We start from the raw sequence: 44,447 nt of genomic DNA on the forward strand, positions 1-44,447 counted from the left end.
CCAACCCACGAGGGGCTGCGCCGTTGGCCGGAACTCACACCAGCGCGCGCAGCACCAGCGCCAGGATCGCCGGCAGCGCCTGGATCATGAAGATCCGGCGGCTCACGCTGTACGCGCCATAGCACCCCGCCACGACCACGCAGGCCAGCGAGAACGTCACCAGCACCGGCTGTGCCATCACCAGCCCCGCCACGATGCCGGCCGCCAGGAAGCCGTTGTACAGCCCCTGGTTGGCTGCCAGCACCTGTGTGGTCTGCGCCTTCTCCGGCGTGTTGCGGAACGTTTTCAGCCCCAGTGGCCGCGTCCACAGGAACATCTCCAGCACCAGGAAGTAGACGTGCAGCAGGGCGACCAGCAGAGTCAGGGCGAGTGCGATCCAGTACATGGGCGGTTCCTTGAACAGGGATGGAGAATGGGGTCAGATCCCTTTCCTGCCGGAAAAGGATCCGACCCCGGAAAATCAGCGGTCGCGGGGCAGCTTCTTCTCTTCGCGCAGCACGCCGAACGCGGCCAGCGTCATGAACGCGGCCACCGCAACGCCTCCGATGAACACCACGTGCGAACCGAACAATGCCAGTCCCTTGTGCACCCAGGTGAAGCTCAGGTCGGCCCCACGATAGACCACCGTGTCGATGGCCGCACCGGCCTTGTAGCGCCATTGCCGGTCGACACGGGTATAGATCGTCTCGCGTGCCGGCTTGGCCAGGGCGAACTCGCTGGCCCGGGTCATCACCTGCACCACCGCCACCATCAGCGGCATCGGCGACGCCGCCAGCACCGAGAAGCCGATCAGGATCGCGAAGCCGGGAATCAACAGCGCCGGAGCGATGCCGTGGCGCGACAGCAGCCAGCGGGTCAGGCCCAGCTGCATCAGCAGGGCCAGCGCGTTCACCGCCAGATCGATGCGCGAGAAAAATGCGGTGCTCGCCGCAGGGTCGGTGAACGACGCGCGCACGATGCTGGCCTGCTGGTTGTACAGCAGCGTTCCCACGCCGACGCCGAACACCACCATGATGGCCAGCCAGCGCAGCAGGGGCTCGCGCGCGATCAGCTTCAGGCCATCAAGCACGCTGCCGCCCATCGGCTGCTCGCCGGAGACCAGTTGCTGCTCGCGTTCACGCAGCACCGCCCAGTGCCGCAGGCGCCAGATGCACAGCAGGCACACGATCAGGAAGCCGGCCGAGACCAGCATCAGGTTGGCGATACCCACCCGCTGCACCAGCGCACTGGTGATGATCGGGCCGAGGAACGCGCCGAGCGTGCCGGCCGCGCCGATGTAGCCGTAGTACGCACGGGCCTGCACGTTGGAGAACACATCCGCCATGAAGCTCCAGAACACGGCGACGGCGAACAGGTTGAACACCATGACCCAGAAGAAGAAGGCCATGCCCCGCCCCGGCACGCCACTGTCGAACAGTGCGTAGAAGCCCAGCAGGGTCGCGATGAAGAAGCCATACACGGCCGGCAGGAATACCCGCCGCGGAAAGCGGCTGACCAGCCAGCCATAGACCGGCTGCAGCACCAGCATGATCACGAACACGCAGGAAAACAGGAACTGCAGGACGAAATCCTTCAGTGCGATGCCGTGGCTGGCGAACCAGGCGATCAGCACCGGCGGGAACACCGTCTCCAGGTCGGCCGAGGCCGCCATCGCCTCGCGTACCGGTCGCAGCACGTAGTAGCCGCTCAGCAGGCAGAAGAAGTAGAGGAACGACCACCACAGTGCCGGGGACTCGCGCAGCGCTGCCAGCAGCCCGCGCAACGGCCTCCCGTCCTGCACCGAACTCATGCGGCGCCCCACGCCAGCAGGCAGCGGTTGGACAGCGGCATGGCAGGCTCCGGGGGGCGGCAAAGCGCGTACGTTAGCCAATGCACTGCAACATCGCCAGCGCGGCACGCAGGTGGCACCGCAGGGGACTCGCACGGGCGACCGCCGACACGTTCGGATACACAATCCGGCAGCGTCAAAATTCCAACTTTTTCAACGAGATGCGCATTCATCTTCGCTTTGTTTGTGCACAGGCGAAAAGCGGCGCTAGAATCGCCATCAGCAGTCGCGCACGGGTCCAACCGATGAAAAAGAACAGCCTGCGTCGTCCGATCCGTTCGGCGGCCACCGGTTTGCTGGGCATGCTGATGCCCGTTGCCTTGTCCACCACCGCGCAGACCCCGCCGGCCTTGCCGCCGATGCCGGCCAACATCGAGACCGCGGCCGCGCCGGCCGTCGCTCATACCCAGCCGGCCGCTTACCGTACCGGCCTGATGCCGCAGGTGCAGCCACCCGCCCCCGGCTTCAACGTTGCCAACATCGAATCGATGGCGCAGCAGCTCACCTATGGCGAGCGCGTGCCGGGCATGGCGGTGGCGATCGTGCAGGGTGGACGCGTGCTGAGTGCGCGCGGTTACGGCGTCACCGACGTCAACAATCCGCTGCCGGTCGATGCCCATACCGTGTTCCGGCTGGCCTCGCTGTCCAAGGCCTTCGCCGGCACCATGGCCGGCCTGCTGGTCAATGACGGAACGCTGCGCTGGGACAGCAAGGTCACCGACTATGTGCCCGGCTTCCGCCTCAACTCGCCGGAAGCCACCGAGCGTCTGACCGTCGCCGACGTGCTCAGCCACCGCGTCGGCCTGCCCTACAACGCCTACGACCGTGACATCGAAGGCAACGCCGAGTACTACGCACTGACCCAGAAGCTGGCCAACACCAGCCTCAAGTGCCTGCCAGGCGACTGCTACGCCTACCAGAACGTGGCCTTCAGCCTGATCGGCGACGTCGTCTACGCCGCCTCCGGCAGCTTCTACGAGCAGGCGGTCGAGCGCCGCATCTTCAAGCCGCTGGGCATGAACGATGCCAGCCTCGGCCTGGCCGGCATCCAGGCCAGTTCGCGGTGGGCACGTCCGCATGTGCGCAGCCGTAATGGCTGGGTGTCGCTGACGCCGAAACCGACCTACTACCGGGTCGCGCCGGCGGCCGGCGTCAACGCCAGTGCCAGCGACATGGCACAGTGGCTGCTGGCCCACACCGGTCATCGCCCCGACGTGCTGCCGGCACCGCTGCTGGCCACCCTGCATTCGAGCCTGATCAACACGCCGGGCGAAATGCGGTCGGGCTGGCGCCGCGAGCGTCTGCATTCGGCCGGCTACGCGCTCGGCTGGCGCACCTTCGATTACGCCGGTCATGACGTGGTGTTCCACGCCGGCGCCGTGCAGGGCTACCGTGGCCTTGTCGCTCTGGTCCCGGAGCGTGATCTCGGCATCGCGATCATGTGGAACGGCGAAAGTGGCCTGCCCAGCGGCCTGCTGCCGACCGTGCTCGACTCCGCGCTTGGCCTTCCCTCGCAACGCTGGCTGGACGTGGATACCGACTTCGGCAGCGACAACCTGATGGCCGAGGGCGCAAGCCCGGCGCAGCAGGACAAGCGCAAGGGCAAGGGTGCATCCAGCAACCGCGCGGTCGCCTCGCCGCGCTGAACCGGCACTCCCTGGCATCACCGGAAGGGCGGCCCATCGGTCGCCCTTTTTTCTTGCGGGCTGCAGGCAGGGGATAAAAAAACCCCCTCCTCGCTGGGCAGCCGAGGAAGGGGTTTCAGGGTACGGCTATCGGGAAGTACTTAGATCAGCGGCGCCGGAGTTGCCGGCAGAGCGACCGGAGCGGCCTTCTTCTTGCGGGCGGCCGGCTTGCGCTTGGCGACCTTCTTCGCTGCCTTCTTCGGGGCAGCCTTCTTGGTCGCCTTCTTGGCCGCCTTCTTCGCAACCTTCTTTACGGCCTTCTTGGTCGCCTTCTTGGCGACCTTCTTGGCCGGCTTGCGGGCAGTGGTCTTCTTGGCGGCCTTCTTTGCAGTCTTCTTCGCTGCCTTCTTGGCGACCTTCTTCACTGCCTTCTTCGCGGTCTTCTTCGCCGGCTTCTTGGCTACCTTCTTTGCCGCCTTCTTCACTGCCTTCTTCGCAGTGGTCTTCTTGGCGACCTTCTTCGCAGCCTTCTTCACCGCCTTCTTGGCGGTCGCCTTCTTTGCGACCTTCTTCACTGCCTTCTTGGCAGCGGCCTTCTTAGCGACCTTCTTCACCGCCTTCTTGGCGGCGGGCTTTTTCTTCGCAGCTTTCTTGGTTGCCATGGGATGGCTCCTCGTCAGTGATAGGGAGTTGAAACGCCCAGGTGGATCAAACCCGCGGATGCTGCGTGCGGGGACCGCCGGCGCGTCAGGCGCGCCGTTACGGATGCGGCAATGCCTGCCTCGATCGGCGGAGCAGGCATCGGAACGGGAGTTGCCTTGCATTTCTCCGGGGGAAGCGGGGCCATGTCCACCGTCTTGGGGATCGCGGTGGCTTTCGAGGGGCTGCTTCGCATCGGACGATTGATTCTGCGCACTCGGTTGGGCAGGCAAGGTCTGCTGAGGCGAAACCTAATCACGCTTTTTTTTACTGTCAACAACCCCCGCGAAAAATTTTCACATTGGCGCCGTCCCGGACACCGTCTCCAGCGTCCTCGTTTCGCTTCCGCAGACACCGCTGGCGTGCGCAACACGACCGCCACGCGCGCCACTGCGTGCGTGCGCGCTCAAGAAAAAACACTTGAAATAAGCACTCTGCGTAGATGCGTGCCATTCCTGCGCCACCTCGCGCGCGCACCCGGGCTACGTATCGCAGCGGCCTGCCGCGCCACCACAACGGGGCCGCAACGAGGCAGGAAAAGTTTTCACATTCGAACGCGCCGGCGCGGGGTGGAAACGCGGATTTGCGCAAAACTGCGCGCGTCCGAAGACACCCTTCCGAAGCGCCTGATGCCGCGTCGTGGGTGTGCAGCGAACCGGGCGTCATGAGTCCGGCGCGGTCGCCGGAACGAAAACGGCCACCCGAAGGTGGCCGTTTTCAAACCAGGAAACAACGACTCAGTGGTCGTCGTTCTCCAGGACTTCGGCGTAAGCGTCCGGGTCCAGCAGCTCGTTGATCTCTTCGGCGTTGGACAGTTCGACCACGAACATCCAGCCCTCGCCGTAGGCATCTTCGTTGATGGTTTCCGGCTTGTCGGACAGCGCCGAGTTGACCTCGACGACCTTGCCGCTGATCGGGCTGTAGACGTCCGAGGCCGCCTTCACCGACTCGACGACAGCGATCTGCTCACCAGCCTTGGCGTCGGCGCCGACCTCCGGCAGTTCGACGTAGACCAGGTCACCCAGCAGGCCCTGGGCGTGGTCGGAAATACCGACGGTAACGCGGCCATTGCCTTCGACACGGGCCCACTCGTGGGACTTGAGGAACTTGAGGTCGCCGGGGATCTCGCTCATGGGACTGCTCCAGGATTTGCAGGGGGTGGAAAAAACGGGGCTAGTGTAACCAACCGGCCGCCACTGCTGTCAGTGACGTCCGGCACGTTCGGATCAGGCGTCGGCGAGCACGCCGGGCTGGGCCTGGCCTTCGCGCACGAAGGGGAACTTGACCACGCGCACCGGCACCTGCCGGCCACGGATATCGACCGTGACCTGGCCGAGGTCACCTGCCGGCACGCGGGCAAAGGCGATGCCCTTGGCCAGCGTCGGCGAGAAGGTGCCGGACAGGATTTCGCCCTGGCCGCCGGCCGTGGTGACTACCTGGCCGTGGCGCAGGACACCCTTCTCGTCCATCACCAGGCCGATCATCTGCCGCGCATTGCCGGCGGCCTTCTGCGCTTCCAGCACGTCGCGACCGATGAAGTCACGGCCTTCGTCCAGCGACACCGTCCAGGCCAGTGCGGCTTCGTACGGGCTGATGGCTTCGTCCATGTCCTGGCCGTACAGATTCATGCCGGCCTCCAGGCGCAGGGTGTCGCGGGCACCGAGGCCCGCCGGCTTCACGCCTGCAGACAGCAGGCGGTTCCAGAACCCGACCACGGCCTCCTGCGGCAGCAGGATCTCGAAACCGTCCTCACCGGTGTAACCGGTACGGGCAACGAACAGTTCGACGCCCTCATCGGACCGCACCTGCAGCGCGGCGAAGCGGCCGAGCTTGCCCAGCGCCTCGCGGTCGGCGGCGCCGACCAGACCAATGACGAGCTCGCGCGCCTGCGGCCCCTGTACGGCGAGGATGGCCAGGTCAGGACGCTGTTCAACGGACACGTTGAACGGAGCGGCCTGCGTACGCAGCCAGGCCAGATCCTTCTCGCGGGTGGAGGCGTTGACCACCATGCGGAAGAAGTCCTCGCCCAGGTAATAGACGATGAGGTCATCGATGACGCCGCCTTCGGCATTGAGCATGCACGAGTACAGCGCCTTGCCCGGCACCTTCAGCTTGTCGATGGAATTGGCCAGCAGGCGGCGCAGGAACGGCTTGACCTGCTCGCCGCGCAGGTCCACCACGGTCATGTGGCTGACGTCGAACACGCCGGCCTCGCGACGCACCAGATGGTGCTCGTCCAGCTGCGAGCCGTAGTGGATGGGCATGTCCCAACCCCCGAAATCGACCATCTTGGCGCCGAGGGCGCGGTGGGTATCGTTGAGCAGCGTCTTCTGGGTCATGACCGTTCCGGCAGCAGAGGAAACAAGAACCCCCATTATCCCAGATCGATCGCCCACGGGCGTGCCGCACCGCAGCGGTTCCCGCACGTACCGCCCGCAGGCTCAGCTGGCCGCTTCAACCACCAGCGTGCTGCCCTGCACCGCGACCACCCGCACCCGTGCCCCGGCCGGCAGTTCCGGACCGCTGACCTGCCAGTACGCATCGTCGATGCTGACCCGACCCTGCCCGTCCGTGATGCCCTGCTGCAATGGCACCACCCGACCGATCAGCTGCTCGGCGCGGCGGTTCAGCAACGGCTTGTCGCTGGCGCGTGCCCGCGACCTGCCCCAGCGCCGGTAGCACTGGATCGAAAGCACGCTCAGCACGACGAAGGCGACCACCTGCCACAGCAGCGGGATGCCGGCAAAGATCGCCACCAGCACGAACACCGCTGCAGCGCCGATGCCGATCCACAGCATGAACGCGCCGGGCAGCAGAGCCTCCGCAGCGAACAGGAGCAGGGCCAGCGCCCCCCAGGCGACGACGTCCCAGCGCATGTCAGCCTCCGATCGGCGGCGGTCGCTTGCCGGCCGCCTTGTTGTCCTGGCTCGCCAGCGCCTGCTTGGCCAGCTCGGCCACGCCGGCGATGGAGCCGATCACCCCACTGGCCTCCATCGGCATCAGCACCAGCTTCTGGTTCGGCGAGCTGGCCAGTTCCTTGAACGCTTCCACGTACTTCTGGGCGACGAAGTAGTTGATCGCCTGCACATCGCCCTCGGCGATCGCCGCCGACACCACCTTGGTCGCCATCGCTTCGGCTTCCGCCAGGCGCTCGCGTGCCTCCGCATCGCGGAACGCTGCCTCGCGCCGTCCTTCCGCCTCCAGCACCGTGGCCTGCTTCTCGCCATCGGCGCGCAGGATCTCCGACTGCCGCGAGCCTTCCGCCTCCAGGATCTGCGCACGCTTCTCGCGCTCGGCCTTCATCTGCCGCGCCATCGCGTCGAGCAGATCGCGGGGCGGCTGGATGTCGCGGATCTCGATGCGGTTCACCTTCACTCCCCACGGGTTGGTGGCATGGTCGACCACGCTGAGCAGCTGGGCATTGATCACCTCGCGCTGGCTCAGCGATTCGTCCAGGTCCATCGAGCCGATCACGGTACGGATGTTGGTCTGGACCAGAGCGATCATGGCCACTTCCAGGTTGGCCACCTCATAGGCGGCCTTGGCGGCGTCCAGCACCTGGAAGAACACCACCCCGTCGACGCGCACGGCGGCGTTGTCCTTGGTGATCACTTCCTGGCTGGGTACATCCAGCACCTGCTCCATCATGTTCACCTTGCGCCCCACGCCGTACACGATGGGGATCAGGAAGTGCAGGCCGGGGGTCATGGTGTGGGTGTAGCGGCCGAACCGCTCGACAGTCCATTCATATCCCTGCGGCACCATGCGCACGGCCTTGAACAGGATGACCACGGCCACGAAGGCCAGTACCACGGTAAAGAACATGGTCGGGAACATCAGGCTTTCCTTATCGGTAGACGTCCAACCCCGAGCATAGCGTGTGAATGCGGCGTGCACACGTTCTCACCACCGCACCCGCCCGCGCAGGATGTCGATGAACATCACCCAGTCGCCCAGGAACGAGTACAGCGGGTGGCGGAACGTGGCCGGGCGGTTCTTCTCGAAGAAGAAGTGCCCCACCCAAGCGAACCCGTACCCACAGGCCAATGCCGTCAACAGCAGCAGCGGCTGGCCGCGCAGGATCGCCGCAGCGACCAGCAGCAGTACGCCGCAGCTGCCGATGAAGTGCAGGCGCCGCGACACCGGATGGCGGTGCTCGCTGAGATAGAACGGATAGAAGTCACGGAAGCTGGAGAAACGGGACATGTGCGCACTCCCAACGCCACGATCCGCCCCATCATGCCCCTTTCCGGCGGGCCTGGCACTGCCGGCGGTCAGCCCGGCTGGCGCGGCCCGAACATGATCACCGCCATGCCCGCCAGGCACAGTGCAGCACCCAGCAGATCCCAGCGGCTGGGCCGGACGCCATCGACCAGCCACAGCCAGAACAGCGCGGTGCCGATGTACACGCCACCGTAGGCGGCATAGACGCGGCCACTGGCGGTCGGATGCAGGGTCAGCAGCCAGGCGAACAGGGCCAGACTGGCCGCCGCCGGCAGCAGCAGCCAGACGCTGCCTCCTTTGCGCAGCCACAGCCACGGCAGGTAGCAGCCGACGATCTCGGCCAGCGCGGTCAGCAGGAACAGGCCGAGTGTCTTCATTCCTTCTCGGCCGCCTTGGCGTGCTGCCAGAGCGCTTCCTGCGCGTCCAGGTCCAGCGAGGCGAGGGATGTGCCCTGTGCCTCGGCCTGTGCCTCCATGGCCCGGAAGCGACGCTCGAACTTGTGGTTCGCACCGCGCAGCGCGGCGCCCAGGTCGATGTCGGCGTGGCGGGCCAGGTTGGCGCAGACGAACAGCAGGTCGCCCAGTTCCTCCTGCAGCCGCGCCTTGTTGCCGGCGATGTCGCCGCGCTCGAACTCCTCGCGCAGTTCCTGCAGTTCCTCGGCTGCCTTGTCCAGGACCGGCAGCGGGCCCGGCCAGTCGAAGCCCACCTTGGCCGCGCGCGACTGCAGCTTCACCGCGCGTTGCCACTCCGGCAGGCCCCGCGAGATTCCAGCCAGGGCGGAATGGTCCTGTTCGCCCTTGGCTGCCCGCTCCGCGCGCTTGATCGCATCCCAGTTGCGCATGACCCCATCGGCATCATCGACGCTGACATCGGCGAAGACATGCGGATGGCGGCGCTGCATCTTGTCGCTGATCGCGCGGGCAACCTCTGCGAAAGCGAACGCCCCCTGCTCTTCGGCCATGCGAGCATGGAATACCACCTGCAGCAGCAGGTCGCCGAGCTCGTCGCAGAGATCATCGAGGTCGCCGCGATCGATCGCATCGGCGACTTCGTAGGCTTCCTCGATGGTGTACGGGGCAATGGTCGCAAAGTCCTGCTCCAGGTCCCACGGGCAGCCGCCCTGCGGATCACGCAGGCGGGCCATGATCGCCAGCAGGCGTTCCAGTTCGGTGCTGGCGGCACTGCCGGCGGTGGGGGTGTCGTGCGCGCTCATGCGGCCTCCAGGTCAGTCGGACAACCAGTCGCGCCACGGCAGGCTGGTATCGCCAAGGGCGATGAAATCGCCGTTCAACAGCGTCTCGCGGCGGTTGTAGCGGAAGGGCTTGCCGGTCGCCGCCGAGAGGACCGCGCCGCCCGCCGCGTGCAGCACGCACTGGCCGGCGGCGGTATCCCATTCGGAGGTCGGGCCGAGCCGCGGGTACACATCCAGGCCCGCCTCGGCAATGCGGCAGAACTTCAGCGACGAGCCCTGGGCGATGGTCTCGATGCGGCCCATGCGCGCCAGCAGCGCTTCGGTTTCCGGCGAGCGGTGGGAGCGGCTTGCCGCCACCCGCAGCGGAGCGGTCGCCGGGCTGCGCGTGCGCAGCACGGTGTCGTGCAGTCCCTGCCGGCGGTACCCCAGTTCGCCGCGCATGGCGTGCCACAGAATGCCGGTGACCGGCGCCAGCACGACGCCAAACGCCGGGGCACCCTGGTAGATCAGGGCGATGTTGACGCTGAATTCGCCGTTGCGCTTGACGAACTCGCGGGTACCGTCAAGCGGATCGACCAGCCAGTAGGCGCCCCAATGGCGGCGCAGTTCCCAGGGCACCTGGGCCGACTCTTCAGACAGGATGGGCAGATCCGGGGTCAGTTGCCGCAGACCCTGCTCGATGACCTGGTTGGCGGCCAGGTCAGCGGCGGTCACCGGACTGTTGTCGTCCTTGATCCGCACGTCGAATCCTTCGGCGTAGACCTGCATGATGGCCTGGCCGGCTTCCTGCGCGATGGCGATCGCGGTCTCGCGCAGATCCGTGGTCAGCTTGATCATCGGGCTCCCTGCAGCCACTGGCGGGCGATGAACAACGCCGCCAGCGAACGGCCCTCGGAAAAGTCCTCGCGCAGCATCAACCGGTCCAGCTCGGACAGCTTCCAGGGCACCACCTCCAGCTCCTCGGGCTCGTCCCCGATCAGCTTTTCCGGATACAGGTCGCGCGCCACCACCAGCCACGACTGGTGGCTCATGTACGTCGGCGCCAGCGTCATGGCGCGCAGCACATCGACCCGATGCGCGCCATAGCCGGCCTCTTCCTTCAGTTCGCGATCGGCGGCCTGCTCGGGGGTCTCGCCGGCATCGATCCGGCCCTTGACCAGGCCAAGCTCGTAGCGATGTACCCCGGCGGCGTATTCACGCACCAGCAGCACCGTCTCGTCGTCGAGCATGGGCACCACCACCACCGCACCGTGGCCACGACTGACCAGGCGCTCGAAGCGGCGGCGTTCACCATTGGAGAATTCCAGATCCAGATGCTGGCGCTGGAAGGGACCGTTCTCTTCATCGGTGATCCGATGGATGATCGGCAGGCGACGGCTGGCACGGTCATCGTTCATGCGGAATCTCCGCGGCGGCCGACGCGGGCGCCGGGGCCGATAGAATGTGCAGGCAGCAACATGTTCATGAGCCCGAAATGCTAGCAGACCCAACCCCCTCCCCGCTGGCCCTGCACTGGCGGCAACGCGACCTGCAGGTGCTGTGGCATCCGTGCACACAGATGCGCGAGCATCCCGACACCCTGCCGCTGGTGCCGATCGCGCGCGGCGAGGGTGCGTGGCTGATCGACCATGACGGCAACCGCTATCTGGATGCCGTCAGCAGCTGGTGGACGAATCTGTTCGGCCACGCCGAGCCCCGCATCGGCGGCGCCATCGCGGCCCAGGCCGGCCAGCTGGAACAGGTGATGCTGGCCGGCTTCAGCCATGAGCCGGCGATCACCCTGGCCGAACGCCTGCTGGCACTGGCCCCGCGGCAGGCCGGGCGCGATCCGCTGGCCAAGGTGTTCTACGCCGACAACGGCTCGGCCGGGGTGGAAGTGGCATTGAAAATGGCCTTCCATTACTTCCATAACCGCGGCGAGACCCGGCGTACGCGTTTCATCGCGCTGGAAAACGGCTACCACGGTGAAACGCTCGGTGCGCTGGCGCTGGGCGACATCCCACTGTACCGGCGGGTGTACGCGCCGTTGCTGGCCGAAGGGCTGTTCGCACCCTCGCCCGACGCCTACCTGGCCGAGCCAGGGCAGAGCGCCGCCGAGCGTGCGCGCCAGGCCGCCGATGGCCTGGCGACGCTGTTCGACCAGCACCCCGGTGAAGTATGCGCGGTGATCCTGGAACCCCGTCTGCAGTGCGCCGGTGGCATGCGCATGCATGATCCGGTGTATCTGCAGCGCGTGCGTGAGCTGTGCGACGCGCACGGTGCGTTCATGATCGCCGACGAGATCGCCACCGGCTTCGGTCGCACCGGCACGATGTTCGCCTGCGAGCAGGCCGGGGTGATGCCGGACCTGATGTGCCTGTCCAAGGGCCTGACCGGCGGGTTCCTGCCGCTGGCCGCGGTCCTGGCCACGCAGGCCCTGTACGACGCCTTTCTCGACGACTCCCGCGAGCGTGCGTTCCTGCACTCGCACAGCTATACCGGCAATCCGCTGGCGTGCGCTGCGGCGCTGGCGACGCTGGACATCTTCGGCAGCGACGATGTGATCGCGCGCAACCGCGGCACCGCATCGGTGATGGGCACCCTCGCGGCACCGTTTGCCGACCACCCGCATGTGGCCGATGTGCGCCAGGCCGGCATGGTGGTGGCATTCGAACTGTCGCGCGGCGGCGACAGGCGCACGCCCTTCGACCCCGGACTGCGGCTCGGCCTGCACGCGTACAAGGCAGCACTGAAGCGCGGCGTGGTCCTTCGCCCGCTGGGCGATGTGCTGTACTGGATGCCACCGTACTGCGTGGACGACGAACAACTGGATCTGCTGGCGCATACCACGCTGGCCGCCATCGACGAGGCGATTGCATGCGCGTGACCCGCTGTCCCATCGACCTGCCGCTGCACAGCGGCCAGACCGTGACCCTGCCCGAGGAGACCGCCAACCACCTGGTGCGGGTGATGCGCCTGCGCGAAGGCGATGGCTGCGTCCTGTTCAACGGCGATGGCCATGACTACGCTGCGACGCTGACCGTGGTCGGCAAGCGCGAAGTGCAGGCACGCATCGACAGCGTGCAGGCCATCGACATCGAATCGCCGCTGGCCATCACCCTGATGCAGGGCATCGCGCGCGGCGAAAAGATGGACCTGATCCTGCAGAAGGCCACCGAACTCGGCGTCAGCAGCATCCTGCCGGTGAACGCGGAACGCACCGAGGTGAAGCTGGACGCGGCCCGCGCGGAAAAGCGCGTGGCGCACTGGAACAACGTCGTGCAGTCGGCCTGTGGCCAGTCCGGGCGCGCGCGCATTCCACGGGTGGGTGCCCCGCTGTCGCTGGCGCAGGCGACCGCTGCACTGCCCGCCGATACGCTGCGGTTGACCCTGGACCCGATGGGTTCGCACCGGCTGTCGACATTGGCAGCGGCGCCCGCGGGCGGCATCGTGATCGCGATCGGTCCGGAGGGCGGCTGGTCGCCACGCGACCGCGAGCAGCTGGCCGCCGCCGGCTTCCAGGGCCTGCAGCTGGGCCCGCGCATCCTGCGCACGGAAACCGCCGGGCTGGCCGCGATCGCCGCGTTGCAGGCGCGGCTGGGTGATCTCGGTTAGGTCCACCGACAACCTGCACGCCAACGGCAGCGCCGGGCCATGCCCGGCGGCCTGTGTCCGGGGGCGGCCTCAGGCCGCCAGTGAAGCCAGCGCGCTTTCCAGTGCGTCCAGATTCGGCAGCAGCGCGCTCTGCTCACCCAGCAGTACGCGCATGTGCACGATCTGCGGCAGGGTCTCCTCCGACGCATCGGCCAGCAGGCCATCGCGCGGCACCGAGATCAACTGCGGGAAGTTCTGGGTCAGCAACGCGTAATACGGCCGCTGCTGATCGCCGCTGAGCGCCTTCAGTACCACCACCTTGTTGTGGACACCGGCTGCCTCGTCCCCCAGCCCCGAAAGCCGTGCGAATGACACCAGCGGCACCTGCCAGCCATGCCAGGCGATCTCGCCGACCAGCCAGCGGGGGGCGTCGGCCACCGGCTGCACCGGCACCCGCGACATCATTTCGGCCACCGTGGCATTGGGCAGCAGCACGCGTTCGTTGCCAGCCTGGATCAGGACACCACGGATTTCATCGTTGCTGGCGTAACTCATGGAGCTTCTCCGTTGTGGTCACCCTCGCCCCAGCGCGCGGCGATGATCTGCGCCAGTTCCTGCGGTTCGCCAGCGGCCATGCCGGCGGCGACCACGGCGGTGGCGGCGGCCGGGTCGTAGCATCCCTCCCCCACCTGCCCGGCCACCCACGCGCCCGCGGCAGCCAGGTCCAGTGCCGGCCCGACATGGCCCAGATCGGCACCGCTGAGCAGTACCAGTGCGGTGTACTGGGCCGGCAACGCGGCAATCGAGATGCCCTGCGCGTCGGTCAGGAAATGCAGACCGTCGCTGGCCGCGCGGACGCCGATGTCATCGGCCAGCACATGCACCTGCCCGGGCGTGGCGCGCTGGCCGGCTTCGGCCAGCTGCACCGGCAGCGGCGAGACACGCGCCATCTGCTTGACGAGATTGCCGTAGCGGCCCCCATCCAGGCGCATGTGCACCAGCACCGGCACCGCCAATGCCGAAGGCAGCGCGCCCAGCAGGCGACGCAACGCATCAGGGCCACCGATCCCGGCCAGCACCAGCAGCGCGCCCGCGCGTGCGCCGGGCGGGGCGGCCGCATCCAGGTCGACCAGGCTCAGGTGGTCGGTATCGAACGACGATGAGCGCGCCTCGACCTCCGCTGCGGCGTACGCCGGGGTGGCGGCATCGGCCGACTCGTCCACCAGCGACCACGCGGTGTGATCGAACGTCACCGACGGTGCCGCGGGGGGGTCTGTCCGTGCGACCGGCGCTTCCGGCGGTTCGGGCACGATCGGCTGCAGCGCGGCCAGAGCGTGTTCGAACGCGACCGGTTCATGCAGCTGCGCCGGCGGTGCGTACAGGCCATCGGCTGGCACGTCGTCGGCCCAGCGGTGTGCCTGTTGCAGGTGCGTCTGCAGCGCTGCCTCCTGCGGTGCAGGTGGCGGCGCAGGACGACCGGGCTCCAGCTGCAGGGCCGGTTCGTCCTCGGCGCCCGGCGGCAGCACCTGCTGGTGTCCATGCAGCTTGGCGGCCAGGTGACGCCCCCAGCGCTGCGCCTCCCAGCCGTTCCGGCGCGCGGCCAGCTCGGCTTCGTCGAACACCAGGGTCAGGCCGGGGGCCGACAGCACGGGCTCCAGGCGTTCCAGTGCGTCCTCGATCGCCGCTTCCAGTGCGATCACCACGAACTGCGGCCGCGCGTCATGCAGCGCCTGCGGTTCAAGGCCATTCGGGTCGTCTTCCAGCACGATCTGCACGTCGGCGTGCGCCAGTGCTTCGCGCAGGCGCTCACGCGCCGCGCCAGGCCGGGCCAGCAGGGCGACGGCCGGGTTGGCTTCACTCTCGGACACGGGCGATCCCCAGCAGGTCGTACACGTTACGCATCAGGTCCAGCTCCTGATAAGGCTTGCCCAGGTAGCGCTGGACGCCGATCTCGAAAGCGCGCTGCCGGTGCTTGTCGCCGCTGCGCGAGGTGATCATCACGATCGGAACGTCCCGGTAACGCGGGTCGGCGCGCATCGCGGTGGCCAGCTCGTAGCCGTCCATGCGCGGCATCTCGATATCCAGCAGCATCAGGTCGGGAACACGCTCCTCCAGCCGCTCCAGCGCCTCCACGCCATCGCGGGCGACGCTGACCTCGAAGTTGTGGCGCTCCAGGATGCGGCCGGTGACCTTGCGCATGGTCAGCGAGTCGTCGACCACCATCACCAGCGGCACCTGCCGTTCCTGACGCGGCGCGTTGACCAGCACCGGCGGCGTCGGGTTGGCCAGGTAACGACGCACCAGCGGTGCCACGTCCAGGATCACCACCACGCGGCCATCGCCGGTGATGGTGGCACCGTAGATGCCCGGCACCGATGCGATCTGCAGGCCGACCGGCTTGACCACGATTTCGCGGTTGCCCAGCACCTGGTCGATCGCCACGGCAGCTCGCAGGTCGCCGGCGCGGACCAGCAGCAGCGGCACCTGCGCCTGGCCCTCGGCACGTGCCGGTGCCTGGCCGACCAGGCTGCCCAGGTCGTACAGCGGATAGTCTTCGCCGCTGTAGCGATAGCTGCTGTCGGCGGCCTCGAAGCGCTCGCGCGAGAGGCGGCCGATACCGCTGACCGAAGCCACCGGCACGGCAAAGGTGGTTTCGCCGATCTGCACGAACACGGCCTGGGTAACGGCCAGCGTCTGCGGCAGGCGCAGGGTGAAACGCACGCCCTGGCCACGCACCGACTGGATATCGACCGAACCACCCAGCTGGCGCACTTCATTGCGCACCACGTCCATGCCCACGCCGCGGCCTGCCAGCTGGCTGACCTGGTCGGCGGTGGAGAAGCCCGATGCGAAGATCAGGTTGTCCAGTTCATGATCGGCAGGCTGCGCATCGGCGGCCAGCAGGCCACGGTCGATCGCGCGGCGACGGATCGCCTCCCGATCCAGGCCGGCGCCGTCATCGGCCACGTCCAGCACGATTTCCGAGCCTTCGCGATGCAGGCGGATGGCAATTTCGCCCTCTTCCGGCTTGCCGGCGGCACGGCGCTGCTCCGGCGCCTCCAGGCCATGGGCCACCGAGTTGCGCAGCATGTGCTCCAGTGGCGCGACCATGCGGTCGAGGACGTTGCGGTCCAGTTCGCCATGGGTGCCTTCCAGGGTCAGGTGGACCTGCTTGCCGGTGTCGATGCCGGCCTGGCGCACCACGCGGCGCAGACGCGGCACCAGGCCGTCGAACGGCACCATCCGCGCACGCATCAGGCCATCCTGCAGCTCCGAACTGACGCGCGACTGTTGCTGCAGCAAGGCATCGTACTGCCGCGAGAGATCGTCCAGCACGCCCTGCAGGCCGCCCAGGTCGGCGGCGGACTCGTTCAGCGCACGGCTGAGCTGCTGCAGGGTGGAGAAGCGGTCCAGTTCCAGCGGATCGAACTTCTGGTCGGCCTGGTCCTGCTCACGCTGGTAGCGGGCAACGATCTGCGCTTCGGTCTCCAGGTCGAGGCGACGCAGCTGGTCGCGCAGACGCGCGTTGGTACGTTCGAGCTCGCCCATCGCGCCGCGGAAGGCACCGAGCTGCTGCTCCAGGCGCGACCGGTAGATCGCCACCTCACCTGCGTGATTGACCAGCCGGTCGAGCAGATCTGCGCGGACGCGCACCTGCTCCTGCTGGGGACGTGCCAGCGGATCGTCCTCGACCGTGCTTTCGACCGGCAACGGCGCGGACAGCGGTGCATCGACCAGGGCAACGGTCGCGGGTACGACGGTGGTTTCAGTCTCCACCGGGCCAGCCGTGCCGACGGCGGCAGCCGCTGCCGGATCGGTGGCGGTACGTGCCTCGAAAGCATCGACCAGGTCCTGCGCCGGTTCCACCACACGATGCTCGCCGGTACGGGTCAGCAGCTGGTGCAGGCGATCGAAACCGCGCTCGAGCAGCTGCACGTCGCGGCGCTCGATCTCGGTGCGCCCCGCCGCGACCACCTCCAGCAGCGATTCGATGCTGTGGCCGAGGTCGCCGATGGCGTTGATGCCGGCCATGCGTGCGCCGCCCTTCAGCGTATGCAGGTCACGCTGCAGGCCGGCAAGCACTTCGCGGTCCTGCGGCGCATCGCGCAGCTCGCTGATCAGGCCATCGCAGTGATCAAGCAGGTCCTTGCCTTCTTCGACGAAGATGTCGACTAGCTCGCGGTCATACACGGTGAAGTCAAGCAGATCGGCAGGCTCCTCGCCCACCCTGCCTTCCGGTTCCGGTTCCGGCATCGGCTCGATCGGCTGGTGCGCCGGCACGTCATCTTCGGCAACCGGACCATCGACCGGCGTGGAACCGTCCGGTCCGGCAGCGCCGCTGCCCTGGCCCGGCGCGTCTTCCATCTCGAAGAACGGTGACGGCGGCGCGGCTGCCGGCTGCGGATCGACCGCAGGCTCTGCAAGGGACTCCCCGGCATTCACCGTCGCCGGGGACGGCGGGTCGGCGCTCTCTCCTTCACCGACCGCCGTCTCCCCGCCGACGTCCGCATCCTCGGCGAAGGCCTCTGCCTCGCCCGGCGCGAGTTCGCTGGCCTGCAGGCCGAGCACGGACCACTGCCCGTCGTCGGCCGGAGTCTGCTCTTCGTCGATCACATGCAGGCCGGCTTCGAGCGCAGCTTCCAATGTGACCGGTTCCGCAAAACCCGGCGCAGCCATGTCATCCTGCAGGCTCGACAGCGTGCTGTCGAGTGGCAGTGCAGCAGCGTCATCACTCGCATCGAACCCTTCCACGTCATCCCATGACGTATTCAGGTCGATCGTTTCTGTGAACGCGGCGGCGTCCGCCGCCTCATCCGCATCACGGTCGTCGACCGGCAGCGCGCTGGCGTCCAGGTACGGCGACAGGTCGTCCGCGCCTGTCAGCGCAGCGTCTTCGGCCAGCGCGGGGAGCGCATCGGCGACCACCGGCGACACGACCGCTGCGGATTCATCGGCAGCGGCAGCGACCGGTGGCAGCGTGGCTGCGGCCTCCTGTCCGGTACCGCCCAGCGACGGCCAACCGGCGTCGAAGTAGCGCGAAAGGTCATCACTGGCCGTGAGCTCGGCCATGTCCAGTCCGTCCTTCGCCGGATCGGCTGCGGGCACATCATGGGTGTCAGCAGGTGCACTGTCGATCCCGGCGTTGATTTCGGCGTCGATGTCGCTCTGCGCATCGGCAGGAAGCTGCGCGTCCACCTCGTGCGCAGGCTCTCCATCGGTCGCGAGCGCCTCTTCGTCATCCAGCCCCACCAGCGGCCAGCGCGCTTCCGGCAGTTCGCCGGCCAGGGCCTGCAGGCGCTGTACCAGCGCAGGCTGAGGCGCAATGCGCGGCTGCTCCGCCTGCAATGCTTCCATGGTCGCAGTAATGGCCTGCGCGGTCGCATCGAGCGCAGCAACACCGTCGTCGCCCGGCACCACATCGGCGGCCAGGGCCCGCTTGATATAGGATTCGGCGCCGCCCGTGACCGCCGTGATCTCCGGCACCTCGGTCATCGCGAAGGCGCCGTTCATGGTGTGCACGGCGCGCAGCAGCGCATCGCTCACCGGCTGTGGTGCCTGCTGCGCCGAGCGCAGCCACGCCTGCAGGGTTGCCTGGTGGACCTCCACCTCGGCTTCGAGGATCTCGCGCAGCACGCTGTCGATATTGGCCGGAGTCCCCTCGACCGCGGTCGCGTTCCCGGCGTCGGCTGTCGTCGCCACTTCCGCTTCGAGAATGCGGCTGATCTCGTCCTCGCCCTCTTCCGCCGCCGGCGCCTCCGGTGCGGGCGCCGCAGCCGGCAGCGGCACGTAGAACGTCTCTTCGCCGGCACCCACGCGATCGGCGACGGCCTGCATCGCCTGCAGATCGACACTGATGCGCTGGCCATGACGCAGTGCGTCGCTCAGCTGCGGCAAGGCGGCATGCGCGTGATCAACCATCGCCAGCACGGCCGGCGTGGCCGGACGGCTGCCGTCAAGCACACGGTTGAGCATGCCTTCGATCTTCCAAGCGAACTCGCCCAGCGTCCGCGCACCGACCAGGCGGCCGCTGCCCTTGAGGGTGTGGAAGATGCGGCGGATCGGCCGCAGCCGGTCCAGATTGTCCGGCTGCGCGTGCCATGCCGGCAGCAGCGTTCCGAGGTTGGCACGCTCGTCGTCGAACTCTTCCAGGAACACCTCGCGGATGTCCTCGTCGATGTTCTCCGCATCATCGTCGAAGCCGGCATCGAAGCCCGCTTCGGACGCAGCCGTGATCGCGACCGGCGCGTCGGCGGCCGATGGCATCGCCCGCGGGTTGAAGTCCTCCGCGGCGGCGCTCAGTTCAGCGAAGAACCGGGCATCGGCCTCGCTGAAATCGATCGGTGCGATGGTGTCGATCTCGATCAGGGCCACCGCCGGTGCTGCGTCTGCGGCAGGCGATGCGTCCGCGGCGAGCGTGATCGGATCCGTTGGCTCCGCATCAACGCTGTCCAGCACCGGATGCAGGTCTGCGTCGTCTTCCAGCACCAGCGTTTCCATCGCATGCAAGGACAGCACGTCGTCGGCGTTGTCCAGTGCATCGGCGTCGAAACGGAATACGACTTCATCAGCCGCCACATCCGCGGCGCCATGCTCGGCGGCCACCGGATCGAATACCGGCGCCGACGTAATGTCCGGTGTACCGGCGGACGCGAACGCCACCGTGTCGTCGCCGGAGACCGACGGTGCATCCGCCATGTCGTCCACCTGGGACAGCGTCCACTGCGGCACCTCGGCTGGTGCCGGATCGATCGTTTCGTCGCTGGCCAAGGCCGGCGCATGTGCATCATCCGCGTACCCGGCACCGACCTCCACAGCAGCCAGGTCCCATTGCGGCACGGCCGGGGCCGGTGCACTGGACGCGGCGAATACCAGCGAGCTACCGGCATCGGGCGTCGTCCCGGGTACCGCGACCGGTACCGACAACCCACCGAACATCAGCCCGTTGTCGGTCACTGGCGGTGCCAGCGGCGGATCGAAGACGAAGTCCGGCAGGGCGGCAGCCACACTGCCGGCGGCGGGCGCGGCCGTGCTCACATCGATGTCGACGTGGCCGGGCTGCAATGGCATCACCTGCAGGTCTACCGCCTCGCGCTCGACCGCTTGCACGCCCTGCGGCGCCTCGTCGATCGCGGCGCGCTCCGGCAGCGGCCAGTAGCGCAGCGCTTCCAGGCTGCTGCGGGTGATTTCCAGAATGTCCTCACGGCCCGGGCGACGATCACGCAGGGCTTCGAGGTAGTACTCCAGGCTGGCCATGGCGTCGGCGAGCGTATCCAGCTGGCGCCCGCTGGGCACACGCTGGCGACCGATCAGCTCGGCGTCGATGTACTGCTGCACGCCGCGCAGGTAGTCGGCGGCAGTCCCCAGGTCGAGCATCCGCAGTGCACCGGCGACGTCGCCGAGCAGGCGCGGCACGTCCTGCAGTTCCGCGTGGTTCCAGCTGGTTTCGATGAACGCGACAAAGTGCTCGCGGGCCGCAGCGAAATTGGCGATGGCCTCGTGTGCCAGCACCTCGACGGTACGGCGGTTTTCCACGGCGGCAGGGTCATCCTCGCCGCTGCCATCCGCACCCAGATGGGCAACCTGGTCATCCAGCGACGCATCGACGTAGAGCAGCGCGCCGGCGATGTCCAGCAACAGGTTCTCGTCGATCTGCTGGCGGCCCTCGACCACGCCGCGCAGTGCGTCGCGCTGCTGCACGACCACGCCGCGGGCCACGCCCAGGCCCATCATGCCCAGCGTATCGGCCACGGCCCCCAGTTCGTCGGCCTGCGTCTGCAGCTGTTCTGCTGCACCGCCGGTGCGCAGATGCAGGTCCAGCGCATCCTTGATGCGCAGCAGCTCTTCCTTCACCGCGCTGCCGACCGTATCGAGCAGTTCGCGGTTGCGCCCGCTCAGGCTGCCGCGCGCATGGTCGAGCTCGGCTTCGGTGGCGGTGACGCTGTCGGGAGCGAACGCGAACAGGACACTCTCGTTGATGCCGGCCGCACCGCGCGCGGCGCGGATGTCATTGAGCAGCGGCAGCAGCACGATCGGAATGTCGCGGTGGCCGTTCTGCAGGCGCTCCAGATAGTCGGGCAGCAACACGCTGCCGCGCATCAGCGTGGCGCAGGCCTCGTCGCGATCAGACGCCTGGCCGCTGCCGATCGCATTGGCCAGCTGCTCCAGCTCCTCGGCCACCATTGCCGGGGCGTACAGTTCGACCATGCGCAGGGTGCCCTGCACCTGGTGCAGGTGGCCGGCGCAGATACGCATGCGGCTGGCATCGGACGGATCCTCGGCGTAGTACTCGACCTCGTTGCGCACCTGGCGCAGGGTCTCGTCCAGCTCGGGCTTGACCCAACCCAGCGCTGCGTGGCTCATCGCATCGCGCAGAGTGCTCATTGACAGGCTCCGGTCGCCGCCGCGCGAAGGCCGCGCTGGATCTGGCGTGGGGAATGGAAATGCTTCATCGACGGGTTCCTTGCTCTTCGCCCTGCCCGCGTCACGCCGGCAGCTTGAAGTCGGCGACCGAACGACGCAGGTCGGCAGCCAGCTGCGCGAGGTGGCCGATCGACTCCGCGGTCTGTCCGGCACCCTGTGAGGTCTGGCCGGTGATCTGGCGGATCACGCCCATCGTGCGGGTGATGTCCGACGCGGCTGCGGACTGCTGCTGGGCCGCGATGGAGATGTTCTTGATGAGGGTGTTCAGTGCATTGGACACGCGCTCGATCTCGGTCAGTGCCGTGCCGGCGTCTTCGGCCAGACGTGCACCGGACACCACTTCAGCGGTGGTCTGCTCCATCGAGGTGACGGCCTCGTTGGTATCGGCCTGGATGGCCTGCACCAGGTTCTCGATACGGCGCGTGGCGCCCGATGTGCGCTCTGCCAGGCGCTGCACTTCGTCGGCCACAACCGCGAAACCGCGGCCCGCTTCGCCCGCCGACGCGGCCTGCACCGCTGCATTCAATGCCAGGATGTTGGTCTGTTCGGAAATGTCGTTGATCAGTTCCACGATCGAGCCGATCTCCTGCGACGACTCACCCAGGCGCTTGATGCGCTTGGAGGTTTCCTGGATCTGGTCGCGGATCTGGTCCATGCCCTGGATGGTCTCGCGGACCACGCCGGCACCCTCGGCGGCAATCACCACCGAGCGCTGTGCCACGTCGGCCGATTCGGCCGAGTTGCGCGAAACCTGCTCGATGCTCGCTGCGATTTCGCCGATGCGGTCCGAGGCCGAGGTGATCTGGTTGGCCTGGTGGCCGGCTGCTTCTGCCAGCTGCATGGCCGTCGCCTGGGTTTCCTGGGTGGACAGCGCGACCTTGGCCGAGGTGTCGTTGATGGTCGTCACCAGGTGGCGCAGCTCGTCGACGGCGTAGTTGATCGCGTCGGCGATGGCGCCGGTCATGTCCTCGGTCACCGACGCCTTGACGGTCAGGTCGCCCTCGCCCAGCGAGGAGATTTCGTCCAGCAGGCGCATGATTGCCTGCTGGTTGCGGCTGTTGAACTCCACCTGGGTCTGGTAGCGCAGCTCCTGCTCACGCGAGCGGCTGCGCACGTTGGTGGAGACGAATCCGATGATTGCGATCAGCGACAGCGCACCGGACGCTACACCGATCCAGAAGTTCGGGAACAGGCGGGTATCGGACACCGAGCCGAACGAAGAGAAGGCTTCGAACAGCTTGCGGCTGTCATCCAGCATGTGCGCCGAGCCCTGGCCCAGCGCGGTGGCCGCCGACTGCGCGGCGAACAGCTGGCGCGAGCTGGCCAGGATCGCATCGGCATCGGCCTTCATCGCCTGCCACTGGGTGTGCGACTGCTCCAGCGCGGCCACGGCGGCCGGGCCACGCACTGCGGTGATGCCCAGTTCCTCGTTGCCATTGCGCAGGCCGTCGAGCACCTGCGAGAACACGGTGATGTCACGCGCCAGTGCGTCGCCCGCGGCGGCCGCCGAAGAGCCGCCCGCACGCATTTCGGTGACCCGTCGGGCCATCGAGCCGGCCACCACGACCTGCTGCAGCGCGCTGTATACCTGCGCGGCCGGTGCACCCGAAGCCGACATCGCGCGCACCACCTCGTTCAGCTGCGCCTGCAGCCCCGGCACCGCGCCAGTGAAGTTGTTGGCATTGCCGGCCAGGGCCAGCACCGCCGGCTCGCTGGCGACCAGCTGCCCGGCCTGCTTGCCCAGCGGCGCCCAGGTTTCACCCAGCGTCGAGATCGCCCGCGACACGCCCGGTTCCTTGCCGTAGCGCCCCTGCAGCGTCGAGACATTCTGTTCGATCGCGTTGCGGGTGGCCTTGAAGGCAGTGAACGCCTGGGCATTGCCGCCCACCGCGTCACGCCCCTGGTTGGCCAACTGCTGCGACAGCACCTGCAGGTCCGCGGCCTTGGAACCGGCATCGGCCAGGCGGCTGCCCTGCCAGGTCGCCACGCCGGTATTGACGCCGAACAGGATCATCGATGCCAGCAGCAGGGCCAGCCAGAGGTTGCTGCCGCCCAGCCGAAGCTTGCCGGTCTTGGTGGCGTCCGAAGCAGTACTCATCGTTCAACCTCGATCTTCAGTGCAGGGGGCGATGCCCGGCCTCAGGCCGCGGCTTGCCGGAATTCAGGAGTGCGCGACAGCAGCGAGAGCGAGAACACGCCCCAGTCCTGGCCGTCAGCATGGAAACCGCGCTCGACGAAGTGCCCGTAACGACCCTCGGCCAGGCTGCCGGCCTCGATCTGCTGGTCGGCTTCGAAGCTGCGCTGGCCGAACAGTTCGTCGATGGTCAGTGCGACGTCACCGCCGGCCTGGCGCATGATCAGCACGCGCTGCCCTTCCTGCTGCACGGTGCGTGTGCCTTCCAGGAAGTACTTCAGGTCGACCACCGGGAACAGGTTGCCGCGCAGGTTGCCCACGCCCAGCAGCCAGGGCTGCGCGCAGGGCACGGGCGTGACCGGCGGCATCGGCACGATCTCCACCACTTCGCGGAAATCGGACACCAGCCGGCGCTGGCCGACGCGGTAGCCGACGCCTCGCCACAGGTCCTGGACGAATTGGCGGCCCGGCAGCTGCACCGCATGGGCCAGGCTGCGCCGTTCGTAGGCTTCGAGAATGTCGAAAGGCGAGCGCATCAGGCCACCAGTTCGTTGATCCGCGCGATCAGTTCATCCTCGCGCGGCGGCTTGACGATGTAGTCGGCCGCACCCTGGCGCAGCCCCCACGCCTTGTCGGTCTCCATCGCCTTGGTACTGACGATGATGACCGGGATGTGCCGGGTCGCGGCGTCGCGGGCCATCGCCCGGGTGGCCTGGAAACCGCTCATGCCCGGCAGGACCACGTCCATCAGCACCAGCTGCGGCACCTGGTCGCGGACAAGCTGCAGGCCATCCTCGGCGTTGTCCGCTTCCAGCACCTCGTGGCCGGCACGGCGCAGCCACTGGGTGAACACCGCGCGGTCGGTCGGTGAATCCTCGATCAGGACGATACGAGCCATTGTGCCTTTCCCCCTGGTCAGGCGTTGACGTATGTGCGGATGGCACCCAGCAGTTCTTCGCGCGTAAAAGGCTTGGTCAGGTACTGCTCCGACCCGACGATGCGCCCCCGCGCCTTGTCGAACAGGCCATCCTTGGACGACAGCATGATCACCGGGGTCGCCTTGAACAGCTGGTTTCCCTTGATCAGCGCGCAGGTCTGATAGCCATCCAGACGCGGCATCATGATGTCGACGAAGATGATCTGCGGTTGCTGGTCGGCAATCTTCGCCAGCGCTTCAAAGCCGTCGGTGGCGGTGACCACCTCGCAGCCTTCGCGCTTGAGCAGCGTTTCCGCAGTCCTGCGGATGGTCTTCGAATCATCGATGACCATCACCCGGAGTCCTGCGAGTTCCCCGCCCGCAGTCGTGTTTTCAGTCATTGCCTATCCCCAAGCGCACGGCCCGGTCTCAGGCGGGGGCCGCTACGAAAGCGTATCTATATCGCACTTTCCGCGCCCGCTTCAAGGCCGGCCCATCACGCGGGCCGTGCTACCGGGCTGAACGTGACGGGGTTCGCATACGGTGCGCGGCCCGGGGGACGGACGCAGCGTTGCATCGCCGCGGGGAGGCGCACGGCGGGCGTTGCCGCTACCATCAACGCCTTGCCTGACAGGTGCGCCCATGCCGTTGAACGTCATCGTGGTGATGGACCCCATCGCCCACATCAAGATCGCCAAGGACACCACCTTCGCCATGCTGCTGGAAGCCCAGCGCCGCGGCCATGCCCTGCACTACGTGCGGCCGGGCGGACTGGCCCTGGAAGGTGGCGTGGCGGTGGCCCAGACCGCCCCGCTGCGGGTCCGCGACGACCCCGCCGGCTGGTACGAGCTGGGCGGGTTCAGCCGGACCGAGTTCGGTCCCGGCCAGATCGTGCTGATGCGCAAGGATCCACCGGTCGATGCCGAATACGTCTACGACACCCAGGTGCTGGACGTGGCCGCTGCGGCCGGCGCCTGCGTGGTCAACAATCCGCAGGGCCTGCGCGACTACAACGAGAAACTGGCCGCGCTGCTGTTCCCGCAGTGCTGCCCGCCGACCCTGGTCAGCCGCGACGCCAAGGCATTGAAGGCCTTCGCGCTGGAACATGGCCAGGCCGTGCTGAAGCCCCTGGATGGCATGGGAGGGCGCTCGATCTTCCGCAGCGGCCAGGGCGACCCGAACCTGAACGTGATTCTGGAAACGTTGACCGATGGCGGACGCAGGCTGGCGCTGGCACAGAAGTTCATCCCGGACATCAGTGCCGGCGACAAGCGCATCCTGCTGATTGACGGCGAGCCGGTCGACTACTGCCTGGCGCGCATTCCGCAGGGCGACGAGTTCCGCGGCAACCTGGCCGCTGGCGGGCGCGGCGAAGGCCGTCCGCTGAGCGAGCGCGACCGCTGGATCGCCGCGCAGGTGGGACCGGAAATGAAGCGCCGCGGCATGCGCTTCGTTGGCCTGGATGTGATCGGCGACTACCTGACCGAAGTCAACGTCACCAGCCCCACCTGCGTGCGCGAACTGGACGCGCAGTACGGCCTGAACATCGCCGGCACGCTGTTCGACGCGCTCGAGGCCGGCCTGCGCTGATGCCCGCCGCACCCGCCGTCCTGCCACCGCCGCCGCGCGAAGCGCAGCGGCTGGGTGCCACCCTCACCCTGTCGGTGCTGGTCCACGTCCTGCTGATCCTGGGGGTGGGTTTCGCCGTGAAGGGCGAGGCCCCACTGGTGCCCACGCTGGAAGTGATCTTCAGCCAGACCCGCACCGCGCTGACGCCGAAGCAGGCGGACTTCCTGGCCGCCGCCAGCCAGGAAGGCGGCGGTGACCACGACCGCGCGCAGCGTCCGCGCGACAACCAGGCCGGGATCGTGCCGCAGGCCCAGGCCGGGGTCAGCCCGGTGCCACAGCAGCAGCAATCCGCAGCGCCCGTGCCACCGCCGCAGGCCCGCGTGGTCAGCAGCCGCAATGGCCAGGACACGGTGGCACGTGCGCAGGCCCAGCCAACGCCACTGGAACCGGTGCCGGACGCACCGATGACCGCACGCGAGCAGCGCGATGCGGAGATGGCGCGGCTGGCAGCCGAGGTCCACCTGCGCTCGGCGCAGTACGCCAAGCGACCGAACCGCAAATTCGTCTCGGCCAGCACGCGCGAATATGCCTATGCCAATTACCTGCGCGCCTGGGTCGACCGCGCCGAGCAGGTGGGCAACCTGAACTATCCGGACGAGGCACGGCAACGCCGTCTCGGCGGGCAGGTGGTCATCAGCGTTGGCGTGCGTCGCGATGGCAGTGTGGAAAGCAGCCGCATCCTGCGTTCAAGCGGAACACCGCTGCTGGATGAGGCCGCGCTGCGGGTGGTGACGCTGGCACAGCCGTTCCCGCCGCTGCCGCGTACCGAGGACGGAATCGACATCCTGCAGGTCACCCGCACGTGGGTGTTCCTGCCCGGCGGCGAACTGCGCGACGACCGGTAGGGGGTGTTGCCCGGGCCTGCGGCCCGGGACCCGCTGAAGGCAACAGCAACGTCAACAGCAAAAGCGGCGGTCAGTGTAGTGACGCCTGGCGGGGCGGTGCCGGGCGGCGGGGACGCCGCAGGTACGTCTGTGCAGGCTCAGCCGTTGGCCTTCGCCTTGGCCTCGCGCGCGGCCTGCTGCTCGACCAGGGTCAAGGCCACGTTGTCGCGCAGGTAGGCCGGTTCCACCCTCTCCGGCGCGATGCCCTCGCCACGTGCCAAGGCCGGCACCGCCAACGCCAGCACGTTCGATGCCCGCGGCAGCGCCGCGGCGTCGAACCCCCGCAGGCCCGCCCCCAGCTGCGTGACCAGCGCGCCCTCGGCCGCACCGAATCCCGTGCCGACACCGAACACCGACAGATCGTCCGGCAACGCTACTGCGGCCGGTGCGCACACCCGCTCTGCATCGCACGGCATCGGCAGGCCGTCCACGCGCTCGAAACGCGCGATGTAGAGTTCGCCCATCCGTGCATCGATCGCCGACAGGATCTGCCTTTCTTCTGCCGGCGCACGCAGCGCCAGCACCTGCAGGGTCGATACCGGCAGCAGCGGACGGTCCAACGCCAGTGCGATGCCCTGGGCAAGGGCGATCGCCAGGCGCACCCCGGTGAAGGCACCCGGACCACGACTGAGTGCGATGCCATCGAGCTGGCGGCGGCTGATACCGGCCTCGGCCAGCAGCGCGTCGGCCCACGGCAGGCTCAGCTCGGCATGCCGGCGCGGGGCGATCTCGAAGCGTTCCAGGACCTGCCCGTCTACGTGCAGGGCAACGGAACAGGCTTCGGTGGCGGTTTCAAAGGCGAGCAGTTTCATCGGGTCGGATCAGAACAGGGGGAACGTGCCACCCGGGGCGGGGTGCGTGGCCGCCACAGGGGCGTCCGGCGCTCCAGCATCGGTCGCGGGGTGCCATTGTGGCGCAAAGAAGGACTGCACATCGGCCAGACTGCGGGTACGGCGGAAAGGTGGCAGCGAATCGAGGAAGATCCGGCCATAGCCACGGTTGAGCAGCCGCGGGTCGCACAGCACCAGCACGCCGCGATCACTCTCACTGCGGATCAGCCGGCCGACGCCCTGCTTCAGCGCGATCACGGCCTGCGGCAGCTGCTCGTCGCGGAACGGATTGCCCCCCTGGCTGCGGATCGCCTCAAGCCGCGCCTCGTAGACCGGATCGTCCGGCGCGGCAAAGGGCAGCTTGTCGATCACCACGACGCTCAATGCTTCGCCGACCACGTCCACCCCTTCGCGGAAACTGGCCGAGCCCAGCAGCACGCCGTTGCCGGAATCGCGGAACTGCTGCAGCAAGGTGGCGCGCGGCGCCTCGCCCTGCACGAACAGCGGCCACGGCCCATCGCGCAGCGCCTCGGCCGCTTCGCGCAGGGCCCGGTGCGAGGCGAACAGCAGGAATGCACGGCCCTGCGAGGCCTGCAGCACCGGCCGCAGGACCTGGATGAGCGAGGTGCCGAACCCCCGCGCGGCGGGATCGGGCAGGCCTTCGGGCAGGTAGCACAGTGCCTGCTCGGGCCAGTTGAATGGACTGGACTGGACCAGTGTCTGCGGATCATCCAGGCCGAGCCGGCGGGCGATGTGATCGAAGCCACCACCGACGGTCAGCGTCGCCGACGTGAAGATCCATGCGGCACGACTGCGCTCGCGATGCTCGCGCAGCGGACCGGACACATCCATCGGCGTGCGCTGGCAGCGGAATCCGCGCGGGGTAAGTTCGTACCAGAGCACATCGGCGCTCGCCGCCTGCGCAGGGTCGGCATCGAAATCAAGCGCCGGTTCGTCATCGCCCAGCCAGCGCCCCAGACGCGATACCGCCTCGCGCGCCCGTGCGTGGCAAGCGTCGAGGCCTGCGGCGGCTTCGCGCAGCGGCTGCAGCGCCTGCTCCAGATTCACCAGACCGGTCATGACCGCATCAAAGCCATCGCGCACCTGCGGCATCGCCAGTGCGCGCCACTGCGTGCCACGGGATGGCAGGCCATCCATTGCCGAGCGCAGCGCACGCAGTGCCTCCTGCAGCTGATCGACCGGCGCCTGCAGCGCTGACTGTGCGCCACCGACACCGCGCGCCTCGGCCAGACAGTCCCGGCCCAGCTCCTGCCAGGGTCGCATGCCGAAGCCCTCACCGAAGAACTGCGCTGCCAGTTCAGGCAACTGGTGCGCCTCATCGATGACGAAGGCCTGTGCGCCCGGCAGCAGCTCTCCGAAGCCCTCCTGCTTCAGCGCAAGATCGGCCAACAGAAGATGATGGTTGACCACCACCACGTCCGCAGCCTGAGCGCGTTGCCGCGCGCGCACCACGAAGCAGTCATCCCAGAACGGACACTCGGTGCCCAGGCAGTTGTCGACGGTGGAGGTAACCATTGGCAGCAAGGGTGAGTCATCGGCCAGGCCTTCCAGTTCCGCGATGTCGCCATGTTCGGAACGACCGGACCAGGCCAGGATGCGCTGGAACTGCGCCGCCTGCTCCGGGCTGGAGAAGCGTGGCTCGCCACGCGCCTGCTGCAGGCGGTAACGGCACAGGTAATTGCTACGCCCCTTCAGCAGCGCGCTGCGCAGGCCGACCCCCAGTGCCTGGCGCACGCGTGGCAGGTCGCGATGGTAGAGCTGGTCCTGCAGCGCACGGGTACCGGTGGAAATGATCGTACGCAGGCCGGACAGCAGCACCGGCACCAGGTAGGCGAAGGTCTTGCCGGTGCCGGTGCCGGCCTCGGCCAGCAGCAGGTCGCGCTGCTGCAGCGCATCGGCGATGGCCTCGGTCAGGCGCAGTTGTGCCGGACGCGGGACGAAGGCATCCAGGTACGAGGCAAGCGCGCCGCCTGCGCTGAGTGCTTCGCGGCTGGCGTGGACAAGGTCGGACATCAGACGGAAAGGATACCGGGCCGGGCGCTGCCCGGCACCCGTTTGTAGCGTCGAGCTTGCTCGACTGAACTGGAAGGGGTCAGAGCCGTTTCCTTTCGGAAAACGGCTCTGACCCCATCGCGAGCGCGCGACCGGCTTCTGATCTTTCTGTTCTCGCCCGCGGCCCGCGCGGCGTGTGACGCGCCCGATGGAGGGGAATACCTCAGTACCGCTTGATGCCCGGTACCGTGCACCCTTCCAGCTGTGCATGCGCCGACACCGCGTTCTCCTTCTCCCCGCGCGCCAGCCGTGACTGCTCGATCGTCGCCCAGTGGCGCCGGCACAGCGGCCCGGTCTTCGACCCCAGATCGATGGCCTTGCGCGCGAACGTCTCCGCCTCCGACCACTTGCCCTGCAGCAGGGCGATTTCGGCCCGCTCCTGCAGCACTGCGGGGTCTGCGGCGACGATCTGCAGCGCCTGGTCCAGGCTGGCGGCGGCGGCCGGCAGATCGTTGGCCTGGCGCTGCGTCAGCGCGGTCTGGCGCAGATCCTCAACCTGTGGATCGCGCAGCGGCTGCACCGACAGTTCCTTGTCATCCGGTCCCGCCGCCGCTTCGACCGCAGCCAGGCGTTGCACCGGCGTGGTGGTAGCGGCGACCGGCTTGACCACCGGCGGCGCGCTGCTGACACAGGCGGCCAGCACCACGGTGAGGCCGGCCAGGGTGAGCGGATGCAGGAAAGTTCGAAGCGTCATCGGATTCATCGACTCGGAGGAGGAGTGGTCGCCGCCGGCGCGGCTGCGGGTTCTTCCGCCGGTTCCGGCTTGCGATCCAGGCCGAACCAGCTGCGCCAGCCACCGCCTTCGCTGCCGGCGCCGTCCTGGGCTTCGGGCGAAACCGCCGGCGCGCAGGGCGAATACGCCGGCGCATAGCCGACCACGAACGGGAAGCGCCGCGCGCCCGGACAGCCCTCATCGGTACTGTTGGTGCCGCTGGCGGCGATCGGCTGCCAGTCCAGCCCCTTGTTGCTGACCCGCAGCGGCGCGCTCGGCAGGCGCTGGAAGATGCCCGACCACACGCGCATCGCACCGGTGGCGCCATACAGCCCGGCCTGCTCGTTCTGGTCGTTGCCCATCCAGATCACCGCCAGGTGGTCGCCGGTGTAGCCGGCATACCAGCTGTCGCGGCCATCATTGGTGGTACCGGTCTTGCCGGCCGGCTGCAGGCGTCCCAGGCCGTCTGCGTTGAGGCGCTGCGCGGTGCCGCTGGCAACCACCTGCTGCAGGCCGATGCTGATCAGGTTGGCCGCGATCGAATCGCCTTCCTGTGCCGGCGCAGGCGACTTGTCATAGCGCTTGAGCAGCTTGCCCTGCGGATCAAGCACGCCACGCACCGCGTGCAACGGCTGGATCTCGCCGCCCGAGGCCAGGAACTGGTACAGCTGCGCCATCGCATACGGGCTCTGGTCGGTCGAGCCGAGAATCACGGCCGGATTCGGTTCGGCCTTGATGCCGGCCAGCACGTGGATCAGCTGGGTCACACGCTCTGGACCGACCTGCATGCCGACCCGCACCGTGGCCTGGTTGTAGGAATTGGCCAGCGCATCGATCAGCCGCACGGTGCCATGGCTGCGGTTGTCCGCATTGCCCGGGCTCCAGTTGCGGCCACGGCTCAACTGGACGGTCACCGGCGAATCGTCAACCCAGCTCGCCAGCGAGTAGCGGTCTGGCTGGGCCAGCGCCAGCAGGTACACGAACGGCTTGAGCAGCGAGCCGACCGGTCGCTGCGCCTCGATGGCGCGGTTGAAGCCGACCTCGGAGACCTCGCGGCTGCCGATCACTGCCAGCACGTCGCCGTTATGCACATCGGTCAGCACCATGCCGGCCTGCAGCTCGGGACGGCGCTTGCTCTCCAGCGACTTGATGGTACGGGTCACAGCGCCTTCGGCGTAGGCCTGCGCGGACGGCGACATGCCGGTCATGACGCTCAGGCCCGCGCCCTGCAGTGCGGACTCGGGATAATCGTGGCCGAGCTGGCGACGGACCAGATCGACATAGGCCGGGAAGCGGTTGGCGGCGACCAGGCCCGGTGTCTTCGGAACCCCCAGCGGAGCCTTCAGCGCCCGCTGGTATTCGGCATCGTCGATCAGCGCCGCTTCGCGCAGCTTGCCCAGCACGAAGTTGCGACGATCCAGCGCCCGTTCCGGGTTGCGCCGCGGGTCGTAGTAGGACGGGCCCTTGACCAGGCCGATCAACAGCGCGATGTGCTCGGTTTCCAGCGACGACAGGTCGCGGCCGAACCAGAATTCGGCGCCGGAGGACATGCCATGGATCGCTTGGCTGCCGCGCTGGCCCAGGTACACCTGGTTCAGATACGCCTCGAAAATGGTGCGCTTGTCGTAACGCGCTTCCATGATCAACGCATACAGCACTTCATTGAACTTGCGGGTGAGGGTCTGCTCCTTGCCGATGCCGAGCAGGCCGCTGCGGGCCAGCTGCTGGGTCAGCGTGGACGCACCCTGCCGGCTCTGCCCGCCGGAACGGACGGTCACCCAGACCGCACGGGCGATGCCCGACAGGTCGATGCCGTGATGGCGGTTGAAGTCCTTGTCCTCCACCGCCTGCAGGCCGGTCACCAGCAGGTCCGGCGCCTCGTCCATGCGGATCAGGCGACGCTCTTCCTGCTTCTGGCCGTACAGCGTGGCGATGCGTGCCGGATCCAGGCGGGCGGCCTTGAGCGCCTTGCGGCTGTCGGCATCGCGCAGCGACGCGACGGTGCCGCCAGCGAGCGACAGCTCGACGCGACGCGCGGCCACCCGGCCATCGACGTCGGCGTAGCCACGGCTGGCAATGACGAAGCGGCCACCCTTCACCGCGTAGGTGGCCGGCTCCCTGCCTTCGCCGTCATCGCGGTAGGCGGACGCGGCCAGTTCGGTCTTCAGGGTCGCCGCATCCATCGCCTTGCCGGGCGTCAGCACCAGCGGGCGGGCGTAGACACGGGTCGGGATCTGCCAGCGCAGCTCTCCGAAACGCTGGGTCACCTGCTGGTTGAGGTACAGGGTGTACGGGATCAGGAAACCCAGTCCCAGTGCGACCGCTGCCATGCTCCAGGTGATCAGCCTGCGTCGCCAGGGCGAGCTGCCGCCCTCCTGGTCGTCGTCGTCGAAATCGTCGTGGTCGTCGGAATCGTAGCGTCGGGGCACGGGAAAAGCATGGCAGGGGCGTCAGCGGAGTCTACCCCAGCCCTTTCCCCAAGACAGGTTCGATCGGTCGTCCGTTCAGCGATGGCCCGGCGGCAGCGGACCGGCCCGGCCGCGGATGCCGTCCCACAGCCCCTTCAACATGAACCGCAACCGAATCCAGCGCGGCGCCAGGAACAGCCCGTTGCCCACCAGCTTCAGCAGCAGGCGTGGCACGTCCTGCGCGATCCAGACCCGCGGCGTATAGGCGCGCCCGTAGAGCAGCACGCGGTTGCGCATGATGAAATACAGGCGGAACGGCTTGTGCACGATCACGCCGTCCGGCTTCGCCCGCGACGGCAGCAGTTCCTCGCCGATGCTGTGGCTCATCTGCGCATCGCAGATTCCGTACAGCGCGTGGCCACTGCGTTTGGCGCGGAAGCACCAGTCCATGTCCAGGTTGTCGATGAACAGGCTTTCGTCCATCGCACCGATGTCACGCAGCGCCGACATCGGCACCAGCGATCCGGACGTGATGAGGAAGTCGCAGGAGATGCGCTGGCCCGGGCCGCCACGCAGCTTGTGGTTGAAGGGGAAGCCGAAGCGGACGAACGGGGCCAGCATGCCGCTGCGTGCGTCGCGGAACTGCGGTCCCACCGCAGCGATCCGCTCATTGCCCGCCAGCTCGACCAGCGCGGTGCCCAGCACGTCGACCATGCCTGGCTCCAGCACACTGTCCTGGTCCATCAGCAGCACGTAGTCAAACCCCAATGACTGCGCCTGCTCATACGACCGGTTCAGCGCACTGCCGAGCCCGACGTTGTGCGGCGAGGCCAGCAGGCTGATGCCGGGCGCCGCGCCCAGCAGCGCTTTCACATCCACACCTCGGCTGCCGTTGTCGAACACCACCAGATGCCCGACCTGCTGCAGCACGCTGTCGACCACCCGCCGCAGCAACTCCGGATCGGGGCCATAAGTAACGATCACGGCGCAGACGCGGTGCGCGTCGAAGGCAGCACGCGCTGCCGGCATCTGCGAAGTCATTGGATTCCCTGCACGAGGTCGCTGGCCGCCGAACGCAGGCCGTTGGAAAAACGATGATAGCGGCCACTGCCCAGCTCACGGGCGATGTGCAGCATGCGGGACGGCAGCCGGGTTGGCGCGCAGGCCCGCGCCTCGGCATGGCGCAGACGCTGGTCCAGTGTCGCCAACTGTGCGGCATCCAGTGCCGGCCGGCCCAGCCGCGCCTGCTCCTGCAACGAGCGCAGGCGGGCCAACGCCGCCGCGAGGTAGGTGCGGCGCGCGGAACCACTGCCCACGGCCCGCTCCAGCAGCCCGCGCTGGCGCGCGCCCACCTGGTTGTCGCCATGCTGCCGGTAGTCGGTGGTGATCGCTTCGATGCTGTCCAGGCCACCGCTTGCCGCCGCCACCAGCGCCAGCCATTCGTCGTGGATCCAGCCCTTGGCCACCGGCAGCGCCTGCGTGATCAGGCCACGCCGCAGCGCGGTCACGGCGCCGGTCACCAGATTGCGGCCCATCAGCAGCTCGAAGCCTTCACCGCGGTGTTCCCGGTCCAGGTCGCGGCGGCTGATCGACAGCGCCTGGAACAGGGTCGCCGGCAGCGGCCGGCCCTGCGCATCGACCAGCCGTGCATCGCTGTGCAGCAGTTGTACCGTGGGCCGCACGGCGAACGCCTGCAGGAAGGTGGCGACCTTGTCCGCATGCCACACATCGTCCTGGTCGCACAGGAAGACGATGTCGCCGCTGCAGGCCGACAACGCGGTTTCGAAATTGCGCACGTAACCGACGTTCTGCTCCTGCTGCCGCAGCACCACCTCGATGCCGGCCGCACGCAGCGCTTCAGCCTCGTGCAAGAGCACGGCCCAGGTACCATCAACAGAAGCATCGTCGACCACCACCACCTGTGTCGGCAGTACGCTCTGCGCGGCGATGCTGCGCAGTTGGGCGGCGACATAGCGCTCACCCTGCCAGGTACACAAGGCAACGGAGACGGTGGGTGCGACGCTGGACATGTTCTGGGGAGCGGCCGGAGCGGCTGGACTATACCCGACTGGCACCACCGGCACGAATGGTCGTCGCATCAGCGCGGCTGCGGCTCGCCACCTGCGCGCCGCAGCCGTTCCTCGAATGGCGGCAGTTCGGCCAGGTCCGGTTGCAGCCGCCGCGCCTGCTCGGCGGCATGCGCGGCAAATGCCAGATCGCCGCTTCCCAGCCGTTCGCTGCCGATCGCCAGCCAGCGCTGGGCCAGGCGCAGCCGTGCGGTCGGCAACCCGGCGTCGGTCGGCGCCAGCGTCTGCCACGCCTGCAGACAGGCGCCGGCGGCCTGCACCCGGTTCTGCCGCAGGTTGTCGTCGAAGCACTGGCGGCTGGCCGGCAGCAGCCGCGTGGCAGCCGCTTTCACGCGGGTGTCGCGTGGGGCCAGCGACTGCGCTTCGCGCAGCGCATCGAAGGCACTGTGCCCGGGCGGACTGATCCATTGCCCTGCACGCTCGGCGCGTTCGACCTGGCGCAGGTGATCACGCAGCAGACGCTCACGCTGGCTGTTGCTGATCGACGGCTGCTGCAGGGCCTGCTGCGCCTGCCGTGCACGCTGCAGGCGCTGCTCGAGCTGCTGCCTGGCCGCTGCCGAGGCACCCAGCGACGCTGCCAATGCGGCATCGCGCTGTGCCGCCTCGAACTGGAAGTCATCGGCCCGCTTCTGGCTGCGTGCGAGGACCGCCTGCAGTGTCTGCTCCCGGCCGCGCTGGGCACTGGGATCGTCGGCCGCCACCGCCAGGACCGCCTGGAAGCCCGCCGCCGCCGCTTCCAGCTGCTGTCGTTTCAACGCACGCTGCGCCTGCCGCAATCGCTGATCCATCGCCTGCGCCAATGCTTCCTGGCTGGCCGGCAGGTCGGCGTGCCCGGCATCGAACTGACGTGCCCGCTGCACCACCGCGGCCGCGTCGGCCAGATCACCTCGCGCGGCCAGGGCACGCGCCTGCTGCAGCAGGTCACTCAGTGCATCCTCGCGACCTTCCAGCGCCGATAGGTTGTCCGGCTGCAGGGCCAGAATGCGCTGGAACATCGGCAGGGCGCTGCTGTCGCCGTCATCCAGGCGCCCAGCGGCGAGTGCGTTGCGCGCCTGCGCAAGCATCGCGCCAATCCCTGCCCCGGCCGTGCGACGTGCCTGCAGCTGGCGCGCCAGCGCATCGGTCTGGCTCTGCGGCACCTGCAGCTCGCGTGCCAGCGCCAAGGCCTGCGCACTGGCGTCCAGTTCCCCGGCCTGCAGCCGGTCCCGCGCCTGCTGCAACGCAGCGGCACCGGTCCGTGCCAGGCCCTCGCGCGCCTGCGGGCGATCGCCGTCGAGCGCAAGCGCGGCCTGGTAGCGCTCGCGCGCACCACTGCCGTCGATGGCGCTCAGCCGTCCCGCCGCCAGCGCACGATCACCTTCGGCCAGCAGCTGTTCGATCTGCGGTTCGTCCCAGAACCAGTCCGCCAGCGGCTTGCGCAGCAGCACCAGCAGCACGAACACCGCCATCGCCGCCACCAGCGCCCAGCGCCAGACCCGGCGCGCATGCCGCGCCTGCAGCCACCACCAACGGCCTTCACGGCGGACGCGGTCCAGCGCAGGATGATCGGCGCCGTGAGGGCGATGCGGAGGCTCGCGTTCCATGCGTGCAGGGTAGCCGGGGTGGCGTGAAGCTCAGCCGAGGCGACGTGCCTCGCTGACACCGGGCAAGGCATCGAGCTTGCCCAGCAGCGTCGACAGCTGTCCGTAATCGCTCACCTTCAGCCGCAGGCGCAGGTGGGCACGGCCGCTGTTGCGCACGTTGTCGCTGTGGATGTCGAGCACGTAGGCGTCTTCCTGGGCGATCAGGTTGGTGATGTCCTTCAGCAGCCAGCGGCGATCGACCGCATCGACCACCACGTCCACTTCGTAACCGCCGCCCGCCTGCCCCCATTCCACCGGCAGGATGCGTTGCGGGCTGGCCGCGGCAAGGCGGGCCAGCGCTGCACAGTCTGCGCGATGCACCGTGACACCCCGGCTACGGGTCAGGTAGCCGACGATGGGTTCGCCCGCCACCGGCTGGCAGCAGCGTGCCAGCTGCACCAGCAGGTTGCCCACGCCCTGCACGGTGAACTTGGACTTGCCCAGGTTCTCGCGCCGTGCGGTCGGGCGTGGCAGGGTCGGCGGCGGCGCTGGCTGGCTGGCCGCACGTTCGGCCTCCAGCAGCGCGCGGCTGATCTGGTTGGGGCCGGTATCGCCCAGCGCCACCTGGATGTACAGGTCGTCGACGCTGTCGGCATGGAACTTCTTCGCCGCGGCCGCCAGATCCGAATGCTGCAGCCCGAGCCGCTTGAGCTCGCGCTCCAGCAGTTCGCGGCCGGCCTGCACGTTGCGCGCGCGGTCAAGCTTGTGGAACCAGCTGCGTACCTTCTCGCGCGAGCGGTTGCTGGCCAGGAAGCCGTTGGCCGGTATCAGCCAGTCGCGGCGCGGATCGGCCTCCTTGCCGGTAAGGATCTCCACCCGGTCGCCGCTGCGCAGGCGGTAGGTCAACGGCACGATGCGGCCGTTCACCTTGGCGCCGCGGCAGCGGTGTCCCACCATGGTGTGCACCTGGTAGGCGAAGTCCAGTGGCGTGGCCCCCTGCGGCAGATCCAGTACTTCGTCCTTCGGGCTCAGCGCATAGACGCGGTCTTCGGTGAGCTCCGCATCCAGTGCCCCGGCCAGTTCATTGCCCTGCCCGTCCTGCGCCTGCTCCAGCAGCTGGCGCATCCAGGTGATCTTGCGGTCGAAGGACTTTTCGGCGCCCTTGCCACCTTCCTTGTACTTCCAGTGCGCAGCCACGCCCAGTTCGGCCTGCGCATGCATCTCGTGGGTGCGGATCTGCACTTCGATGGTGCGCCCTTCCGGGCCGACGACGGCGGTGTGCAGCGAACGGTAGTCGTTGGCCTTGGGTCGGGCGATGTAATCATCGAACTCGCTCGGCACCGGCGCCCACAGCGCGTGCACCACGCCCAGCACGGCGTAGCAGGCCGCGACGTCGTCGACCATCACCCGCACCGCACGGATGTCATACAGCTGGTCGAACGCCAGCCGCTTCTTCTGCATCTTCCGCCAGATGCTGTAGATGTGCTTCGGCCGCCCGCTGACCTCGGCCTTGATGCCCTGGGCCGACAGTTCGCGCGAGAGCACCTTCTTGACGTTCTCGACGTAACGCTCGCGGGCGATGCGCGTTTCATCCACCTCGCGGGCGATGCGTCGGTAGGTGTCCGGCTCCAGATGGCGGAACGCCAGGTCTTCCAGCTCCCACTTCAGCTGCCAGATGCCCAGGCGGTTGGCCAGCGGGGCATGGATGTCGCGGGTCAGCTGGGCCAGCGCGCGGCGCTGCTCCTCCTCCAGCCTGTCGGCCGCGCGCATGCGCGCCAGCTGCCGCGCCAGCAGGATCGGCACCACCCGCAGGTCGCGGATGATCGCCAGCAGCAGCCGGCGCAGGCCCTCACTGTTGCGTCCTGCCTCGCGACCGGCGTGCAGCGCCCATACCGGGTCGGCCGCGTCCTGGCCGTCGAGCAGGCCGATCACCGCCGCCCGGTGGCTGCCAAGCGGCAACTGCTCCAGGTGGGCGCGCAGGCCGGGCAGGTCGAACAGCAGGGCCGCGACCACCGCGCCTTCGTCCGCCGAGAGCATTGACAGGGCATCGAGGGTGTCGCCCAGCACCGACCAGCTGGCGCGCATCTGCGTGTCAGTCCCGTCAGCTTCCCAGTACTCGCGCAGGGCCTGGCGCAGCGGAGCGGGCAGCACCGCTGCCGAGGGACGGTTCAACAAGGCATCCAGGCCGGGGACGGAAGCGCGGTTCACAGCATCGAGCAGGCAAGACAGAGGCCCCTACACTAGCGCCGGCACCGTTCAGGGACAATCGCCACCGCTGCATCGCCGGGCATGAGCACATGCCGCTACACTCGCGGGCAAACCCCGGAGAGACCTGTCATGCCTTCCATTGTCCTGCGCGCCCGTCCACGGCTGCTGGCCTGTGCCGCCGTGCTGTTGTCCCTGTCCGCGCCCGCCCTGGCGCAGCGCGTGGTGGAGGGCGATCTGCAGCAGCAGATGTCACCGGCCGAGTTCAAGGCCGCCGGCCTGGACAAGCTCAGCGCCGCCGAACTGGCCTCGCTCAACCGCTGGCTGCAGGGCAAGGTCGAAGCCGCTGCCACCGAGGCGGTTGCCGCCGTGCGCGAGGAAGCGCGCGAGGAGGGGCGACAGGAAGTGATCCGCAAGAACCGTGGCTTCTTCGACTTCGGCAGCAATGAGCCGATCACCGGTGTGCTGCAGGGCGAGTTCCGCGGCTTCGGCAAGGGCCGCGTCTACTCGCTGGACAACGGCCAGCAATGGGAACAGACCGACACGACGTCAATTTCCGGTGTCCGCAGGCAATCGCCCAAGGTCAGCATCACCCCGGGCGTGATGGGTGTGTGGTACCTGAAGGTCGAGGGCGTCAATACCCAGCCCAAGGTCCGTCGCACCAAGTAACGCGCAATCCGTCCGAATGCAGCCGGGCACTGCCCGGCTGCACGCTTCATGCCTGGCGCAGTGCCGCCACCCGCTGCGCCAGCTTCTTGGCCGAGATGCCGGTGCGCGCCCCCAGTTCCTGGGCGAACAGCGAAACCCGCAGCTCCTCCAGATCCCAGCGCAGCGCCTGCCACTGTGGCCGCTCGCGCAGGCCCAGCTGTTCACCGGCCGCCAGCGCCTCCAGGAACGGATGCAGTTCCAGCATGCGCGCCTGGTCACGTGGCGGGTCACGCTTGGCACGTTCGGTGCGAAGGATCATCGCCTTCAGGTAACGGGGATACTGGGCCAGCGCATCGGCCGGTGTGTCGCGCAGGAAGCCGGGGTGGATCAATCCCGCCAGCTGCGCTTCCATGTCGTCCAGGTTGCCCCGTGCCCAGCCCATCAACGGCGCTTCCAGCATCGGCTTCAGTTCCGCCACCAGCGCCAGGATGGTCTCGGCCAGCTTCAGCCGCGACATCGCCTCGCCGAACAGGGCCTTGGCTGCATGCTCGCGGCGCTGTTCGAAGGCCGCCGCATCGCGGATGCTTTCCAGTCCTTCGGCCAGCACGGCGTTCATCGCCGCATCCACCAGATCGCCTCGCAGGCGCTCCTGCGATTCGATCGCCGCATACAACAGACCCGTCTTGGCACCGACCGGCAGCTGCTTGCGGGCCTGCTTGACCTTGTCGGCCAGCGCGATCTCCAGCAGGCGGCGCACGCCCAGTGGATGGGCCTCCTCGGCCTGCTGGCGGTCGGCGAAGATGCGCAGGGCCACACTGTCACCCTCGTCCAGCAGCGCCGGATAGGCGGGCACGCCCGCCTCACCGGGTACCTGCAGTGGAATCGGCGCAGCCGGGAAGGTGCGCAGCCCATCGGCCGCCATCTCGCGACCGGCACGCGCGGCAAAGGCATCACCGGCTCGGCCGCCGAATCGCGCCCGCAACGCGTCGAGGTCACGTGAGGTGGCCAGCACCTTGCCCTGCTCGTCGCGCAGCCGCAGATTCATGTGCAGATGCGGCTCGATGGAATCCGGCTCGAAATCAGTCGCCGCGACCGGGGCGCCGGTCGCGCGCGACAGGAAGCGTGCCAGTTCGCCGGTGATCGCATCGGCACTGGCATTGGGGAACGCCTCATGGAACGCACGGCCGAAATCCGGGGCCGGCACGTAATTGCGGCGCATCGCCTTGGGCAGGCTGCGGATCAGCGCTGCCGCCTTGTCGGCGACGAAGCCTGGCGCCAGCCAGCCCAGCTGCACTGGATCGAGCGCGTTGAGCAGGTGCAGCGGCACCTCCAGGGTGACACCATCATCTTCGGCACCCGGCTCGAAACGGTAGTGCAGCGGCAGCCTTGCCTGGCCCAGCGGCAGATACTTCGGATAACGCTCCTGTTCGCTGCCTTCGCCCGGCAGCAGGTCCGCCAGCGTCCAGTGCAGCCCCATGCGCTGTGCGGGCGGCAGTTCCTTCCACCACGCGTCCAGGCCGGATGCCGAATGGATGTGGGGGGGAACCCGGTCCAGATACCAGCGCGCCTGCCAGTTTTCATCGGCAACGATGCCAGCCCGGCGCAGCTTCGCTTCTTCCTCGCGCGCCACCTCCAGCACCTTCTGGTTGTCTGCCACGAAACTGGCGCGGGTGTTGATCTCGCCGGTCACCAGCGCCTGCCGCACGAAGATGTCGTGCGCCTCGCCGGGTGCGATGCGTCCGTAATGCACCGGCTTCTTCGGCGCCAGCACCAGACCGAACAGGCTGATCTGTTCCGATGCCAGCACCTGGCCCTGCGCACGCGACCAATGCGGGTCGAAGTGCTTGCGCAGGAGCAGGTGCGGCAGTTCGGCGATCACCCAGTCCGGCTCGATCGCCGCCAGGGTCATGCCCCACACTTTCTGCGTGTCGAGCAGGTTGGCCACCAGCAACCAGGGAGGTGGCCGCTTGGACAGCACGGAACCGGGGAACGGCAGGAAGCGGCGCTGGCGCGGCGCGAGGAAATCCCCCTTCTCGGTGCGATGGCCGATCTGCGTAGGCAGGCCCGCCACCAGTGCACGATGCAGCGTCTGATAGGCCGAAGCCCGCACGCGTTCACTGAAGCCGCCGCCGGCAGGCGCCTGCTCTTTCTGCGCCCGCGCCGCCACCGGCGCCGGCACGGCGTCTGCCTTGCCCTCGCGGGCCAGGCGGGCAGCGCGGTGCAGCTGGCCCCGCGTGGCTTTCACCGCTGCCGCGTCATCACGTGCGGCCGCCGGCGCACTGCTGCCCGCCAGCAACGGTGCCATCGATGCTTCCACGGGCTCTTCCTTCCAGCCCAGCTCCTCGCACAGCAGGCGTAGTTGGCGATGCAGCTCGCGCCACTCGCGCATGCGCAGGAATCCAAGAAAATGCCGCCCGCACCAGTCGCGCAGCTTGGACTGGGTCAGGTCTTCATGGGCCTGCCGGTAGGCATCCCACAGGCGCAGCACGCCGACGAACTCGGAGCGGCCGTCGGCGAACTGGGCATGCGCGGTGTCGGCGGCCCCCCGTGCCTCGGCCGGTCGCTCGCGCGGGTCCTGGATGCCCAGGAACGAGGCGATCACCAGCATCGGCCGCAGGCAGCCGGCCGCCTGTGCCGCCACCAGCATGCGTGCCAGCTTCACATCCACCGGCAGGCGCGCCATCTGCTTGCCGATCGCGGTCATGCGCCGCTCGCTGTCGATCGCGCCCAGCTCGGTCAGCTGCTGCCAGCCATCGGCCACCGCACGTTCGTCCGGTGCTTCCAGGAAAGGAAAATCCTCGATGCGGCCCAGACCCAACTGCAGCATGCGCAGGATCACCCCGGCCAGGCTGGAGCGGCGGATTTCCGGATCGGTGAACTCCGGCCGGGCCTGGAAATCGGCCTCCGCATACAGGCGGTAGCAGATGCCCTCGGCGATACGGCCGCAGCGGCCCTTGCGCTGGTTGGCGCTGGCCTGCGAGATCGGCTCGATGTGCAAGCGGTCAAGCTTGTTGCGCGGGCTGTAACGCTTGACGCGGGCGAAGCCCGGATCGACCACATAACGGATACGCGGCACCGTCAGCGAGGTCTCGGCCACGTTGGTGGCCAACACGATGCGCCGGCTCGGCCCGGGGTTGAACACCCGGTCCTGGTCCTGGTTGGACAGCCGTGCATACAACGGCAGCACCTCGGTATTGCGGTACCGGCGTCGCTCCAGCGACTGGTGGGCGTCGCGGATCTCACGTTCACCCGGCAGGAAGATCAGCACATCGCCCCGCGCGTCCAGGCGCGTGATCTCGTCGATCGCCGACACGATCGCATCGTTGACGGTGCGTTCGCCCTCCTGCTCGCCCTCGCCTTCCAGCGCGCGGTAGCGCACCTCGACCGGATAGGTACGGCCCTCTACGCTGATCACCGGCGCGTCGTCAAAATGCTGGGCGAAACGGTCGGTGTCGATGGTGGCCGAGGTGACGATCAGTTTCAGGTCCGGCCGCTTGCGCAGCAGCTGCTTCAGATAGCCGAGCAGGAAGTCGATGTTGAGGCTGCGTTCATGCGCTTCATCGACGATGATCGTGTCGTAGTTCGACAGCCAGCGGTCGCTGGCGATCTCCGCCAGCAGGATGCCGTCGGTCATGAACTTGATGCGGCTGTCCTCGCTGACCTTGTCGTTGAAGCGCACCTGGTAGCCGACCAGCTGGCCCAGCTCACTGTGCAGCTCCTGTGCCACGCGGCTGGCCACCGCGCGTGCGGCGATCCGGCGCGGCTGGGTGCAACCGATCATGCCGGCCTGGCCACGGCCGGCGGCCAGGCACAGCTTGGGCAGCTGGGTGGTCTTGCCCGAGCCCGTTTCGCCCGCGATCACCACCACCTGGTGATCCCGGATCAGCGCGATGATGGCATCGGCTTCACGCGCAATCGGCAGCTGGGGGTCCAGAGTAATGGCTGGTTGCTGCTGCGCCCGTTTCTGCCGGCGCTGCACCGACGCCTGCAAGGCCTGCTCGAAGGTAGCAGCCAGTGCCGCATCCTGTGGCTTGGCCTGGCAACGCGAGAGCATCCCCAGCAAACGGCCCCGGTCGCGGCTCATTGCGCCGTCGATGGCGGCGCGCAGTTGGCGCAGGCGAGACTGCGGCATTTTGTCGATAGCGTTCATCAATCGGTTCGTTTAAAACTTTGAAAGCAAACAGTCGTCAAGACTGATTTATTGTGAAGACCAACGATTCCACAAGGAGGAACCCCATGGCGAAGACCAAGAGCCCGACCAAGGCCAAGACCGGCAAGCAGAAGCTTGCCGCTGCGGCGCCGTCGGCCCCCAATATCGATATCGGGATCACCCAGGGCGACCGCAAGAAGATCGCCGACGGTCTGTCGCGCTTCCAGGCTGACGCGTTCACGCTCTACCTGAAGACGCACAACTTCCACTGGAACGTGACCGGGTCGATGTTCAACTCGCTGCACACCATGTTTGAAACACAGTACACCGAGCAATGGGCGGCCCTGGACGATGTGGCCGAGCGCATCCGCGCGCTGGGCTTCAATGCCCCGGGCTCCTACCGGGAGTTCGCTGCGCTGACCTCGATCGCCGAGGAGCCGGGCCTGACCGACAGCGCGGACTGGCGGGAAATGGTACGCCAGTTGGTGGTCGCCAACGAAGCGGTCTGCCGTACGGCGCGTGAAGTGCTGGAGGTGGCGGCCAAGGGCGATGATGCCCCGACCGAGGATCTGATGACCCAGCGCCTGCAGACCCACGAGAAGTATGCGTGGATGCTGCGCTCCCTGCTCCAGTAAGGGTTGGGGGGT

General features: G+C 68.1%; 35 protein-coding genes. 7 read left to right on the top strand and 28 right to left on the bottom strand.

The window, feature by feature from the left end; genetic code table 11:
- Nucleotides 1-34 precede the first annotated feature (34 nt).
- Nucleotides 35-385, bottom strand: a complete 351-nt coding sequence (locus N5J29_RS16965) for a DUF1304 domain-containing protein (RefSeq protein WP_053520264.1) — start codon at nucleotides 383-385, stop codon at nucleotides 35-37.
- Between the two features lie 75 nt (nucleotides 386-460).
- Nucleotides 461-1,789 carry an MFS transporter gene (locus N5J29_RS16970; RefSeq protein WP_053520263.1) on the bottom strand — a complete coding sequence of 443 codons (1,329 nt, stop codon included), beginning with the start codon at nucleotides 1,787-1,789 and terminating at the stop codon, nucleotides 461-463.
- Nucleotides 1,790-2,073: 284 nt separating this feature from the next.
- Here N5J29_RS16970 and N5J29_RS16975 point away from each other — a divergent pair, with 284 nt between their 5' ends.
- Complete coding sequence (locus N5J29_RS16975) at nucleotides 2,074-3,474, top strand: serine hydrolase domain-containing protein (protein ID WP_065174793.1); 1,401 nt, start codon at nucleotides 2,074-2,076, stop codon at nucleotides 3,472-3,474.
- A gap of 140 nt (nucleotides 3,475-3,614) precedes the next feature.
- Here the strand turns inward: N5J29_RS16975 and N5J29_RS16980 are convergent, their stop codons facing one another.
- The 10 genes from N5J29_RS16980 to nudE all read right to left on the bottom strand — a co-directional run bounded on the left by N5J29_RS16980 (nucleotide 3,615) and on the right by nudE (nucleotide 10,965).
- Nucleotides 3,615-4,115, bottom strand: coding sequence for a histone (locus N5J29_RS16980; protein ID WP_065174792.1), 501 nt, complete (start codon nucleotides 4,113-4,115; stop codon nucleotides 3,615-3,617).
- A gap of 774 nt (nucleotides 4,116-4,889) precedes the next feature.
- A complete protein-coding gene (gene gcvH, locus N5J29_RS16985; RefSeq protein ID WP_053520260.1) occupies nucleotides 4,890-5,285 on the bottom strand; it encodes a glycine cleavage system protein GcvH in 396 nt (131 codons plus the stop codon).
- Nucleotides 5,286-5,378: 93 nt separating this feature from the next.
- Nucleotides 5,379-6,491, bottom strand: coding sequence for a glycine cleavage system aminomethyltransferase GcvT (gene gcvT / locus N5J29_RS16990; protein WP_053520259.1), 1,113 nt, complete (start codon nucleotides 6,489-6,491; stop codon nucleotides 5,379-5,381).
- Between the two features lie 102 nt (nucleotides 6,492-6,593).
- On the bottom strand, nucleotides 6,594-7,028 hold the full coding sequence (locus N5J29_RS16995; protein WP_053520258.1) for an NfeD family protein: 435 nt from the start codon (nucleotides 7,026-7,028) through the stop codon (nucleotides 6,594-6,596).
- Nucleotide 7,029: 1 nt separating this feature from the next.
- Nucleotides 7,030-7,989, bottom strand: coding sequence for an SPFH domain-containing protein (locus tag N5J29_RS17000; RefSeq protein ID WP_053520257.1), 960 nt, complete (start codon nucleotides 7,987-7,989; stop codon nucleotides 7,030-7,032).
- 66 nt (nucleotides 7,990-8,055) lie between these two features.
- On the bottom strand, nucleotides 8,056-8,358 hold the full coding sequence (locus N5J29_RS17005) for a DUF962 domain-containing protein (protein ID WP_065182616.1): 303 nt from the start codon (nucleotides 8,356-8,358) through the stop codon (nucleotides 8,056-8,058).
- Nucleotides 8,359-8,426: 68 nt separating this feature from the next.
- Nucleotides 8,427-8,753 (bottom strand): YnfA family protein, encoded by a 327-nt coding sequence (locus N5J29_RS17010; RefSeq protein WP_065182615.1) that lies wholly within the window; start codon nucleotides 8,751-8,753, stop codon nucleotides 8,427-8,429.
- Nucleotides 8,750-9,589, bottom strand: a complete 840-nt coding sequence (gene mazG, locus N5J29_RS17015) for a nucleoside triphosphate pyrophosphohydrolase (protein WP_053520254.1) — start codon at nucleotides 9,587-9,589, stop codon at nucleotides 8,750-8,752. The genes N5J29_RS17010 and mazG overlap by 4 nt, the downstream gene beginning before the upstream one ends.
- Nucleotides 9,590-9,601: 12 nt before the next feature.
- Nucleotides 9,602-10,405 (bottom strand): 3'(2'),5'-bisphosphate nucleotidase CysQ, encoded by an 804-nt coding sequence (gene cysQ, locus N5J29_RS17020; RefSeq protein WP_164152981.1) that lies wholly within the window; start codon nucleotides 10,403-10,405, stop codon nucleotides 9,602-9,604.
- A complete protein-coding gene (gene nudE / locus N5J29_RS17025) occupies nucleotides 10,402-10,965 on the bottom strand; it encodes an ADP compounds hydrolase NudE (RefSeq protein WP_053520252.1) in 564 nt (187 codons plus the stop codon). The genes cysQ and nudE overlap by 4 nt, the downstream gene beginning before the upstream one ends.
- A gap of 77 nt (nucleotides 10,966-11,042) precedes the next feature.
- On the opposite strand from nudE, the gene bioA reads away from it, so the two are divergent.
- Entirely contained in the window at nucleotides 11,043-12,434 is a 1,392-nt protein-coding gene (gene bioA / locus N5J29_RS17030; protein WP_065174790.1) for an adenosylmethionine--8-amino-7-oxononanoate transaminase, read from the top strand.
- The gene (locus N5J29_RS17035; protein ID WP_111186719.1) at nucleotides 12,425-13,162 is read left to right on the top strand and encodes a 16S rRNA (uracil(1498)-N(3))-methyltransferase; all 738 of its coding nucleotides are present in this window, start codon (nucleotides 12,425-12,427) and stop codon (nucleotides 13,160-13,162) included. Before bioA ends, N5J29_RS17035 begins: the two co-directional genes overlap by 10 nt.
- Nucleotides 13,163-13,231: 69 nt before the next feature.
- On the opposite strand, the gene N5J29_RS17040 is transcribed toward N5J29_RS17035, so the two are convergent.
- The 7 genes from N5J29_RS17040 to pilG form a co-directional block, all read right to left on the bottom strand.
- Entirely contained in the window at nucleotides 13,232-13,696 is a 465-nt protein-coding gene (locus N5J29_RS17040; protein WP_053518915.1) for a chemotaxis protein CheW, read from the bottom strand.
- Nucleotides 13,693-15,009: a chemotaxis protein CheB gene (locus N5J29_RS17045; protein ID WP_164152982.1), complete on the bottom strand. Its 1,317-nt coding sequence runs from the start codon at nucleotides 15,007-15,009 to the stop codon at nucleotides 13,693-13,695. Before N5J29_RS17045 ends, N5J29_RS17040 begins: the two co-directional genes overlap by 4 nt.
- Nucleotides 14,996-21,523, bottom strand: coding sequence for an Hpt domain-containing protein (locus N5J29_RS17050; RefSeq protein WP_164152983.1), 6,528 nt, complete (start codon nucleotides 21,521-21,523; stop codon nucleotides 14,996-14,998). The genes N5J29_RS17045 and N5J29_RS17050 overlap by 14 nt, the downstream gene beginning before the upstream one ends.
- Nucleotides 21,524-21,623: 100 nt before the next feature.
- Nucleotides 21,624-23,660, bottom strand: coding sequence for a methyl-accepting chemotaxis protein (locus N5J29_RS17055; protein ID WP_053518921.1), 2,037 nt, complete (start codon nucleotides 23,658-23,660; stop codon nucleotides 21,624-21,626).
- Between the two features lie 41 nt (nucleotides 23,661-23,701).
- On the bottom strand, nucleotides 23,702-24,232 hold the full coding sequence (locus N5J29_RS17060; RefSeq protein WP_053518924.1) for a chemotaxis protein CheW: 531 nt from the start codon (nucleotides 24,230-24,232) through the stop codon (nucleotides 23,702-23,704).
- Nucleotides 24,232-24,594, bottom strand: a complete 363-nt coding sequence (locus N5J29_RS17065; RefSeq protein WP_053518925.1) for a response regulator — start codon at nucleotides 24,592-24,594, stop codon at nucleotides 24,232-24,234. The genes N5J29_RS17060 and N5J29_RS17065 overlap by 1 nt, the downstream gene beginning before the upstream one ends.
- 17 nt (nucleotides 24,595-24,611) lie before the next feature.
- Nucleotides 24,612-25,013 carry a twitching motility response regulator PilG gene (pilG, locus tag N5J29_RS17070; RefSeq protein ID WP_005418455.1) on the bottom strand — a complete coding sequence of 134 codons (402 nt, stop codon included), beginning with the start codon at nucleotides 25,011-25,013 and terminating at the stop codon, nucleotides 24,612-24,614.
- Between the two features lie 241 nt (nucleotides 25,014-25,254).
- Here pilG and gshB point away from each other — a divergent pair, with 241 nt between their 5' ends.
- A complete protein-coding gene (gshB, locus tag N5J29_RS17075) occupies nucleotides 25,255-26,202 on the top strand; it encodes a glutathione synthase (RefSeq protein ID WP_053518927.1) in 948 nt (315 codons plus the stop codon).
- Entirely contained in the window at nucleotides 26,202-27,086 is an 885-nt protein-coding gene (locus tag N5J29_RS17080) for an energy transducer TonB (RefSeq protein ID WP_053518928.1), read from the top strand. The genes gshB and N5J29_RS17080 overlap by 1 nt, the downstream gene beginning before the upstream one ends.
- Before the next feature lie 137 nt (nucleotides 27,087-27,223).
- Here N5J29_RS17080 and tsaB read toward each other — a convergent pair whose 3' ends face one another.
- The 8 genes from tsaB to N5J29_RS17120 all read right to left on the bottom strand — a co-directional run bounded on the left by tsaB (nucleotide 27,224) and on the right by N5J29_RS17120 (nucleotide 39,005).
- A complete protein-coding gene (tsaB, locus tag N5J29_RS17085) occupies nucleotides 27,224-27,937 on the bottom strand; it encodes a tRNA (adenosine(37)-N6)-threonylcarbamoyltransferase complex dimerization subunit type 1 TsaB (protein WP_164152984.1) in 714 nt (237 codons plus the stop codon).
- A gap of 9 nt (nucleotides 27,938-27,946) precedes the next feature.
- Nucleotides 27,947-29,989 carry an ATP-dependent DNA helicase gene (locus N5J29_RS17090; RefSeq protein WP_164152985.1) on the bottom strand — a complete coding sequence of 681 codons (2,043 nt, stop codon included), beginning with the start codon at nucleotides 29,987-29,989 and terminating at the stop codon, nucleotides 27,947-27,949.
- Nucleotides 29,990-30,191: 202 nt separating this feature from the next.
- A complete protein-coding gene (locus N5J29_RS17095) occupies nucleotides 30,192-30,731 on the bottom strand; it encodes a hypothetical protein (protein WP_065174783.1) in 540 nt (179 codons plus the stop codon).
- Complete coding sequence (gene mrcB / locus N5J29_RS17100) at nucleotides 30,728-33,169, bottom strand: penicillin-binding protein 1B (RefSeq protein WP_053518936.1); 2,442 nt, start codon at nucleotides 33,167-33,169, stop codon at nucleotides 30,728-30,730. Before mrcB ends, N5J29_RS17095 begins: the two co-directional genes overlap by 4 nt.
- A gap of 75 nt (nucleotides 33,170-33,244) precedes the next feature.
- A complete protein-coding gene (locus N5J29_RS17105; protein WP_111186726.1) occupies nucleotides 33,245-34,189 on the bottom strand; it encodes a glycosyltransferase family 2 protein in 945 nt (314 codons plus the stop codon).
- Nucleotides 34,186-35,178 carry a glycosyltransferase gene (locus N5J29_RS17110; protein WP_164152986.1) on the bottom strand — a complete coding sequence of 331 codons (993 nt, stop codon included), beginning with the start codon at nucleotides 35,176-35,178 and terminating at the stop codon, nucleotides 34,186-34,188. The genes N5J29_RS17105 and N5J29_RS17110 overlap by 4 nt, the downstream gene beginning before the upstream one ends.
- A gap of 68 nt (nucleotides 35,179-35,246) precedes the next feature.
- Nucleotides 35,247-36,818, bottom strand: coding sequence for a hypothetical protein (locus N5J29_RS17115; protein WP_164152987.1), 1,572 nt, complete (start codon nucleotides 36,816-36,818; stop codon nucleotides 35,247-35,249).
- A gap of 30 nt (nucleotides 36,819-36,848) precedes the next feature.
- Nucleotides 36,849-39,005: a bifunctional (p)ppGpp synthetase/guanosine-3',5'-bis(diphosphate) 3'-pyrophosphohydrolase gene (locus N5J29_RS17120; RefSeq protein WP_065182604.1), complete on the bottom strand. Its 2,157-nt coding sequence runs from the start codon at nucleotides 39,003-39,005 to the stop codon at nucleotides 36,849-36,851.
- A 129-nt stretch (nucleotides 39,006-39,134) separates the two neighbouring features.
- Between N5J29_RS17120 and N5J29_RS17125 the strand changes: the two genes are divergently transcribed.
- Nucleotides 39,135-39,671 carry a hypothetical protein gene (locus tag N5J29_RS17125; protein ID WP_065174777.1) on the top strand — a complete coding sequence of 179 codons (537 nt, stop codon included), beginning with the start codon at nucleotides 39,135-39,137 and terminating at the stop codon, nucleotides 39,669-39,671.
- A gap of 46 nt (nucleotides 39,672-39,717) precedes the next feature.
- Here N5J29_RS17125 and hrpA read toward each other — a convergent pair whose 3' ends face one another.
- Nucleotides 39,718-43,800, bottom strand: coding sequence for an ATP-dependent RNA helicase HrpA (hrpA, locus tag N5J29_RS17130; protein WP_164152988.1), 4,083 nt, complete (start codon nucleotides 43,798-43,800; stop codon nucleotides 39,718-39,720).
- 86 nt (nucleotides 43,801-43,886) lie between these two features.
- On the opposite strand from hrpA, the gene N5J29_RS17135 reads away from it, so the two are divergent.
- A complete protein-coding gene (locus N5J29_RS17135; RefSeq protein WP_053518946.1) occupies nucleotides 43,887-44,435 on the top strand; it encodes a Dps family protein in 549 nt (182 codons plus the stop codon).
- The last annotated feature ends 12 nt before the right edge of the window (nucleotides 44,436-44,447 follow it).

This window comes from Stenotrophomonas sp. GD03680, from assembly GCF_029844625.1.
In the GTDB taxonomy this organism is placed as follows: Bacteria; Pseudomonadota; Gammaproteobacteria; order Xanthomonadales; family Xanthomonadaceae; genus Stenotrophomonas; species Stenotrophomonas maltophilia_P.

Coding starts and splice junctions, on each gene's coding strand:
- N5J29_RS17115 (WP_164152987.1), bottom strand. CDS start 36,818: ATGGAACGCGAGCCTCCGCATCGCCCTCACGGCGCCGATCATCCTGCG.
- gshB (WP_053518927.1), top strand. CDS start 25,255: ATGCCGTTGAACGTCATCGTGGTGATGGACCCCATCGCCCACATCAAG.
- gcvT (WP_053520259.1), bottom strand. CDS start 6,491: ATGACCCAGAAGACGCTGCTCAACGATACCCACCGCGCCCTCGGCGCC.
- tsaB (WP_164152984.1), bottom strand. CDS start 27,937: ATGAAACTGCTCGCCTTTGAAACCGCCACCGAAGCCTGTTCCGTTGCC.
- N5J29_RS17005 (WP_065182616.1), bottom strand. CDS start 8,358: ATGTCCCGTTTCTCCAGCTTCCGTGACTTCTATCCGTTCTATCTCAGC.
- N5J29_RS17040 (WP_053518915.1), bottom strand. CDS start 13,696: ATGAGTTACGCCAGCAACGATGAAATCCGTGGTGTCCTGATCCAGGCT.
- N5J29_RS17000 (WP_053520257.1), bottom strand. CDS start 7,989: ATGTTCCCGACCATGTTCTTTACCGTGGTACTGGCCTTCGTGGCCGTG.
- N5J29_RS16970 (WP_053520263.1), bottom strand. CDS start 1,789: ATGAGTTCGGTGCAGGACGGGAGGCCGTTGCGCGGGCTGCTGGCAGCG.
- mazG (WP_053520254.1), bottom strand. CDS start 9,589: ATGAGCGCGCACGACACCCCCACCGCCGGCAGTGCCGCCAGCACCGAA.
- N5J29_RS17050 (WP_164152983.1), bottom strand. CDS start 21,523: ATGAGCACTCTGCGCGATGCGATGAGCCACGCAGCGCTGGGTTGGGTC.
- bioA (WP_065174790.1), top strand. CDS start 11,043: ATGCTAGCAGACCCAACCCCCTCCCCGCTGGCCCTGCACTGGCGGCAA.
- N5J29_RS17055 (WP_053518921.1), bottom strand. CDS start 23,660: ATGAGTACTGCTTCGGACGCCACCAAGACCGGCAAGCTTCGGCTGGGC.
- N5J29_RS17080 (WP_053518928.1), top strand. CDS start 26,202: ATGCCCGCCGCACCCGCCGTCCTGCCACCGCCGCCGCGCGAAGCGCAG.
- N5J29_RS16975 (WP_065174793.1), top strand. CDS start 2,074: ATGAAAAAGAACAGCCTGCGTCGTCCGATCCGTTCGGCGGCCACCGGT.
- N5J29_RS16995 (WP_053520258.1), bottom strand. CDS start 7,028: ATGCGCTGGGACGTCGTCGCCTGGGGGGCGCTGGCCCTGCTCCTGTTC.
- N5J29_RS17065 (WP_053518925.1), bottom strand. CDS start 24,594: ATGGCTCGTATCGTCCTGATCGAGGATTCACCGACCGACCGCGCGGTG.
- N5J29_RS17090 (WP_164152985.1), bottom strand. CDS start 29,989: ATGTCCGACCTTGTCCACGCCAGCCGCGAAGCACTCAGCGCAGGCGGC.
- N5J29_RS17110 (WP_164152986.1), bottom strand. CDS start 35,178: ATGTCCAGCGTCGCACCCACCGTCTCCGTTGCCTTGTGTACCTGGCAG.
- N5J29_RS17060 (WP_053518924.1), bottom strand. CDS start 24,232: ATGCGCTCGCCTTTCGACATTCTCGAAGCCTACGAACGGCGCAGCCTG.
- N5J29_RS17125 (WP_065174777.1), top strand. CDS start 39,135: ATGCCTTCCATTGTCCTGCGCGCCCGTCCACGGCTGCTGGCCTGTGCC.
- cysQ (WP_164152981.1), bottom strand. CDS start 10,405: ATGATCAAGCTGACCACGGATCTGCGCGAGACCGCGATCGCCATCGCG.
- N5J29_RS17095 (WP_065174783.1), bottom strand. CDS start 30,731: ATGAATCCGATGACGCTTCGAACTTTCCTGCATCCGCTCACCCTGGCC.
- pilG (WP_005418455.1), bottom strand. CDS start 25,013: ATGACTGAAAACACGACTGCGGGCGGGGAACTCGCAGGACTCCGGGTG.
- N5J29_RS16965 (WP_053520264.1), bottom strand. CDS start 385: ATGTACTGGATCGCACTCGCCCTGACTCTGCTGGTCGCCCTGCTGCAC.
- N5J29_RS16980 (WP_065174792.1), bottom strand. CDS start 4,115: ATGGCAACCAAGAAAGCTGCGAAGAAAAAGCCCGCCGCCAAGAAGGCG.
- hrpA (WP_164152988.1), bottom strand. CDS start 43,800: ATGAACGCTATCGACAAAATGCCGCAGTCTCGCCTGCGCCAACTGCGC.
- N5J29_RS17035 (WP_111186719.1), top strand. CDS start 12,425: ATGCGCGTGACCCGCTGTCCCATCGACCTGCCGCTGCACAGCGGCCAG.
- N5J29_RS17010 (WP_065182615.1), bottom strand. CDS start 8,753: ATGAAGACACTCGGCCTGTTCCTGCTGACCGCGCTGGCCGAGATCGTC.
- nudE (WP_053520252.1), bottom strand. CDS start 10,965: ATGAACGATGACCGTGCCAGCCGTCGCCTGCCGATCATCCATCGGATC.
- N5J29_RS17105 (WP_111186726.1), bottom strand. CDS start 34,189: ATGACTTCGCAGATGCCGGCAGCGCGTGCTGCCTTCGACGCGCACCGC.
- gcvH (WP_053520260.1), bottom strand. CDS start 5,285: ATGAGCGAGATCCCCGGCGACCTCAAGTTCCTCAAGTCCCACGAGTGG.
- N5J29_RS17135 (WP_053518946.1), top strand. CDS start 43,887: ATGGCGAAGACCAAGAGCCCGACCAAGGCCAAGACCGGCAAGCAGAAG.